At 73.0% G+C, this 55512-nt stretch carries 47 protein-coding genes; 18 read left to right on the forward strand and 29 right to left on the reverse strand.

Features of this window, described 5'->3' with window-relative positions:
- Positions 1-226, forward strand: a 226-nt coding sequence (locus WN71_RS42355) for a hypothetical protein (RefSeq protein WP_206300200.1), incomplete at its 5' end; no start/stop codon positions are given.
- Between the two features lie 155 nt (positions 227-381).
- Here the strand turns inward: WN71_RS42355 and WN71_RS32130 are convergent.
- A complete protein-coding gene (locus WN71_RS32130) occupies positions 382-1389 on the reverse strand; it encodes a stage II sporulation protein M (protein ID WP_046584258.1) in 1008 nt (335 codons plus the stop codon).
- Positions 1390-1549: 160 nt separating this feature from the next.
- Here WN71_RS32130 and WN71_RS32135 point away from each other — a divergent pair, with 160 nt between their 5' ends.
- A complete protein-coding gene (locus WN71_RS32135; protein ID WP_046584257.1) occupies positions 1550-2662 on the forward strand; it encodes an RDD family protein in 1113 nt (370 codons plus the stop codon).
- Positions 2663-2693: 31 nt separating this feature from the next.
- Here the strand turns inward: WN71_RS32135 and WN71_RS32140 are convergent, their stop codons facing one another.
- The 8 genes from WN71_RS32140 to WN71_RS32170 all read right to left on the reverse strand — a co-directional run bounded on the left by WN71_RS32140 (position 2694) and on the right by WN71_RS32170 (position 11429).
- Positions 2694-3314, reverse strand: a complete 621-nt coding sequence (locus tag WN71_RS32140) for a hypothetical protein (protein ID WP_046584256.1) — start codon at positions 3312-3314, stop codon at positions 2694-2696.
- Between the two features lie 188 nt (positions 3315-3502).
- Positions 3503-4960 (reverse strand): adenosylhomocysteinase, encoded by a 1458-nt coding sequence (gene ahcY / locus WN71_RS32145; RefSeq protein WP_046584255.1) that lies wholly within the window; start codon positions 4958-4960, stop codon positions 3503-3505.
- Between the two features lie 296 nt (positions 4961-5256).
- Positions 5257-6228, reverse strand: coding sequence for a cation diffusion facilitator family transporter (locus tag WN71_RS32150; RefSeq protein ID WP_046584254.1), 972 nt, complete (start codon positions 6226-6228; stop codon positions 5257-5259).
- A 185-nt stretch (positions 6229-6413) separates the two neighbouring features.
- The gene (manA, locus tag WN71_RS32155; protein ID WP_046584253.1) at positions 6414-7565 is read right to left on the reverse strand and encodes a mannose-6-phosphate isomerase, class I; all 1152 of its coding nucleotides are present in this window, start codon (positions 7563-7565) and stop codon (positions 6414-6416) included.
- 77 nt (positions 7566-7642) lie between these two features.
- Complete coding sequence (locus WN71_RS32160) at positions 7643-8770, reverse strand: SIS domain-containing protein (RefSeq protein ID WP_046584252.1); 1128 nt, start codon at positions 8768-8770, stop codon at positions 7643-7645.
- 564 nt (positions 8771-9334) lie between these two features.
- Positions 9335-9505 (reverse strand): Trm112 family protein, encoded by a 171-nt coding sequence (locus WN71_RS40335; protein ID WP_015659983.1) that lies wholly within the window; start codon positions 9503-9505, stop codon positions 9335-9337.
- A gap of 109 nt (positions 9506-9614) precedes the next feature.
- Positions 9615-10979 carry a phosphomannomutase/phosphoglucomutase gene (locus WN71_RS32165; protein WP_046584251.1) on the reverse strand — a complete coding sequence of 455 codons (1365 nt, stop codon included), beginning with the start codon at positions 10977-10979 and terminating at the stop codon, positions 9615-9617.
- Between the two features lie 78 nt (positions 10980-11057).
- Positions 11058-11429 carry a DUF3499 domain-containing protein gene (locus WN71_RS32170; RefSeq protein WP_046584250.1) on the reverse strand — a complete coding sequence of 124 codons (372 nt, stop codon included), beginning with the start codon at positions 11427-11429 and terminating at the stop codon, positions 11058-11060.
- Positions 11430-11782: 353 nt separating this feature from the next.
- Between WN71_RS32170 and WN71_RS32175 the strand changes: the two genes are divergently transcribed.
- A complete protein-coding gene (locus tag WN71_RS32175; protein WP_079178269.1) occupies positions 11783-12229 on the forward strand; it encodes a metallopeptidase family protein in 447 nt (148 codons plus the stop codon).
- Positions 12230-12290: 61 nt separating this feature from the next.
- Here WN71_RS32175 and WN71_RS32180 read toward each other — a convergent pair whose 3' ends face one another.
- From WN71_RS32180 to WN71_RS32190, 3 genes are all read right to left on the reverse strand, one after another.
- Entirely contained in the window at positions 12291-13823 is a 1533-nt protein-coding gene (locus WN71_RS32180) for a DUF5719 family protein (protein WP_046584248.1), read from the reverse strand.
- Positions 13820-17659 (reverse strand): glycosyltransferase family 2 protein, encoded by a 3840-nt coding sequence (locus WN71_RS32185; protein ID WP_079178270.1) that lies wholly within the window; start codon positions 17657-17659, stop codon positions 13820-13822. Before WN71_RS32185 ends, WN71_RS32180 begins: the two co-directional genes overlap by 4 nt.
- Positions 17660-17962: 303 nt before the next feature.
- Positions 17963-18226 (reverse strand): WhiB family transcriptional regulator, encoded by a 264-nt coding sequence (locus WN71_RS32190; RefSeq protein WP_006134669.1) that lies wholly within the window; start codon positions 18224-18226, stop codon positions 17963-17965.
- 725 nt (positions 18227-18951) lie between these two features.
- Between WN71_RS32190 and WN71_RS32195 the strand changes: the two genes are divergently transcribed.
- From WN71_RS32195 to WN71_RS32210, 4 genes are all read left to right on the forward strand, one after another.
- Positions 18952-19509, forward strand: a complete 558-nt coding sequence (locus WN71_RS32195; protein ID WP_046584246.1) for a cysteine dioxygenase — start codon at positions 18952-18954, stop codon at positions 19507-19509.
- Positions 19510-19543: 34 nt separating this feature from the next.
- On the forward strand, positions 19544-20503 hold the full coding sequence (cofD, locus tag WN71_RS32200) for a 2-phospho-L-lactate transferase (RefSeq protein ID WP_046584245.1): 960 nt from the start codon (positions 19544-19546) through the stop codon (positions 20501-20503).
- Positions 20504-20682: 179 nt separating this feature from the next.
- Entirely contained in the window at positions 20683-22002 is a 1320-nt protein-coding gene (locus WN71_RS32205; RefSeq protein ID WP_046584262.1) for a coenzyme F420-0:L-glutamate ligase, read from the forward strand.
- 108 nt (positions 22003-22110) lie between these two features.
- Complete coding sequence (locus tag WN71_RS32210; protein ID WP_079178271.1) at positions 22111-23124, forward strand: DNA-3-methyladenine glycosylase family protein; 1014 nt, start codon at positions 22111-22113, stop codon at positions 23122-23124.
- Between the two features lie 127 nt (positions 23125-23251).
- On the opposite strand, the gene manB is transcribed toward WN71_RS32210, so the two are convergent.
- Positions 23252-24334 (reverse strand): mannose-1-phosphate guanylyltransferase, encoded by a 1083-nt coding sequence (manB, locus tag WN71_RS32215; protein WP_046584243.1) that lies wholly within the window; start codon positions 24332-24334, stop codon positions 23252-23254.
- 193 nt (positions 24335-24527) lie between these two features.
- The gene (locus tag WN71_RS32220) at positions 24528-25982 is read right to left on the reverse strand and encodes a peptidoglycan recognition protein family protein (RefSeq protein ID WP_079178272.1); all 1455 of its coding nucleotides are present in this window, start codon (positions 25980-25982) and stop codon (positions 24528-24530) included.
- Between the two features lie 111 nt (positions 25983-26093).
- Here WN71_RS32220 and WN71_RS32225 point away from each other — a divergent pair, with 111 nt between their 5' ends.
- From WN71_RS32225 to WN71_RS32235, 3 genes are all read left to right on the forward strand, one after another.
- Entirely contained in the window at positions 26094-26849 is a 756-nt protein-coding gene (locus WN71_RS32225) for a TIGR03089 family protein (RefSeq protein WP_046584242.1), read from the forward strand.
- Positions 26850-27180: 331 nt separating this feature from the next.
- A complete protein-coding gene (locus WN71_RS32230; protein ID WP_079178273.1) occupies positions 27181-28962 on the forward strand; it encodes an LCP family protein in 1782 nt (593 codons plus the stop codon).
- Between the two features lie 136 nt (positions 28963-29098).
- Positions 29099-30676 (forward strand): LCP family protein, encoded by a 1578-nt coding sequence (locus tag WN71_RS32235; RefSeq protein WP_079178280.1) that lies wholly within the window; start codon positions 29099-29101, stop codon positions 30674-30676.
- 81 nt (positions 30677-30757) lie between these two features.
- Here WN71_RS32235 and WN71_RS32240 read toward each other — a convergent pair whose 3' ends face one another.
- Complete coding sequence (locus tag WN71_RS32240; RefSeq protein ID WP_046584240.1) at positions 30758-31786, reverse strand: glycosyltransferase family 2 protein; 1029 nt, start codon at positions 31784-31786, stop codon at positions 30758-30760.
- 126 nt (positions 31787-31912) lie between these two features.
- Here WN71_RS32240 and WN71_RS32245 point away from each other — a divergent pair, with 126 nt between their 5' ends.
- Entirely contained in the window at positions 31913-33373 is a 1461-nt protein-coding gene (locus WN71_RS32245) for an LCP family protein (RefSeq protein WP_079178274.1), read from the forward strand.
- 195 nt (positions 33374-33568) lie between these two features.
- Here WN71_RS32245 and WN71_RS32250 read toward each other — a convergent pair whose 3' ends face one another.
- The gene (locus WN71_RS32250; RefSeq protein WP_046584238.1) at positions 33569-34126 is read right to left on the reverse strand and encodes an acyl-CoA thioesterase; all 558 of its coding nucleotides are present in this window, start codon (positions 34124-34126) and stop codon (positions 33569-33571) included.
- Between the two features lie 119 nt (positions 34127-34245).
- Here WN71_RS32250 and WN71_RS32255 point away from each other — a divergent pair, with 119 nt between their 5' ends.
- Positions 34246-35565 carry an LCP family protein gene (locus WN71_RS32255; protein ID WP_079178276.1) on the forward strand — a complete coding sequence of 440 codons (1320 nt, stop codon included), beginning with the start codon at positions 34246-34248 and terminating at the stop codon, positions 35563-35565.
- Entirely contained in the window at positions 35558-36190 is a 633-nt protein-coding gene (locus tag WN71_RS32260) for an HAD family hydrolase (protein ID WP_046584236.1), read from the forward strand. Before WN71_RS32255 ends, WN71_RS32260 begins: the two co-directional genes overlap by 8 nt.
- Positions 36191-36215: 25 nt before the next feature.
- Here WN71_RS32260 and WN71_RS32265 read toward each other — a convergent pair whose 3' ends face one another.
- Both WN71_RS32265 and WN71_RS32270 read right to left on the reverse strand, forming a co-directional pair.
- Complete coding sequence (locus tag WN71_RS32265; protein WP_046584235.1) at positions 36216-37061, reverse strand: class I SAM-dependent methyltransferase; 846 nt, start codon at positions 37059-37061, stop codon at positions 36216-36218.
- Positions 37062-37170: 109 nt separating this feature from the next.
- The gene (locus tag WN71_RS32270; RefSeq protein ID WP_046584234.1) at positions 37171-38328 is read right to left on the reverse strand and encodes an acyl-CoA dehydrogenase; all 1158 of its coding nucleotides are present in this window, start codon (positions 38326-38328) and stop codon (positions 37171-37173) included.
- Between the two features lie 237 nt (positions 38329-38565).
- On the opposite strand from WN71_RS32270, the gene WN71_RS32275 reads away from it, so the two are divergent.
- Positions 38566-39909: a UDP-glucose dehydrogenase family protein gene (locus WN71_RS32275; RefSeq protein WP_046584233.1), complete on the forward strand. Its 1344-nt coding sequence runs from the start codon at positions 38566-38568 to the stop codon at positions 39907-39909.
- Between the two features lie 363 nt (positions 39910-40272).
- On the opposite strand, the gene WN71_RS32280 is transcribed toward WN71_RS32275, so the two are convergent.
- A complete protein-coding gene (locus WN71_RS32280; protein WP_046584232.1) occupies positions 40273-40818 on the reverse strand; it encodes a CGNR zinc finger domain-containing protein in 546 nt (181 codons plus the stop codon).
- 118 nt (positions 40819-40936) lie between these two features.
- Between WN71_RS32280 and WN71_RS32285 the strand changes: the two genes are divergently transcribed.
- Both WN71_RS32285 and WN71_RS32290 read left to right on the forward strand, forming a co-directional pair.
- Entirely contained in the window at positions 40937-41296 is a 360-nt protein-coding gene (locus WN71_RS32285; protein WP_046584231.1) for a VOC family protein, read from the forward strand.
- 35 nt (positions 41297-41331) lie between these two features.
- A complete protein-coding gene (locus WN71_RS32290) occupies positions 41332-41736 on the forward strand; it encodes a VOC family protein (RefSeq protein WP_046584230.1) in 405 nt (134 codons plus the stop codon).
- Positions 41737-41825: 89 nt separating this feature from the next.
- Here WN71_RS32290 and WN71_RS32295 read toward each other — a convergent pair whose 3' ends face one another.
- The 4 genes from WN71_RS32295 to WN71_RS32310 form a co-directional block, all read right to left on the reverse strand.
- Positions 41826-42896, reverse strand: a complete 1071-nt coding sequence (locus WN71_RS32295; protein ID WP_420856549.1) for a dipeptidase — start codon at positions 42894-42896, stop codon at positions 41826-41828.
- 239 nt (positions 42897-43135) lie between these two features.
- Complete coding sequence (locus tag WN71_RS32300) at positions 43136-44314, reverse strand: dipeptidase (RefSeq protein WP_046584228.1); 1179 nt, start codon at positions 44312-44314, stop codon at positions 43136-43138.
- A gap of 5 nt (positions 44315-44319) precedes the next feature.
- Positions 44320-44847, reverse strand: coding sequence for a 5-(carboxyamino)imidazole ribonucleotide mutase (purE, locus tag WN71_RS32305; protein ID WP_079178277.1), 528 nt, complete (start codon positions 44845-44847; stop codon positions 44320-44322).
- Complete coding sequence (locus WN71_RS32310) at positions 44844-45983, reverse strand: 5-(carboxyamino)imidazole ribonucleotide synthase (protein WP_079178278.1); 1140 nt, start codon at positions 45981-45983, stop codon at positions 44844-44846. The genes purE and WN71_RS32310 overlap by 4 nt, the downstream gene beginning before the upstream one ends.
- Before the next feature lie 276 nt (positions 45984-46259).
- On the opposite strand from WN71_RS32310, the gene WN71_RS32315 reads away from it, so the two are divergent.
- A complete protein-coding gene (locus WN71_RS32315; RefSeq protein WP_046584225.1) occupies positions 46260-46802 on the forward strand; it encodes a GtrA family protein in 543 nt (180 codons plus the stop codon).
- A 118-nt stretch (positions 46803-46920) separates the two neighbouring features.
- Here WN71_RS32315 and WN71_RS32320 read toward each other — a convergent pair whose 3' ends face one another.
- Together WN71_RS32320 and WN71_RS32325 are read right to left on the reverse strand one after the other, a co-directional pair.
- A complete protein-coding gene (locus tag WN71_RS32320; protein ID WP_046584224.1) occupies positions 46921-48192 on the reverse strand; it encodes an ATP-binding protein in 1272 nt (423 codons plus the stop codon).
- A gap of 194 nt (positions 48193-48386) precedes the next feature.
- Positions 48387-49064, reverse strand: coding sequence for a response regulator transcription factor (locus tag WN71_RS32325; protein ID WP_018566970.1), 678 nt, complete (start codon positions 49062-49064; stop codon positions 48387-48389).
- A 505-nt stretch (positions 49065-49569) separates the two neighbouring features.
- On the opposite strand from WN71_RS32325, the gene WN71_RS32330 reads away from it, so the two are divergent.
- Positions 49570-51069, forward strand: a complete 1500-nt coding sequence (locus WN71_RS32330; protein WP_046584223.1) for an oligopeptide:H+ symporter — start codon at positions 49570-49572, stop codon at positions 51067-51069.
- A 132-nt stretch (positions 51070-51201) separates the two neighbouring features.
- On the opposite strand, the gene WN71_RS32335 is transcribed toward WN71_RS32330, so the two are convergent.
- The 4 genes from WN71_RS32335 to WN71_RS32350 are packed head-to-tail and all read right to left on the reverse strand — an operon-like array spanning position 51202 to position 55337.
- The gene (locus tag WN71_RS32335) at positions 51202-52512 is read right to left on the reverse strand and encodes a hypothetical protein (protein ID WP_046584222.1); all 1311 of its coding nucleotides are present in this window, start codon (positions 52510-52512) and stop codon (positions 51202-51204) included.
- Between the two features lie 2 nt (positions 52513-52514).
- The gene (locus tag WN71_RS32340) at positions 52515-53588 is read right to left on the reverse strand and encodes a neocarzinostatin apoprotein domain-containing protein (protein WP_046584221.1); all 1074 of its coding nucleotides are present in this window, start codon (positions 53586-53588) and stop codon (positions 52515-52517) included.
- Between the two features lie 8 nt (positions 53589-53596).
- The gene (locus tag WN71_RS32345) at positions 53597-54592 is read right to left on the reverse strand and encodes a hypothetical protein (protein WP_240529843.1); all 996 of its coding nucleotides are present in this window, start codon (positions 54590-54592) and stop codon (positions 53597-53599) included.
- Between the two features lie 31 nt (positions 54593-54623).
- Positions 54624-55337 carry an LPXTG cell wall anchor domain-containing protein gene (locus WN71_RS32350; RefSeq protein ID WP_046584220.1) on the reverse strand — a complete coding sequence of 238 codons (714 nt, stop codon included), beginning with the start codon at positions 55335-55337 and terminating at the stop codon, positions 54624-54626.
- Positions 55338-55512: the final 175 nt, after the last annotated feature.

Genomic DNA, 55512 nt, shown 5'->3' on the forward strand with positions numbered 1-55512 from the left:
CGACCCGATTTCCTCGGCGCTTTCCAGGTTCCCGCTCTCGCGTTTCCCTTTCCGGCGGTTCCGACTCTATCAGACCTTGTTTCGATCCGATTTCCTCGGTGCTTTCCAGGTTTTCGCTTTCGCACTTTCCTTTCCGGCGGTTCCGACTTTATCAGAAGTCCCGGACCGGATTGACCGGCCGCTTTTTCCGATTGATCGGGAGGGTGCTCCGACGACATCGAACTGAATCGGTGTTCCAAGGAGCTGACAGACCCTCGCGGTTGCCGACCGGACTACATCCAGTTCCAGGCAACTGTTCGAATCTACCTCCCCTCGGGGTCCGTGTCAACGGCTCCCTTGGGGCGAAGGAGAGATTAACAGTTCACAGGGGTTGCGCGCACATCAGGCGGCCGTCGGCACGCGGGCGCTGCGCGCGTCGGCTTCCACATCACCCGTTTCGCCCTCACGGGCGGCGCGTCCGCCGAGGACGAAGACGTAGGAGAGGAAGGCGAGCTCGGCGACGACGCCGATGCCGATCCGGGCCCAGGTGGGCAGGCCGGACGGGGTCACGAAGCCCTCGATCGCACCGGACACGAGCAGCACGAGCGCCAGTCCGATCGCCATGCCGACAGCGGCGCGGCCCTCCTCTGCCAGTGCCGTACGGCGGGACCGCGGTCCGGGGTCGATCACCGTCCAGCCGAGGCGCAGGCCGGTGCCGGCCGCGACGAAGACCGCCGTCAGTTCGAGCAGCCCGTGCGGCAGCACGAGCCCGAGGAAGGTGTCGAGCCGGCCCGCCGACGCCATGAGGCCGATGCCGACGCCGAGGTTGAACACGTTCTCCAGCAGGATCCAGATCACCGGCAGGCCGAGGAAGACGCCGAGGACCAGGCACATGGCAGCGGCCCTGGCGTTGTTCGTCCACACCTGTGCGGCGAAGGCCGCGGCGGGATGGCTGGAGTAGTAGGTCTCGTACTCGCCTCCCGGCCGGGTCAGCTCGCGTAGCTGGCTGGGGGCGGCGATCGCGGACTGGACGTCCGGGTGCGTGCCGATCCACCAGCCCACCAGAGCGGCGACGACCGTGGATATCAGGGCCGTGGGCACCCACCAGTGCCGTGATCGGTAGACGGCGGCCGGGAAGCCGTACACAAGAAAGGTGGTCACGTCGCGCCAGGAGGCGCGGCGGGTGCCGGTGACGGCGTTGCGCGCGCGGGCGACGAGACGGCTCAGCCGGCCGGTCAGCTGCGGGTCGGGGGCGCTGGACCGGATCAGGGAGAGATGGGTGGCCGTGCGCTGGTAGAGGGAGACGAGTTCGTCGACCTCGGTGCCACTGAGCCGGCGCTGACGGCGGAGCAGTGCTTCCAGGCGGTCCCACTCGGCTCGGTGGGCGGAGACGAAGACGTCGAGGTCCATCGGTTCTGCCTGCTCCTGGGGCTGTTCGTCGGCTGCTCGGTGAAGAATGCGGCGGGATGCGCGGTGTCTTGGCTGTCAGCTTGTCGTACTGGAGCGCGATGCGTGCTCAGCTTGGCAGACTGGGCGTTCTCGGGGCAGGTCGGGGGAAGGGCGGGCGGGCGTGAGTGAGCTGGTGACGGGCGAGGCGGTGGCGCTGGAGTTGCGTCCCGCGAAGTTGCCCAGCAGGGCGCTCGCGGTGGCGCTCGATCTGGTGCTGACGATCGTCGTCTACATCCTGGTGACGGTGGGCCTGCTCGCCGCGGCGGCGTCGCTGGACGACGCGGCGCAGATCGCGCTGTCGATCGCTGCCTTCCTGCTGGTGCTGGTCGGCCTGCCGATCGCGGTGGAGACGCTCAGCCACGGGCGTTCGCTCGGGAAGCTGGCGTTCGGGCTGCGGGTGGTACGGGACGACGGGGGGCCGATCCGGTTCCGGCACGCGCTGGTGCGCGGTGCGATCGGAATCGTCGAGATTCTGATGACCGTCGGGGTCGTCGCCTGTATCGCCTCGCTCGTGTCGGAGCGTGGGCGGCGCCTCGGGGACGTGTTCGCGGGCACGCTGGTGGTGCGGGAGCGGATTCCCGTCGGGCGGGTCGGCTTTCTGCCTCCGCCGCCTCCGTGGCTGGCGGGTCGTTTCTCCGAACTCGACCTCTCGGCGGTTCCCGACGGGCTGTGGCTCGCCGTTCGTCAGTACCTGTCGCGGATGCAGCAGCTCGATCCGCAGATCGGCTGGGGCATGGCCCAGCGTCTCGCGTCGGATCTGTCGGCCCGTACCGGTACGCCGGTGCCGCAGGGCATGGCGCCGGCCGCGTATCTCGCGGGGGTGATGCAGGAGCGGCAGGTCCGGGAGGCCCGGCGGGCCTTCGGCACGGGGGCGGCTCCGCTGTGGGTTCCGGGGATGCCGGGAGTTCAGGGGGCTCCGATGGCTCCGACGACTCCGGGATTCAACGCATACGCCACTCCGGCGGCTCCCGTGGCTCCGGCCGCTCCGGCCGCTCCGGGGTTCGGCTCCTACGCCGCTCCGGTCGCTCCGGCGCCTGCTGCCCACCCCGGTCCCCCGTCCGGTGGCTACGCGGCTCCATCGCCGGTCCCGGCGCAGCCGCCCGCACCGGCTCCGACGACCGCGCCGCTCTCGGCGCCCCCGCGCCCGGCGGCGCATCAGCCCGCCCCGCAGGCCCCGGCGCCGGACGAACCTCCCGCCCCGCGCCCCTCCACCGGCTTCGTACCGCCCGCCTAGCGGCTCGGACGGCGGCGATGCCCGCCGTCCGTCAGGCGAAGAGGGACGGCGGGGATTCGAGGTCCTCGAGCTCGATGCCGGGGGCTGACAGCACCACGTCCCCGGCCACGTGGACGGCGTGCACCTCGCCGGTGTCCAGGGCTGTGACCTGGTATTCGTCCACGGTCAGGGGGCCGTTGTCAGTGGCGTGTGTTTCTCTGTCCACCAAGGCCCAGGACTGGTCCACGGTGCGTGGGGCGAGGACCGGGTGCGTGAAGCAGACGAGGCGGACGCGCGTCGCTCCGGCGGCGGCGGAAGAGGTGAGGCGCAGCAGACGGGCGGTGGCGACGAGGAACGCGGGCGAGGTGCCGGTGAAGGCGTGGGCGGGGGCGGTGCCTTCGATCGCGTGGGCACCGGTGGGGTCGGTGCGGACCCAGGTGACGCCGTCGAGGGCGGCACCGCGCACCTGCCAGCTGCCGGCGTGCAGTTCGAGCCTCAGCGGACGGCCCAGGTCGTCCAGGGTGAGGTCGACGGAGCCCTGGTGGTCGCCCTGAGGGGTGGTCAGCTGGGAGACGTAGCGCCAGCCGGAGGGGCCTGGCGCGCAGTGGAAGTGCTCGTGGGCGAAGGGGGTGTGATCGTGCGGATCGTGGAGCGAATAGCGGCCGCGGGGCATGGGGGTCCTGGATCGTGACGGGGCCGGTCCGTCCCAAGGGGCAGGCCCCCGACACGGGGGTGCGGGGGCCTGTCTCCTAGGTCCGGATGCTCGGCGGGGCCGGTCCGCTCGGCCGGGGCCGTGAGGACGTCGGCGTACCGACGTGCTCCGGCGGCCGGCCGGGCGGACCGCGCCGAACGGGAGCGCTGTCAGTAGCGGTAGTGGTCCGACTTGAACGGGCCCTCGACCGGGACGCCGATGTACGCGGCCTGCTCCGGGCGGAGCGTGGTCAGCTTGACGCCGAGCGCGGCCAGGTGGAGGCGGGCGACCTTCTCGTCGAGGTGCTTGGGCAGCGTGTAGACGCCGATCGGGTACTCGTCGGGCTTGGTGAACAGCTCGATCTGGGCCAGGGTCTGGTCCGCGAACGAGTTGGACATCACGAACGAGGGGTGACCGGTGGCGTTGCCCAGGTTCAGCAGGCGGCCCTCGGACAGCACGATGATGACCTTGCCGTCGGGGAACTTCCAGGTGTGGACCTGCGGCTTGACCTCGTCCTTGACGATGCCGGGGATCTTGGCGAGGCCGGCCATGTCGATCTCGTTGTCGAAGTGGCCGATGTTGCCGACGATGGCCTGGTGCTTCATCTTGGCCATGTCCGCGGCCATGATGATGTCCTTGTTGCCCGTCGTGGTGACGAAGATGTCGGCCTTGTCGATGACCTCGTCGAGGGTCGTGACCTGGTAGCCGTCCATCGCGGCCTGGAGCGCGCAGATCGGGTCGATCTCGGTGACGATCACGCGGGCGCCCTGGCCGCGCAGGGACTCCGCGCAGCCCTTGCCCACGTCGCCGTAGCCGCAGACGACCGCGGTCTTGCCGCCGATCAGGACGTCGGTGGCGCGGTTGATGCCGTCGATCAGGGAGTGGCGGCAGCCGTACTTGTTGTCGAACTTCGACTTGGTGACGGCGTCGTTGACGTTGATCGCCGGGAACAGGAGGTCGCCGTCGCGCTGCATCTCGTACAGGCGGTGGACGCCGGTCGTGGTCTCCTCGGTGACGCCGCGGATCTCGGACGCCAGCTGGGTCCACTTCTGCGAGCCGTCCGTGATGGTGCGGTGCAGGAGTTCGAGGATGACGCGGTGCTCGTCGGACTCGGCGGTGTCCACGGAGGGCACCTTGCCGTCCTTCTCGTACTCCACGCCCTTGTGGACGAGGAGGGTGGCGTCACCACCGTCGTCGAGGATCATGTTGGGGCCGCCGGTGGGGCTGTCCGGCCAGGTCAGCGCCTGCTCGGTGCACCACCAGTACTCCTCCAGGGTCTCGCCCTTCCAGGCGAAGACCGGGACGCCCTGCGGGTTGTCGGGCGTGCCGTTCGGGCCGACGGCGATGGCGGCGGCCGCGTGGTCCTGGGTGGAGAAGATGTTGCAGGAGGCCCAGCGGACCCGGGCGCCGAGGGCGACCAGGGTCTCGATGAGCACGGCGGTCTGCACGGTCATGTGCAGGGAACCGGTGACGCGGGCGCCGGCCAGGGGCTGTGCCTCGGCGTACTCCTTGCGGATCGCCATCAGGCCCGGCATCTCGTGCTCGGCGAGGGTGATCTCCTTGCGGCCGAAGTCGGCCAGGGAGATGTCGGCGACCTTGAAGTCCTGTCGGTTGTCGACAGTCGTCATTGCGAGGTGCTCCTCGGGTTGGGTCGAGGGATGGGTACGGCTGGTCTGCGCGGCGGCGGACACAGGGGTGCCCGAAGGAGGACACAGGCATGCCCGCGTACGCGCAGCGCAGTCCGTCGGAGGCCCTCTCTCCCTCGGCCGGCCCGCTTCGGGGCCGCCCGACCGCCATCAGCAGCGACGTCTGGCTCCGTCCCAAGCTACACCGGTCGGCCCGGCGGCCCCCAGTCCGCAGCGAACAGATCGGGCCGATCGCGGCTCGGAGGCGGGTTTTCGCGCCGGCTGCCCGCGGGGGACGGTCAGTGCTGCCGGGACGGGCCGCCGGGGGTGGCGGCGGGGTCCGGGCCCTTGGCGGCCTCGGTCTCGCTGTAGATGTCGGGCTCGAGGTAGATGACCCGGGCGATGGGCAGGGCGGCGCGGATGCGGGCCTCGGCGGCGTCGATGGCGGCGGCCACCTGGGCGGCGGTGTCGTCGTGCCGGACGGCGATCTTCGCGGCGATCAGGAGTTCCTCGGGGCCGAGGTGGAGGGTGCGCATGTGGATGACGCGGGTGACGGTCTCGCCGTCGACGATGGCCGTCTCGATCTTCTTGACGTCGTCCAGTCCGGCCGCCTCGCCGAGCAGCAGGGACTTGGTCTCGACCGCGAGGACGAGGGCGATGCAGACGAGCAGCACACCGATGCAGACGGTGCCGATGCCGTCCCACACGCCGTTGTCGGTGAGCAGGGCGAGGCCCACGCCGCCGAGGGCGAGCACCAGACCGATGAGGGCGCCGAAGTCCTCCAGGAGCACGACGGGCAGTTCGGGCGCCTTGGCGCGGCGGATGAACTGCGCCCAGGAGAGCCTGCCGCGCAGTTCGTTGGACTCCTTGATGGCCGTACGGAAGGAGAAGCCCTCCATGACGATCGCGAAGACCAGGACGCCCACCGGCCAGTACCAGTGCTCGATCGCGTGGGGGTGGTGGATCTTCTCGTAGCCCTCGTAGATGGCGAACATGCCGCCGACCGTGAAGAGGACGATGGAGACCAGGAAGGCGTAGATGTAGCGCTCGCGGCCGTAGCCGAAGGGGTGCTGCGGGGTGGCCTCGCGCTGGGCCTTCTTGCCGCCGATCAGCAGCAGGAACTGGTTGCCGGAGTCGGCGAGCGAGTGGACGCCCTCCGCGAGCATCGACGACGAACCGCTGAAGGCGAACGCGACGAACTTGGATACCGCGATCGCGAGGTTGGCGCACAGTGCCGCCACGATCGCCTTGGTGCCGCCTGACGCGCTCATGTGTCCGCGTTGTCCCTTCGCCTTCGTCCGTCTTGGGCAGGCTCCCGCCGGCTTCGGCCGTGCCTGCTCACGGAGCCTTTGCCGCCGCTTTGCCGGTGGGTCATTCTTGCAGCCCGCTCCGGCGACGGCGCGTCAGGTCTCCGCTGCCGCCGCCGGACCCCTCGCACCCGCCGTCCGACGGGGGGTCAGATCCGTACCGTGGCGCGGAAGAGGGTGCCCGTGCCGGAGACCTCGGCCTTCTCGCCCGCCGGTACGAAGACCGACTGCCCCGGGGCCAGGTCGAACTCACCTGCCCGTACGGCGCCGTCCGTGCAGAGCAGGATCTGCGGGTTGTCACGGGTGAGGTCGTGGGCGGCGCCGCCGGTGGCGAGGACATGGCGCGAGAGGCGGAACTCGTCGATGGGGGTGTCGTAGACCTCTTCGCCGTCGGGGGACGCCTCGGGGCGCAGGACGCCGGGGTCGCCCGGCTCGAAGCGGACCACGCGCAGCAGCTCGGGGACGTCGACGTGCTTGGGGGTCAGGCCGCAGCGCAGGACGTTGTCCGAGTTGGCCATGATCTCGACGCCGAGGCCGGAGAGGTAGGCGTGCGGGACGCCCGCGCCGAGGAACAGTGCCTCCCCCGGCTGGAGCCGGACGTGGTTCAGCAGCATCGCGGCGATGACGCCGGGGTCGCCCGGGTAGTGGTGGGCGAGGCCGGCGTAGGGGGCGTGGTCGCCGCCGAGGCGGGCGCAGGCGGCCGTGGTCTCGGCGACGGTGCGGGCCATCTCCTCCCGGTCGGCGCCGAGTACGGCGGTGAGGACCTCGCGCAGCGCCGCCTCGGCGGGGCGGGCGTGCAGCAGGTCGACGTAGGGCTTGAGGGCGTCGACGCCGAGCGCGTCGAGCAGCCGGGCCGCCTCCAGCGGGTCGCGGAAGCCGCACAGCCCGTCGAACTCGGTGAGCGCGCAGATGAGTTCGGGCTTGTGGTTGGCGTCCTTGTAGTTGCGGTGCGGGGCGTCGAGGGGGATGCCGCGGCGCTCCTCGTCCGCGAAGCCCTCCCTGGCCTGCGCCAGGTCGGGGTGGACCTGGAGGGAGAGCGGGGCGCCGGCGGCGAGGATCTTGAGCAGGAAGGGCAGGCGGGGACCGAACTTCCGGACCGCGGCGGGGCCGAGTTCGCGCTCCGGGGCCGCGTCGACGACCTCGACCAGGGTGCCGCGCCCGGTGCGCGAGGGGGCTCCCGGGTGGGCGCCCATCCACATCTCCGCCTGGGGCCGGCCGTCCGGCTCGACACCGAGCAGGTGCGGGATCGCGGTGGTGGAACCCCAGGCGTAGGGGCGGACGGTGTTGTCGAGGAGGTCCATGTGGCTCTCTCTGCCGTTCTCTCGGCGTACGGGTCCGGTTCGGTTCGCGTACGGCTGTCAGGGCGTCGAGGACAAGATCAGGCGCCCGAAGCGAGCGCCAGGTAAACGGCGGCGAAATCCGTGACGGCGATCAGCTCCGCGAGGGACTCGATCTCGACCCCGGTCTCGGGCTCCAGCTCGCTGATCGGCGTGTCGTGGCTGAGGGCCAGATCGCGGGCGGAAGGCGCGGCGGTGAGGCCGCCGATCGGGCGGTCGCGCAGCAGCACCACGCGCGCGTGCAGCGCGGGCGCCTCCTCGACCCGGTCGCGGAAGAAGTCGTCGGGGTCGGCGCTGGCGGCGAGCGGTCCGGCGAGCAGGGCGCTGTGCGCGGCGAGCGCCTCGGGCAGCTCGGCGACGAGGGCGGGGCGGCCGGCGAGTTCGGCGAGCGCGGCGGCGAAGCGGCGGCCCGCGGCCCCGGCCGAGGTGCCCTCGGTCCAGATCACCGGGAGGGCGTCGGAGAGTTCGGCGGCGAGGGTCTTCGCGGGGTTGCTGTAGGCGACGATCGCGGGCCCGCATCGCTCGGCGACGTGGTCGAGACGGTCGGCGACCTTCTCCAGCGCCTCGGGCGGGGCGGCGAGCAGCCCGACCCGGTCGAGCAGCGCCAGCAGCGGGGTGAGCAGCGCCCACAGGACGCCCGGGGAGGACGCGGCGAGCGGCTCCTCCTGGTCGTAGGGGGCGGTGGCCATCGGCAGGAACAGGCCGTGGGCGCCGTCCACCGCCTCGCCGAGCGGGGTGCGGGACGGGGCCACGGCGACGACCGTGAGGCCGCGCCGGTAGGCCTGTTCGGCGAGCAGGGACAGGCTGGGCTCGGTGCCGTCCGGGGTGGCGATCAGCAGCAGGTCGACGGATCCGGCCCAGCCGGGCAGTTCCCAGCGCAGGGCGCCCGCGGCGGGGGCGACGCCGGTGGGGGCGAGCCGGATGACGGGGCTGCCGGCGCCGGCGAGCGTCCCGAGCAGGTCGGCGGCCTGGGTGGCGGCGGCGCCCGGTCCGGCGATCAGCACGGCACGGGGGCGGCCGTCGGGCTTCAGATCGGCGACGCCCGCCTCGGCGGCCTGCCGGGCGGCGGTGCGGACGCGCGCACCGGCCTCGGCGGCGCCGCGCAGCAGGCCTCGGCGGTCGGCCTCCGACAGCGCGTCGGGGTTGTCGAGCAGCGATTCGTCGAGCATGGGCGGCAGCCTCCGCGATCGCGCCGGGTCTTCGGTTACGTCGCCTGCGCGGACGGATGACGTCCGCGCGGGCGGGGTCGGTGCGTGAGGTCCTCCCGGACGGGGTGTGCCGGGAGGGGGCGTTCGTGCCGGGCGGGCCGGGCCCGGCGGCCGGTGCCGGACGGACCCGTGTCCCGGACGCCGGCCGCGGCCTGCGGGCACGGCAGCGTCCTGCACGGACGAGGCCCAGTCTCCCGCACCGGCGGGGGTTCTTCCGGCGGACCGCACTCCTGCGGGACGGGCCGGAGCACGTCCGCGGGGGTCCTGGTCCCGCGGCGCGGGCCGGAGCCCTTCCCGACGGGCCGTAGAACCCCGGTCCGAGCAACCGTCCCTCCGGCGGAGCGGACTGGCACGGCACGGACCGGGCCTGCACGGACCGGACTTGCACGGACTTGGCCTGCACGGACCGGACCTTCAAGCACCGGCCCTTCAAGCACCGATCCAGCACGCAGCGGACCGGCACGCACGGGACCGGCACGCACCGGACCGGCGCGGACCGGGGCCCCCGGCGCGCGGCCCATGCCGTCACGCCGGGCGGCGGGCCTCGTCGACGAGCAGGACGGGGATGCCGTCGCGGACGGGATACGCGAGGCCGCAGTCCTGGCCGGTGCAGATCAGCTCGGCCTCCTGCTCCTTGAGGGGAGCGTGGCAGGCCGGGCAGGCGAGGATCTCCAGGAGGCCGGCTTCGAGCGGCATGGGATGTCCCTTCGGGCGGATGCGGGTGTGCAGTGATGTGCCTGGTCAGCGTACCGCCGCGGGAGGCGGGACGCGGGGGTCCGGACGGTGGCGGGCGAGCGCCCCTCGGTCACGCCCGGATGATCGCGAGCGCCTCGTCGCGCACCCGCTCCATCGTCTCCGTGTCGCGGGCCTCCGCGTTGAGGCGGAGCAGCGGTTCGGTGTTGGAGGCGCGGACGTTGAACCACCAGTCGGCCGAGGTGACGGTGAGTCCGTCGAGCTCGTCGAGGGTGACGCCCTCGCGCCCCTCGTAGGCGGCGCGGATCGCGGCGACGCGGCCCGCCTGGTCGGCGACGGTGGAGTTGATCTCGCCGGAGCCGGCGTAGCGGTCGTACTGGGCGACGAGACCCGACAGCGGCCCGTCCTGGCCGCCGAGCGCGGCGAGGACGTGCAGGGCGGCGAGCATGCCCGTGTCGGCGTTCCAGAAGTCCTTGAAGTAGTAGTGCGCGGAGTGCTCGCCGCCGAAGATGGCGCCGCTGCGGGCCATCTCGGCCTTGATGAAGGAGTGGCCGACGCGGGTGCGCACCGGGGTGCCGCCGTGTTCGCGCACCACCTCGGGGACGGACCAGGAGGTGATCAGGTTGTGGATGACGGTGCCCGTGCCGCCGTTCCTGGCCAGCTCGCGCGCGGCGACCAGGGCGGTGACGGCGGACGGCGAGACGGGGTCGCCGTTCTCGTCGACGACGAAGCAGCGGTCGGCGTCGCCGTCGAAGGCGATGCCGAGGTCGGCGCCCTCCTGCGGGACCCGCTTCTGGAGGTCCACGAGGTTGGCCGGGTCGAGCGGGTTGGCCTCGTGGTTGGGGAAGGTGCCGTCCAGCTCGAAGTACATCGGTACGAGGGTCAGCGGCAGGCCGGCGAAGACGGTGGGGACGGTGTGGCCGCCCATGCCGTTGCCCGCGTCGACGACGACCTTCAGCGGGCGGACGGAGGTCAGGTCGACGAGGGAGCGCAGGTGCCCGGCGTACTCCTCCAACGTCTCGCGCCGGGTGCGGGTTCCCGGGGTGGCGGCCGGCTCCGGGGCGCCCGATTCCAGCCAGGACTCGACCAGTTCGCGGATCTCGTCGAGGCCGGTGTCCTGGCCGACCGGGGCGGCGCCCGCGCGGCACATCTTGATGCCGTTGTACTGCGCCGGGTTGTGCGAGGCCGTGAACATCGCGCCGGGCAGGCCGAGCGCGCCGGAGGCGTAGTAGAGCTGGTCCGTCGAGCACAGGCCGATCTCGGTGACGTCGACGCCGCGGGCCTGGGCGCCGCGCGCGAAGGCGCCGGACAGGCCGGGCGAGGAGGGCCGCATGTCGTGCCCGACGACGATCGCGGAGGCGCCGGTGACCTGGGCGAAGGCCGCGCCGAACAGCTCGGCGAGCGGTTCGTCCCACTGGTCCGGGACCACCCCGCGCACGTCGTACGCCTTCACGATCTGCGACAGATCAGCAGCCACGGCTGGCCCTCCTGGAGTTCTCTGGGTCGCCCCAAAACTACCGGTGCCACCGGAGTGCGCGGGCCAAGGGCCGCCGGCTCAGTTGTCCGGCGAGCGCAGCACCCGGAGGTGGCCTCGGCGGGCGACCTCGCGCGGGTCCGCGGTGCGGCCGCCGCCGGCCTCCGCCGCCCGCTCCTGCGGACGCGCCGCCTCGCGCACGGCGTTGGCCAGCGCTTCGAGGTCGTCGCCGCTGGGGCGGGCCGGGGCGGAGCCGTCGAGAAGGCGGACGACCTCCCAGCCGCGCGGGGCGGTGAGCCGCTCGGAGTGCTCGGCGCACAGGTCGTAGCAGTGGGGTTCTGCGTAGGTGGCGAGCGGGCCGAGGACCGCGGTCGAGTCGGCGTAGACGTACGTCAGCGTCGCGACGGCGGGTCGGCCGCAAGCGGTGCGCGAACAGCGACGTACAGGGCTCACGACGTTGGACGGTACCGCACTCTTGAGCGGGCCGCGACGACTCTCCCTCAGGTCACTCCACCGTGTCGGCGTACGGGACGCCCCTCCGGCCACTTCGGAACCGCCCCGCTGACCTGCGCGGACCGCTGTCGCGGGGTGGTGGGCGACCCTGTGGACGGTCACGGTTCGGTACAAACGGCGTCAATTGCCTTGAGTTCGGCGGTCCGGGAGGGATACGGAAACGAGCCCGACCTTGGCCGGAACGGTCAACTCCCGACATGCCGCGCGGAAGGCACCGCCGGCCGGCCGGACCCGTCGCAGGCGGCGCGTGGGGTCCCCGCACGAGCCCTCGCTGGGATTACGCTTCACCAGTGATGGACAACCCCGTACCGCCCCGTGCTCACGGCCCCGGGCCCCGTCGCCGTGATCGCCACGGGCGGGGCATGCGGGGGCCGGTCGCGCCCCCGCAGGTACCGCTTGCGGCGAGCCGCGCCGAGGCGTTCGCGGATCTGGTGCAGGACTCCGTGGAACGTCTGGAGCGGCGCTGGCCGCAGCTCGCGGACATCGATTTCCTGGTCCTGGAGGTGCCGCAGTTCGGCGCCGAGGAGCGCTGGAACGACGAGGCGGTGCCGCTGGGCGGCACGTTCGCCGCGCGCGAGGGGCACCGGGCGCGGGTGGTGGTCTACCGGCGGCCGGTGGAGATCCGCACCAAGGGACGCGACGAACGGGCCGCGCTGGTCCACGAGGTCGTCGTCGAACAGGTCGCCGACCTGCTGGGACTCACCCCCGAGACGGTCGACCCGCGCTACGGCGAGGACTGACGGCCGGCCGACGCCCGCACGGGGCAGGGGCGGGGGCGGGGCACCCGAGGCGCCCCGCCGCTCACTTCTGAAGCACCGACAGATCCTGGTCCGCCTGCGGCACCGCCACCGTGCCGCGGTCGTCCGGGAGGGTCTGCACGGTGAAGCCGGGCACGCCGTCCTCGGTCGCCGAGAGCGTCCGGGCGCCGTACACGGGACCGCCCGAGACCGTCTCGACCGTCAGGGCGTACGTCCCCTTCACGCCGCTCGGGACGGGCGCCTCGACGTCCTGGGTGGTGCCGGCCTTGATCGTGTACGTCTTCGAGACGGCCTTGCCGCCCTCGCTGCCCGCGGACGCCGTCACCTTGACGGTCGCGGTGGCCGTGGGCGCGGTCAGGGACAGCGTGCTGCCCTTGGCGCTGTTGTCGGCGGACGTCGCGCGCGTGCCGACCGGGGCCGTCGCCGGGATGAACGCCGACTCCTGCTTGCCCTCCTTGCCGCGCACCACGCGCAGGGCGGCGACCACCGGCACCGAGCTGTCGCTGGGCGTGAGGATCAGGGAGCCGGCCTCGCCGCGCGTGACGTCGCCCAGGTCGACCGCGGTGGTGTCCCCCGACTTCACGTGCAGCGTCTCGTGTCCGGCCGGGGTGATCTTCCCGTCGGGCGAGGCGAGCTTGACGGTGAGGTCGGCGTCGGCGTCGCCCGGCGTGAAGACGATCAGGCGCACCGAGGTGGCGTCCTTGGGGATGCCGGGCAGGACGAGGCTGCCGGCCGGGTCGGTCGAGGCGGACAGCCAGTCGCCGCCGGTCTTGTCGTCCAGCGCCTGCACGGCGGCGGCGACCCGGCCGCTGCGGACGGTGACGTGCACGGTCAGGTCGGTCTGCCGCCCGTCGGTGAGCGTGGACAGCAGGACCGGCTTCGTGGAGTGCGGGGCCACCGTGATGCCCTCGCCCAGCGTGGACTTGAGGGCGCCGTCCTTGCCGTAGAGCTCGATGTCGACGACCGCGGCGGAGTCGTCCGGGTTGGTGAGGTGCACGTAGTCGGTGCGGTCCGCGGACGTGCTGGCGCCGGGGAACCAGAACTCGGTGTCGGCGCTGGAGCAGGTGACGCCCTGGAGGCCGCGGCCGGTGCCCGCGGCGACCTCGGTGGTCTCCTGCACGGTCCAGCCGGGCGCGAACTTGCCGTCTGCGGTGCCGATCAGGGCGGGCGAGTCGCCACCGCTGGCGTCGCCGGTGGCCGGCGTGCCGGGCTCCTTGGGGGTCACCACGGCCTTCGCGGTCTTCGACTTGCCGCTCTTGCCGCTCTTGCTGCTCGACGCGCTCGGCGTGGCCGTGTCGGCCGACCCGTCGTCCGACTGGACGTCGGCGGCCTGGAGCTGGGCCTTGCCACTGGAGTCGGTGCCCTCGGTGACGGGCGTGAACGACGTGTACGACGTCTCGGCGATGTCGGAGATGCTGGGCGAGGGGCACAGCAGGCTCGTGCGCTCGACGGGCAGTTGCGCGGCCGCCTTCGCGGTGGCGGCGCCCGACGCGTCCGGGCTGTCGACGGCCGCGAACCCGGTGACGGCGGCGAGCGCGGCGACTCCGGCGATCAGGGACAGGGTGGTGCGGTTCACTGCTGGCTCCCGTCGGGGCGCTCATTGCCGTGGGGGTGGGGCCGCGTCGGGTCGTAGGTCCCGTCGTAGCCCTGCGGGTCGTAGCCCTGGCCGTCGTAGTCCTGCTGGTCGTAGCCCTGCTGGTAGGCCTGGTCGTAGCCCTGCTGGTCGTACCCGCCCGCCTGCTGGGGGGCGCCGTAGCCGTAGGGGTCGTACTGGCCGCCGCCCTGGTACGGGTCCGCCGGGTAGCCCTGGCCGTAGCCGTCGGCCGCCGGGTACTGCTGCTGCTGGGCGGCGTCCGGGTACTGCTGCTGCTCGCCGTAGCCGTACTCGGCGGTCGCGTAGCTCGCCTGGTCCCAGTCCGCGTAGGACTGCTGGTGCGGTACGGCGGCGGGTGCGTCCGGGGCGGCGTCGCCGTCGCCCTGTCCGGCGGGGGAGAACGCGTCGAACTCCCCGGGCTCCTCGGACCCGTCGTGCTGCTCGGGCCGGCCCTGGCGCACGTACTCGTCGTACTCGTCGAAGGCGTCGGTCGCGGCGCCCTCGCCGCTCTCGTCGTACTCGCCGGCCGCGGCCTCCGCCTCGGCCTCCGCCTGGGCGCGCAGCCGGCGGGCGCGGCGGCCCTCGCCCTCCACGGGCTCGGCGGGCACGTACTCCTCCTCGGGCAGGTCGTCGTCGACCTCGCGGCGGCGGCCCGGCAGGGCCAGCACCACCAGGACGGCGGCGAGCGCGCCCTGCGCCCAGTGCCACGCGGTGTGGGTGATCGGGGCGTCGTAGGTCACGTCGAGCCTGCCGCCCGCGGCGGGCAGCTCGAAGCCCTGGGCCCAGCCGTCGACGGTGGTGCGGGTGAGCGGCTTGCCGTCCAGGGTCGCCGTCCAGCCCTCGGCGGCGCTGTCGGCGAGGCGCAGCACGCGCCCGTCGGAGCCGGTCGGGATGGTGGTGTGGATCTCCACGGGCCCGGCGGCGACGGACTGCGCGGCACCCGAGCCGGAGGCGGGGACGATGGTGGCGCGGGAGACCTGCTGGTCCACGCGCCACAGGGCGCTGCCGTCCTGCTGGCTGAGCCGGGACAGGCCGGGGGTGGCGTCCAGGACGCGGCTGACCTCGCGGGGCGCGCCCTTGTGGACGAGGACGTAGCGCACGGCGAAGCCGCCGAGTTCGTCGGCCTGGTCGGCGCCGGAGCCGGCGACGAGGTTGGCGACGACCTTGTCGAGCCTGCTGTTCTCGCCCTCCTCGGCGGTCAGTTCGGCGTCGCCCATGCGCGCGCCGGAGCCGCGGACGAGGGTGTAGCGCACGTGCGCGGCGGAGTCGCTGTCGAGGATCAGGGTGCGGGCCCGGTCGGCGGTGTCGCTCTCCTCGGCGACGAAGGCGGGCACCTGGGACGGGTCCTGGCGCTCCACCGGGCCGTCGGCGCCGCGGATCATCCAGCCGGCGGCGAGGAGCAGCGGGCCCGCCAGGGACGCGAAGGCGACGAGGGCGGCGACCGGCTGACGCCAGCCGAAGCTCTGTTCGGCGACGCGCGAGCGGGCGCCGTCGGCGCCGACCGTGGCGGCGGTGAGCAGGGCGATGCCGTAGCCGAGGGTGGCCGGTCCGGCCCAGGTGGAGTCGTTGGCCAGGACCGCGAAGACGAGTGCGACCAGGGCTGCCGCCCACGCGGCGCGGATCGTCGTCTGGCGCTCGGAGCGCAGCAGCGCGGCCAGGGCGGCGAGCACGATGCCGATGAGCATCAGGCCGTTGAGCGTGCCGGGCCCGCCGGGGCTCGCGCCGAGCAGGTCGAGCGCGGAGGCGGCCGAGGCGCCGTAGGCGAGCCCGTCCTCCTTGAAGAAGCCGGTCGGCAGCAGGGTGAGCGACCAGGGCGCGAGGACCAGCAGCGGGGTGCCCAGCTGGACCAGCAGGCGCAGGCCGTAGGCGACGATCTCGCCGCGCCGGACCACGAGGACGGCGAGGCCGAGGACCAGCGCCAGCGGCCACACGATGGGCGTGAAGGCAGTGGTGATCGTCAGCAGCAGGGCGTAGGCCCAGGTGGCGCGCCAGCTGCCGCGGGCGCCGGAGGCGTTGGCCAGGCCGCCGGCGGCGACCCCCGCGCGCACGATGAGCGGCAGCAGGACGGCGAGGACCGCCGTGCCGAGCCGGCCGCCGGCGAGGGCGCCGGTCACGGCGGGCAGGAAGGCGTAGGCGACGGCCGCCCACGCGCGCAGCAGCCGGGACTCGACGAGCGGGCGGGAGGCGAAGTAGGCGGTGAAGCCGGCCAGCGGCACCGAGCCGACCAGCAGCACGGTGACGGCGAGCCCGGTCGAGCCCAGCAGCGCGGACGACAGCATCGCCACGATGGCGAGGTAGGGCGGCGCCGAGGGGGTGCCGCCGGTGCCCACCGTGTGCCACGCGTCGAGGTAGCGCGACCACAGTTCGGAGGAGGAACCGGGGGCGGGCAGCAGGGCGCCGCCGGCCAGCGCGCCGCCGCCGAGGAGCTGCCGGCAGGCGGCGAGCGAGACGAGCAGCAGCACCAGGAACAGCACCGGCCCCGGCTTGCGGGCGATGCGCTTGAGGCGGGCGAACTGCTCGATCTCCATGAAGTCGGCGTCGTCGCCGCCGGGGCCCGACTCGACCGCGCCGCCGTGCCGTCCGGCCGCGCCGATCTCGGGGTCGGAGCTGCTGAGGAAGTTGCCCGCGGCCTGTTCGACGGTGGCCCGGACGGTCGCGCCGGGCGGCGGGAACAGCGGCCGCATCTCGGTCTTGTCGATCTGCGGGCGGCCCCGCCTGCGCCGCGCGGCGATGATCCGCTCGGGCCGCAGCAGGGTGGAGAGGAGGCCGCGGATCTCGTCGACGGCCTGTCCGGGGACCTTGCCGACGAGGTTGGCGAGGGTGCGCACCACGGTGCCGAGGACGAGGCGCAGCAGCACCCACGGCAGGACGGCGGTGCGGGAGTTGGCGAGCAGCGTGTAGGCGGCGCCGGCCTTGTCGACCTTGTGCGGGGAGGCGACGCTGCGGCCGACGCAGTCGACGGTGCGGCGCTCGCGGGAGGCGGCCTCAGCGTGCCGTACGACCGCCTCGGGGGCGATGAGGACGCGGAAGCCGGCGCTGGTGGCGCGCCAGCACAGGTCGACGTCGTCGCGCATGAGGGGCAGCCTGCGGTCGAAGCCGCCGAGCTCCTCGAAGACGTCGCGGCGGATCAGCATGCCCGCGCTGGACACGGACAGCACGGCCCGCACGTGGTCGTGCTGTCCCTGGTCCTGTTCGCGGCGGTCCAGGCCGGTCCAGCGGCGGCCGGAGTGGGCGATGGTGACGCCGACCTCGAGGAGCTGGCGGCGGTCGTACCAGCCACGCAGCTTGGGTCCCACGACGGCGACGTCGTCGCGGCCGAGGTCCATCTCGGTCTCGACGACGCGCAGCAGCTGGGCCAGCGCGTCCGGTTCGGGGGCGCAGTCGTCGTGGAGCAGCCACAGCCACTGGACGGGCTCGCCGTGCGGGAGTTCCGGCATGTCGTAGGCGTCGTCGCGCCAGCTGCGGGTGGCGGGGTCCCAGCCGCTGGGACGCCTCAGGTACGGCAGGTCGTCCGGGGTGAGGACGGGGGCCGTGCGGACGGCCTCCTCGACGGCCTGGCCGAAGCCGGTACGGCGGGCGAGGTGCACCACCTGGTCGGCACCGAGCGCGTCGGTGACCAGCTGGGCCGAGGCGTCCGCGCTGCCGGTGTCGGCCGCGACGGCGAACTGGACGGGCCGCTCCTGGCCGAGCAGCCCGGCGAGCGCGTCGGGCAGCCAGCGGGCGCCGTCATGGGAGACGAGCACCGCGGTGACCACGTGGCGCGGGAACTCAGGTGTGGCGGCCGCGTCTTGGGCTGCCGTATGGCTGTGCACGGACATCGAGGTACGGGCCCCGGTTCGATGGACTGCGGTGGACGCCTGTGCCCGTGGGGGGCAGCGGGGCGTCTCGGACGAGCGCCCACACTATCGGCTGGGCAGCACAGCGGCCCGCCGCCTGTGGACAACCCACGGGCGACGGGCCGTTCGCGCTGGAAATGCCGGGAATTGCAGGGACATCGCGGGCGGCCGGACCGGGTGGTCACCGGGGGCCGCCGGACCGGGTGGTCACCGGCCGCCGGACCGGTCGCGGGGGTACGCGCGCGTGGTCGAGGGACGCGCGTGCCCGCGGGAGCGGCAAGGGTGTCAGACCGCGGCCTTCTTCAGGCGGCGGCGCTCGCGCTCGGACAGACCGCCCCAGATGCCGAAGCGCTCGTCGTGGGCGAGGGCGTACTCGAGGCACTCGGAGCGGACCTCACAGGCGAGGCAGACCTTCTTGGCCTCGCGCGTGGAACCGCCCTTTTCGGGGAAGAAGGACTCGGGGTCGGTCTGGGCGCACAGCGCGCGCTCCTGCCAGCCGAGCTCCTCGTCCGCGTCGTCGACCAGCAGTTGCTGCACCAGCTCGGTCATGTGCGCCCCTCGTCTGTCTTTCGCGTCCCCGTGATCCAGCCGTTATCGATTCCGGCTGAACGACACGAGTGAAATTACAAGTGTGCTGCTCCGGGCGAGTCAAGCCGAGATCTGCTATTGGGTCCCTTATTCACTCTGCGGAACCAAGGCCATGCGGAAAGTGTTCAAATCGCCATAAACCTTGACATGCAGACGGGACCCCGAGGGGCCGCCACCCCCGCCCGAAGCCTTGTACGGAGAAGGACGCCCATCAGTTCGATCTCGTTCCGATCGAGTGCCACGCGCGCGCCGGGGCAAACCGGATCACGTTCGGATCACGAGATGCCAACGGGGCTTGCGCGCCCGGTTGTGCGCCATGTGTCCGGCCCGGCGAGAGAACAAACCTTTCGCCTCCGAGGTGAACCGGATGAGGTGAAACATGTCCCACATAACGGGCGTCGAGTTGACACGTCACGTGTGAGCCGCTGTCCTTGTGGGCATGCTCGCGAACTTGGCACTCACCTCGACCCGCACCGCCGGGTCCCACGGTGCTGCCCGGGCTCGCTGTTGCTGTTGCTGTCCCAGCTGTTGAGCCCAACGCGCTCCGGCTGCCGCCGGGTCCATCACGACCCGGCCGCCGTTCATCTCTGATCCGCACCCTCATCAGGGCACCCTCTCGCCCGTGACCCGGGCGAACGGCACGTGACACCCAGCCCCCACTCTTCCGCCGAGGAACACCGCACCCCATGAACAGCGACAGCGACCTCCAGATCGCCGGCGACATCCTCGAGGTCCCGCACCTGCTCCAGGCGCCGCGCGAGCACCCGGCCACCGTCGCCGAGTTCGCCGGCCTCGCCCGCACCATCGCCGCCGACCGCTCCCGCTGGGAGCACCTCGTGCGCTACGACGCCACCACGCGCTGGTACCACCGGCTGCTGACCGGGCCCGGCTACGAGGTGTGGCTGCTGTCGTGGGTGCCCGGCCAGGGCAGCGGGCTGCACGACCACGGCGGCTCCTCCGGTGTGCTGACCGTGCTGGAGGGCACGCTGACCGAGCGCACCGAGCGGGCCACGCGCGCGCTGGGTACGGGCGCGCAGCGGGTCTTCGCGCCGGGGTACGCGCACGAGGTGGTCAACGACGCGCTGGAGCCCGCGGTGAGCCTGCACGTCTACCACCCGGGTCTGACGGAGATGCCGATGCACGGCGCCCGGACCGGACCCGCCGCGCGCACCGAGCACTCCGCGCACGCGGCGCGCTGCGCGGCCCCGGCGGCGCACGGTCCGGCCGCCCGGGTGACCGCCTGACCCGTTGTCGTACCCGCCTGCCAGACTTGTCCCCATGCGGATTGTGGTTCTGGCAGGCGGCATCGGCGGTGCCCGGTTCCTGCGCGGTCTGAAGCGGGCCGTGCCCGACGCGGACGTGACGGTCATCGGCAACACCGGCGACGACATCCATCTCTTCGGGCTGAAGGTCTGCCCGGACCTCGACACGGTGATGTACACGCTCGGCGGCGGCATCAACGAGGAGCAGGGCTGGGGGCGGGCGGACGAGACCTTCCATCTCAAGGAGGAACTCGCGGCGTACGGCGTCGGACCCGAGTGGTTCGGGCTCGGCGACCGGGACTTCGCGACGCACATCGTGCGGACGCAGATGATCGGCGCGGGCTTCCCGCTCAGCGCGGTCACCGAGGCGCTGTGCGACCGGTGGCGGCCGGGCGTGCGGCTGATCCCGATGACCGACGACCGGGTCGAGACCCATGTGGCCGTCGAGGTGGACGGCGAGCGCAAGGCGGTCCACTTCCAGGAGTACTGGGTCAAGCTGCGGGCGTCGGTGCCGGCCGAGGCGGTCGTGCCGGTCGGGGCCGAGCAGTCGAAGCCCGCGCCCGGCGTGCTGGAGGCGATCGCCGAGGCCGACGTGGTGCTGTTCCCGCCGTCGAACCCGGTCGTGTCCATCGGCACGATCCTGGCCGTGCCCGGCATCCGGGAGGCCATCGCCGACGCGGGGGTGCCGGTCGTCGGCCTCTCCCCCATCGTCGGGGACGCGCCGGTGCGCGGCATGGCCGACAAGGTGCTCGCGGCCGTCGGCGTGGAGTCCACCGCCACGGCGGTCGCCGAGCACTACGGCTCGGGCCTGCTCGACGGCTGGCTGGTCGACACGGTGGACGCGGCGGCGGTGGAGCGTGTGGAGGCGGCGGGCATCCGCTGCCGCGCCGTACCGCTGATGATGACCGACGTCGAGGCGGCCGCGCAGATGGCCCGCGAGGCGCTGTCCCTGGCCGAGGAGGTGCGGGGCGCGTGAGCGACGCACGGGCCGCGGACGGGGCGCCGGTGCCTCCCGCGGAGGGGACGACCGTGGCTCCCTCGGGCGCCGCGCGCGGGCAGGCCTCGGCTCCCGCGGGCGAGGCGGCCCGGAGCTCGGCCGCCGAGGCGGCCCTGGACTCCGTCGGCGAGGCGGCCCGGCACTCCGTCGGCGAGGCCCTGGACTCCGTCGGTGAGGCGGCCGGGCCCGGTTACCGGGTGTGGGCCGTCGCCGGGCTGCCCGAGGTGCGGGAGGGCGACGACATCGGGAAGCTGATCGCCGCCGCCGCGCCCGAACTGACCGACGGCGACGTGCTGCTCGTCACGTCGAAGATCGTGTCCAAGGCCGAGGGCCGGATCGTCGAGGCGGCCGACCGCGAGGCCGCGATCGACGCCGAGACGGTCCGGGTCGTGGCCCGCCGCGGCCCGCTGCGGATCGTGGAGAACCGGCAGGGCCTGGTCATGGCCGCCGCGGGCGTCGACGCCTCCAACACCCCCGCCGGGACCGTGCTGCTGCTGCCCGAGGACCCCGACGCCTCCGCCCGCGCGATCCGCGCCGGGCTGCGGGACGCGCTCGGTGTCGACGTCGGCGTGGTCGTCACCGACACCTTCGGGCGGCCCTGGCGCACCGGGCTCACGGACGTGGCGATCGGCGCCGCCGGGGTGCACGTCCTGGACGATCTGCGCGGCGGCACGGACGCGCACGGCAACCCGCTCAGCGCCACCGTCGTCGCCACCGCGGACGAGCTGGCCGCCGCGGGCGACCTCGTCAAGGGCAAGGCCGCCGGGCTGCCGGTCGCCGTGGTGCGCGGGCTCGCCCACCTGGTCGCCGCCGACGACGCGGAGGGCGCGCGGGCCATGGTGCGCGGCGCCCGCGACGACATGTTCCGGCTCGGCACGTCGGAGGCGGTCCGGGAGGCGGTCACCCAGCGGCGCACGATCCGCTCGTTCACGGACGAGCCCGTCGACCCCGGCGCCGTACGGCGCGCGGTGGCCGCGGCGGTCACCGCGCCGGCCCCGCACCACACGACGCCCTGGCGGTTCGTGCTGCTGGAGACCCCCGGGGCGCGCACCCGGCTGCTCGACGCGATGCGGGAGGCGTGGATCGCCGACCTCAGGCGCGACGGCAAGAGCGAGGAGTCCGTCGCCAAGCGGGTCCGCCGCGGCGACGTGCTGCGCAACGCGCCCTACCTGGTGGTCCCCTGCCTGGTCATGGACGGCTCGCACACCTACGGCGACCCGCGGCGCGACGCCGCCGAGCGGGAGATGTTCGTCGTCGCCACGGGCGCGGGCGTGCAGAACCTCCTCGTGGCGCTGGCCGGGGAGCGGCTGGGCTCGGCATGGGTGTCGTCGACGATGTTCTGCCGCGAGGTCGTGCGCGAGGTCCTGGGCCTGCCGCCGACCTGGGACCCGATGGGCGCGGTGGCCGTCGGCCACCCGGCGGAGGAACCGCGGGTCCGGCCGGAGCGGGACGCGGGGGCGTTCATCGAGGTGCGGTGAGTCACGGCGGTCGGGCGGTGCGAGCGCCTAGGCTCTGGAGACGGCCTCGGGTTCGTCCGACGGCCCCACCCCCTCCCATCCGCCGACCACCACCCCGGGACTTCACTCGTGGCAGGACGTTTCGCTCCTCGGCCCACACGGACCACCGTGCGCGGCGGGCAGGTCGCGGTGCCCGCGGGCGTGCCCCGGCCCGCCGGGGCGGCGAGCGCCCCTGACCGGGTGCGCGGCTGGACACCGCAGGGCCCGCTGGATCTCGGCCTGGTGCTGGGTCCGCTGCGGCGCGGCCCGGCCGACCCGACGTTCCGTGCGCTGCCCGACGGCTCCGTGTGGCGGTCCTGCCGTACGCCCGCCGGACCCGGGACGCTGCGGGTCACAGCCGCCGGCGGCGAGGTGCGGGGCGAGGCGTGGGGGCCCGGCGCCGAGTGGCTGCTGGAGGGGCTGCCCGACCTGCTGGGCGCGGCCGACGACCCGTCCGTCTTCGCGCCGCGGCACAAGCTGGTGGCGCTGGCCCGGCACCGGCGGCCGGGGCTGCGGCTGACCCGCACCGGGCTGGTGCTGGAGTCGCTGATCCCCTCGGTCCTGGAGCAGAAGGTCACCACGGACGAGGCGTACCGGGCCTGGCGGCTGCTGGTGCGGAAGTTCGGGGAACCGGCGCCGGGTCCCGCGGCGGGCGGGCGGCTGTGGGTGATGCCGGCGCCGCGCACCTGGGCGCTGATCCCGTCCTGGGAGTGGCATCGCGCGGGCGTCGACAACAAGCGGGCGTCGACGATCCTGCGGGCCGTGCGGGTCGCCGCGCGGCTGGAGGAGGCGGTGGGCATGGCGCCGGAGGCCGCTCAGGCGCGGCTGGAGCTGGTGCCGGGGGTCGGGCCGTGGACCTCGGCCGAGACCGTGCAGCGCAGCCACGGGGCGCCGGACGCGGTGACCGTGGGCGATCTGCATCTGCCCGGGATCGTCGGCTGGGCGCTCGCCGGGGACCGGGACGCGGACGACGCGGCGATGCTGGAGCTGCTGGAGCCGTACGCGGGACAGCGGCACCGGGCCGCCCGGCTGATCCTGCTCAGCGGCCGCACCCCGGCCCGCCGGGCCCCGAAGATGCCCCGGGTGGACATCGGCCGCCTGTGAGAGGCCTGCCGTGGAGCAGACCTCCCACCTGAAGCAGAACCGGACGCGGAAGCAGAGCCGGCAGCGGAACCGGACGCAGAACCGGCAGGGGAACCGGAAGCAGAAGCAGAGCCGGAAACGGAACCCCCTACTGGTCCGAGGAGAACCGCACCGCCCCCGCCGGGATGCGCGCGTCGCACCAGACGCGTACGCCCTCGCGGAGTTCGTTGTCCGCGCCGACCACCGCGCCGTCGCCGATCACCGTGCCGGTGAGGACCGAGCGTTCGCCCACCCGGGCGCGGCTGCCGATGAGGGAGTCGGTGATGACCGCGCCGGGCTCGATGACCGCGCCGGGCAGGATCGTGCTGCCGCAGACCCGCGCGCCCTCGGCGACGAACGCGCCCTCGCCGACCACCGTGCCGCCGGTGAGCTTCGCGTCGGGCGCGACCCTCGCCGTGGGCAGGATCAGACGGTCCCCGCAGCGGCCGGGGACGGCCGGGGACGGGGCGCGGCCGAGGACGAGGTCGGCGGAGCCGCGGACGAAGGCGGCGGGGGTGCCGAGGTCGAGCCAGTAGGTCGAGTCGACCATGCCCTGCAGATGGGCCCCGGCCGACAGCAGGTCGGGGAAGGTCTCGCGCTCCACGGAGACCGGGCGGCCCACCGGGATCGTGTCGATGACCGAACGGCGGAAGACGTACGCCCCCGCGTTGATCTGGTCGGTGACGATCTCCTCGGGGGTCTGCGGCTTCTCCAGGAAGGCGAGCACCCGGCCGGTGTCGTCGGTGGGCACCAGGCCGTAGGCGCGCGGGTCGGTCACCTTCGTCAGGTGCAGCGACACGTCGGCGCCGGTGGTCTCGTGGGTGGCCACCAGACGGCGGATGTCGAGCCCGGTGAGGATGTCGCCGTTGAAGATCAGGACCGGCTCGTCGGGACCCGAGTGCAGCCGGGAGGCGACGTTGCGGATCGCGCCGCCGGTACCGAGCGGCTCCTCCTCCGTGAGGTACTCGATGTGCAGGCCGAGCGCCGAGCCGTCGCCGAAGTACGGCTCGAAGACCTCGGCGAGATAGGAGGTGGCGAGGACGATGTGCTCGACCCCCGCGGCTCTCGCCCGCGCCAGCTGATGGGTGAGGAAGGGAACCCCGGCCGCCGGGACCATCGGCTTCGGGGTGTGCACCGTGAGCGGACGCAGTCGCGTGCCTTTGCCGCCGACCAGGAGGATCGCTTCTGTCACCTGTCGTCTCTGCTTCCTGCCGGGACCGGCCGAACTGTCTTTCGGCCGGCCAGTGTATGCAGACGGTTCGATGACGCCGTCGACGGCAGGGTGGTGTTCGGTTCGATGACCCGTATGGCGTGCACGGTTTCCCCCGGTTCCCCCCGCCGCCCCCCGACGGCCTCACCCGCCGCGCGTCCGCGCGCGATCCGGCTCAGCGGCGCCCTTGGTAGTGCGCGGCGGTGGACCGGGCCGTACCGAGCTTGCCGTAGAGCAGTCGTCCGGGGCACTCGGTCGCGAACCCGTCCCGATGGCCGGAGATCACGTTCAGTCGCACGTTCTTTCCTTTTCGGTAGAGATTGCCACCACCGGACTTCAGATATGTCTTTCCGCTCGGATTGCCCCCGTAGAGTCCGAGCTTCCATGCCGTGAGCTTGGCGACGGCCTCGACGGCCGCCGTGGACGGCTTGGACTTGGTGAACGTGCCGATGACGGCGATCCCCATGCTGTCGGTGTTGAAACCGAGCGTATGGGCGCCCAGTACCGGTTCGGCCACCCCTCCGGCCCGGCCCTCGTAGATGGTTCCGCACTTGTCGACGAGGAAGTTGTAGCCGATGTCGCGCCAGCCCATGCTCACCACGTGGTAGCGGTAGATACCGCGGATGACCGACGGGGCCTGCGCGCAGGTGTACTTGTTGCCGGTCACGGTGTGGTGCACGAAGGCGGCCTTGACCTGATGGGTGTAGACGAACCCCTTCTCGCGCAGCCCCTCGTCCGCGCCCCAGCCGCGGCGCGTGACGATGCGCGGCCGGGGGCCGATGTACGGCTTCGCGCGCTGCTGCTCCGTCAGCTCGTCGCCGCGCAGGTCGTACAGCTCCCGCTCGGTCTCCGTCCGGTCCAGCGCCGGGATCGCCTTGGCACCGAGGGGCGCGAGGTCGGCGTCGGCTTCCGCGGCGGTCGCCTCGGCGTCCACCACGCCGATACGGGTGTCCTCCTCCGCGTCCTCCTGTGTCGCGGAGTCGTCGGGCGGCGCGTCCTCCCCGCCCGGGTCGACGAGTTCGAGGCGCAGTCCGGCGGGCAGCGGGGCGGCGGGCCGGCCCGAGCCGCCGGGCCGCACCCGCACCTGCACGCCGTCCGAGTCGCCGGTCCACAGCGGGGCCGTCCCGCCGCGCCGCCGGCCGGAGGCGGCCTCGGCGGTGCCCGGGTCGGCGCCGTGGTCGGCGTTGTGGGTCTCGATGTCCTGCCATCCGGTCCACGCGCCCGTGCCGACGGAGCGGGTGCGGACCTGGACCCGGCCGTCCAGCGCCCTGCGGGGGTCGGCCCAGGCCACGCCGACCATCGAGAAGCGGTGCACCTTCCCGCGGTACAGGCCTTCTTCGGGTACGGCGCCCAGCACGCGGTCGCGGGAGGCGGGCGCGACGGGCTCCAGGGCGAGCGACTGGGTGCTGCCCGCGAGGGAACGGGTGCTGCCCGCGAGGGAACGGGACGCGGCCGCCCCGGCCGGTCCCGCGGCCGCGGCCCCGGCCGTTCTCGCGGCCGCCGTCGCGGCGCCGGTCGTGGTCGTGGTCGTCGCGGCGGCCGGCGCGGTCAGCGGGAGGGCGAGCGCGGCCGCGCAGGTGACTCCGATCGAGGAAGCAAGAAATCCACGCATACGGAAGATCTTGAACATAGTCATATATTTCTGTCCATCGCGGACCTGACGGGCCGTCGGCGGCGGCTGGGCCGAACCGGTGGCTCGCGCGCCCGTCGCGCGGCTGCCGCCCGGCGTACCCTTGCGCGGGTGAACGCGACCGACCGCACCCCTGCCGACCTGCTGCGTTCCGCGCTCGCCGCGGACCCCGGGCGCCCCCTGGTGACCTTCTACGACGACGCCACGGGCGAGCGCGTCGAACTGTCCGTGGCGACCTTCGCCAATTGGGTGGCCAAGACCGCCAACCTGCTGCAGGGCGACCTCGGCGCCGGGCCCGGCGACCGGGTCGCGCTGCTGCTGCCCGCGCACTGGCAGACGGCGGTGTGGCTGCTGGCGTGCGCGTCCGTGGGCACGGTCGTGGACGTGGGCGGCGACCCGGCGGCGGCCGACGTGGTGGTCAGCGGGCCCGACACGCTGGAGCGGGCACGGACCTGCTCCGGGGAGCGGGTGGCCCTGGCGCTGCGGCCGCTGGGCGGGCGGTTCCCGCAGCCGCCGGCCGGCTTCGCCGACTACGCGGTCGAGGTGCCGGGCCAGGGCGACCGCTTCGCGCCGTTCGTGCCGGTCGACCCGGAGGAGCCCGCGATCGTCGTGGCGGGCGCCGAGTACACGGCGGCGGAGGCCGTGGAGCGGGCCCGCGCCGACGCGCCCGGCCTCGGCCTCACCGGACCGGGGTCCCGGCTGCTGTCGGGGCTTTCGTACGACACCTGGGAGGGGCTGAGCGCCGGGCTCTACGCGCCGCTGGCGACCGGGGGCTCCGTGGTGCTGTGCCGGAATCTGGCGCGCCTGGGCGAGGACGCCCTCGCCCAGCGGATCGAGAGCGAGCGGGTCACCACCGCCCGCCACTGAGACCTACGCCACTTCCCGACACCCCAGCGCCCCCCGGCCCGCACTCCACCGCCCGGCGCGCGCCCCGCCCGGCGCCCCGCTCTCACCCCCCGCGCGGCGGATCGACACAGGGGCCTCACATTCCCCACGGGGGAATGGGAGGGATTGCCCCCTTGTAGGAAGGGCGAATTTCTCACCGGCGTCGCTCAGCGCCGAACTGGGCGGATAGTGTGAGCGATCCGGTGCACCCGGCCCAGAGGACCGACCTGGGGTCGCGCACTGTTTGTACGAGACCCGAGCGCCTTGACGGGGGGAAGGCGCCGCGTGGCCCCGACGGAGGATTCGGACAACCGTGGACGCGCAAGGCCGTGGGCGGGCGGACAACATCGACCCCGCAGACCAGTGGGTGCTCAATCCGAACACCGGTGAATACGAACTGCGACTGAGTCAATCCGCTCCGCAGTCGGCGGTGCCGGGACCCCGCAGATCCCCTTCACGTCAGGACCCGGGTGCGGGCCGGGCGGCCCGTGGCCGCTCCGCGGCGCCCGAGGCCGCCGGCCGCCGGGCGCCGGACCGGGAGGCACCCGACCGGGAGACGCCCGGCCGCGAGGTGCCGCCGCCGCGCCGGGGCCGGGGTGCGCCGCCGGAGACCCCGCCGGGACGGCGCGGCCGCCGGCCGGTGAAGCAGAAGTCGAAGGCGAAGAAGGTACTGCTGTGGACCGGCGGTTCCATGGCGTTCGTGCTCGTCGTGGCGTCGGCCGCGGGCTATCTGTACATCAAGCACCTCAACGACAACATCACCGCCATCTCCGACGACGGCGCGAGCACCGGTGGCTTCCAGAAGGACCGGGCCATCAACATCCTGCTGATCGGCACCGACAAGCGCACCGGCAAGGGCAACACGGGCTACGGCGACGCGGGCAGCGTCGGCCACGCCGACACCAACATCCTGCTGCACGTCTCCAAGGACCGCTCCAACGCGACCGCGCTCAGCATCCCGCGCGACCTCATCGTGGACGTGCCGGACTGCCCGACGAAGCAGGCCGACGGCAGCACGAAGGTCATCCCCGGCACCTCGGACGTCCGCTTCAACACCAGCCTCGGGCAGGACGGCCGCACGCCGAGCTGCACCGTACGCACGGTGACGGAGCTGACCGGCGTGAAGCCCGACGACTTCATGGTGGCCGACTTCAACGCCGTCAAGTCGCTGACCACCGCGGTCGGCGGGGTGGACGTGTGTCTCGCCAAGGACATCAACGACCCTGATTCACACCTGAATCTGAAGAAGGGCACGCAGCACATCGCGGGCGAGACGGCGCTCGCGTTCGTCCGCACCCGGCACGCCGTCGGCTTCGGCGGCGACCTGAGCCGGATCACGCTGCAACAGCAGTTCCTCAGCGCCCTGATGCGCAAGCTGAAGTCCAACTCCACGCTGACCAGCCCGACGAAGATGGTGAAGGTCGCCGAGGCGGCCACCAAGGCCCTCACGGTGGACTCGCAGCTCGACAGCATCGGCAAGCTGAAGGACCTCGGTCTGGAGCTCGGCAAGCTCGACCCGAAGAACCTCACCTTCACCACGGTCCCGGTCGTCGACAACCCGGCGGAGAAGGTCCACGCGACCGTCGTGCTCAACAACAGCACCGCGCCCGCCGTGTTCGACGCCATCAAGAACGACGTGTCCTTCACCGCGGTGAAGAACCAGAAGAAGAAGGCGGCCGACGCGGCCGCCGCCCGGCTCAAGGGCACCAAGTCCGCCGCGTCCGAGGTCCGGGTGCGCGTCATGAACGGTGGCGCACCCGCAGGTTCCGCACAGGAAACTCTTACCTGGCTGCAGAATGATGAGGGCGTGCTCAAGTCCGAGAACGCGGGGAACGCGCCCTCGGCCCTGAGCAGGACGACGCTCGAGTACGCGCCCGACCAGGCCGCCCAGGCACGCAGGCTCGCCGCCATCATGGGTCTTTCCGGATCCGCACTGAAGCCCGGCAAGAGCGTGACCAACTCCCAGGGCCTGCCTGCGATGACGCTGACTCTGGGCAAGGACTTCAAGGGTGCGGGCGTCTCGCTCACCACTCCGACAAAGGCGCCGGAGAACATCCAGAAGTCCACCGCGGACAAGGTCGAGTGCGCCAAGTAGGAATTCGGGGGTAACCCTGAGGGTCCGTCCCGCGTCTAACCAGGCGCGGGGCTGACCCGTGTCCGGCGCTGGGTGGGAGGGGCAGGAGTTGGCGCGTAGTGATGTGCGGGGGGAGGTTCCGGCGGTCGAGGACACGATGTCCCTGACACCGCAGGACCCACAGGCACAGTCGGCGGCAGGTGGCGGAAAGGGCTTGGGCGACGGCGCGGACAGCGGACGCGCGAGACCCAGGCGCCGGGTGCTGCGCTGGTCGGCGACGGTTCTGGCGGTACTGATATTGGGCACCTCGGGTGCCGGTTATCTCTACTACCAGCACCTCAACGGCAACATCAAGAAGGACGACCTGAACATCGGGGACTCCAAGGACCGGGCGGCCGCGTCCAAGGCGAACGCCGCGGGCCAGACCCCGCTGAACATCCTGCTCCTCGGCTCCGACGCCCGCGACAGCGCGGAGAACCAGAAGCTGGGCGGCGCCCGGGACACCTTCAACACCCCGGCCCGCGCCGACGTGCAGATGCTGCTCCACGTCTCGGCGGACCGCACCAACATGTCGGTGGTCAGCATTCCGCGCGACACCCTGGTGTCGATCCCGCAGTGCACCGACCCCGACAGCGGCAAGGTGTACGCGGCGAGCACCTCGGCGATGGTGAACGACTCCCTCGGCCGCGGCGGCCCCGGCTGCACGGTGGCGACCTGGGAGAAGCTGACGGACATCCACATCGACCACTTCATGATGGTCGACTTCTCCGGCGTGGTGGACATGGCGGACGCGATCGGCGGCGTGCCGGTCTGCGTGGACGCCAACATCTACTCGCACACCTCCACCGGCCACGGCTCGGGCCTGAAGCTGAAGAAGGGCACGACGTCCGTCAAGGGCAAGCAGGCCCTCCAGTGGCTGCGCACGCGGTACGGCTTCGAGGACGACACGGACATCGCGCGCACCAAGGCGCAGCACATGTACATGAACTCGATGGTCCGCCAGCTGCGGGAGAACGCCACGCTGAGCAACCCGGGCAAGCTGCGCGACCTCGCCGAGACGGCGACCAAGGCGCTCACGGTCGACGACGGCCTCGGCACCGTCGCCAAGCTCTACGACCTCAGCAAGGAGCTGAAGAAGGTCCCCACGGAGCGCATCACCATGACGACGATGCCGTGGCAGTACTCGTCGACGTCCAGCGGCCGCGTGGTGCCGAAGCCGGCCGACGCGGACAAGCTGTTCCGGCTGGTCCGCGAGGACATCGCGCTGGACGGCAAGGACAAGAAAAAGAAGAAGACGACGGCGGCGTCCACGGACCCGGCCGCGGCGGACGACGAGATCGCGGTGCAGGTGGAGAACGGCACCAGCGGCGACGGCCAGGTGGCGGTGCCGGGCCGGGCCCGCGCGGTCTCCACGCTGCTGGCCGGCAAGGGCTTCACCAAGGCGGCCGCGGACACCACGGCCCTGACCGGCCTGGACGAGACGGTGATCCGCTACCCGAGCGCGGACCTGGAGGGCGACGCCCAGCGCGTGGCGAAGGCCCTGGGCATCCCGTTCTCCCAGGTGAAGAAGGAGACGGACGTCTCCGGGGTCACGCTGGTGGTGGGCGCGGACTGGCGCTCGGGCGACACGTACCAGGCGGCGGACGACGACGACACGACCCCGTCGTCGGCGAGCGCCCTCAACGGCGCGGACACCAAGGCGTGCATGCACGTCGACCCGAACTACATCTGGTAGCCCACCGGTTGCCGGTACGCCTCGGCCCGGACCACCAGCGGGTGGTCCGGGCCGAGGCGTACGACGGGTCTGGTCCGCAGGTCAGTCGACGGCGACGACCGCGGGGCGGCGGGACGCGATGACCTTCCTGGCCAGCGACTTGGGGCTGGTCAGGAAGCCCCAGCCCCACGACATGTGCATGGTGGCGAGGGCGACGGGGATCTGGAGCCGCGCCTTGAGGCCGAGGCCCTTGCCGGCGGGCACCGAGCCGAGCGCGATGGCCGCGAGGTAGCCGGCGGGGACGACGAAGCCCCACGGCGTGAGCAGCGCGCCCACCACGACGCCGGCGGCTATCGCGCCCACGGCGGTCGGCGGTGCGAGGTAGCGCAGGTTGATGGAACCCTCGTGGTACCGGGCGACGACGTGCCGCCAACGGCCGTAGTCCTTGTACTGCTTGGCGAGCGCCTTCACGCTCGGGCGGGGGCGGTACGACACCCTGAGCTCGGGCGAGAACCAGATCAGCCCGCCCGCCTCACGGATGCGGAAGTTCAGCTCCCAGTCCTGGGCGCGGATGAACTCCTCGTTGTAGCCGCCCTGCCGCTCCAGCGCCTCGCGGCGGAAGACACCGAGGTACACCGTCTCGGCGGCGCCGGCGGAACCTCCCGTGTGGAAGGCCGCGTTGCCGACGCCGATCTTCGACGTCATGGCGGCGGCGACGGCGTGCTCCCAGTCGTTCTCGCCCTCGGCGTGCATGATCCCGCCGACGTTCTGCGCGCCGGTCTCCGCGAGCAGCCGTACGGCGGTCGCGATGTAGTCGGCGGAGAGGATCCCGTGTCCGTCGACACGGACCACGACCGGGTGGCGGGACGCCTTGATCGCCGCGTTGAGGGCGGCGGGCGTGCGGCCCGTCGGGTTCGGCACGGTGTGCACGCGCGGGTCTTCCCGTACGAGCTCGGCGGCGATCTCGTCCGTGCGGTCCGTGGACGGACCGAGGGCGATCACGACCTCCATCTCGCCGGCGTAACTCTGCGCGAGGATCGCTTGGACGGCTCCGCGCAGATGCCGCTCCTCGTTGAGGACGGGCATGATGACGGACACGGCGGGGAGCTGCACGTCGGGATTGGCGTTCATAGAGGGGTCACGTTACCGCGAACGAGGGACAGCGGTGCGCGCCGCCCTGCCCGGGAGCCGGGCAGGAGATCGTATCGACCTACGGTGCTCACGGATCGCGTACGGCCTCGTCCGGAAGGTGCCGCCTTGCCCACGTCCCCCACCCGCCCGCAGCGCCGCCCGCAGCAGTCGCCCCGCCGTGTGCCGCCGCGGCCGCCCGTGCCCGCGCCCGTCCGGCGCAGGAAGCCGCGCTGGGCCATGCGGGCGGTCACCACGCTCTCGGTGGTGGTGCTCGCGTCCGCCGGGATCGGGCACGCGGTGATGACGAGCCTGGACGCGGACATCGCGCGGGTCGACCCGTTCAAGGACATGAAGAACCGGCCGCGGGCCGGTCACGGCATGAACGTGCTGCTGGTCGGCACCGACGGCCGCGACAAGATCACCCCCGCCGAGCGGCACCGGTTCCACCTGGGCGGGGCCCCCTGCCACTGCACCGACACGATCATGATCGTGCACATCTCGGCCGACCGGGAGCGGGCCAGCGTGGTCAGCCTGCCGCGCGACTCCTACACCCGGGTGCCGGCCACCTCGGCGCGGCCCGCGCACGCCGTCAAGCTGAACGCGGCGTACGCGGAGGGCGGCCCGAACCTCACCGTGCGTACGGTCGAGGACATGACCCACGTGAAGATCGACCACTATCTGGAGGTCGACTTCACCAGCTTCATGAAGACTGTGGACGTGCTCGGCGGGGTGCGCATCTGCACCCCGCAGCCGCTCAAGGACAGCTACACCGGGCTCGACCTGCCCGCCGGGACGCACACCCTGATGGGCGGGCAGGCGCTCCAGTACGTCCGCTCCCGCCACGTGGACGGGGCCTCCGACCTCGGCCGGATGAAGCGGCAGCAGCGGTTCCTCGCGGCGCTGATCGAGCGGGCCTCCTCCTCCGGGGTGCTGCTGAACCCGATGAAGTTCCGTGACGTGACCCGGGCGGTGCTCGGCTCGGTGCGGGCGGACAAGGGCTTCGGCACGGACGAGCTGATCGACCTCGGCCGGGCGATGCGGAACTTCTCGCCGTCGTCGTCGGAGTTCACGACCGTGCCGATCGGACAGATGGGGTACGTCGTGCCGGGGCTCGGCTCGACGCTGAAGTGGGACACCGAGAAGGCCGACCGGCTGTTCGCCGCGCTGCGCGACGACAAGCCGCTGGCCGCCGCGCCGGCACCGCGGACCGCCCAGGCGGCGGCACAGGTCGAGGTCGCGCCCCAGCAGATCGTGGTGCAGGTGGAGAACGGGACGGCGACGGCCGGCCTCGGCCGCCGGGTCGACGCGGCGCTCGCGGCGACGGGCTTTCGCACGACGGGCCGGCCGGCGAACGCGACGGAGCGCACCGGCGGCCGCACGGTCGTCGTCTACGACCCCCGCTGGGACCGCTCGGCCAGATCCCTGGCCACCGCCCTGCCCGGCAGCGAGCTGCGGCCCCAGGCGGGGCGCGGCCCGGTGCTGAAGGTGATCGCCGGAACCGACTTCCGCCAGGTCCGCAGGGTCCGCGGCCAGGACACGGGTCCGGCCCCGACGGTGGTGCGGGGTGACGAGTCGGTCTGCTCGTAGCCGGGCCCGGCGGCGCGGTGCACGCACGGGCACGGTGACCGGCGCCGGGCGGCGGGCGGCGGGCGGCGGGCCGCAGGCGGCTCCGGGGGCGGGGCACGCACGGGCGCGAGGCCCGGTGGTACGAAGCCCTGCGGCGCGGAGGCCGGCGGCCGGTGCGGGCGCGGATCGGAGCCCGGCGGCGTACGCGCGAGGGAGTCAGTCCTCGAAGCCCTCGGCCGCGCGCCGCTCGCGCAGCTCGGTGATGGCCCGGCGGCGGGACAGCCGGTGGGTGCGGCGGATCTGCGCCTCCTGGTTGCGGCGCCGGTCGCGGTCCGTCTCGGGCAGCACCTGCGGCACCGGACGCGGCTTGCCGTCCGCGTCGACCGCCGCGAAGACCAGATAGGCCGAGCCGACCTGGGTGGCCGGGGCGGACTCGTTCCAGCGCTCCGCGAGGACCCGGACGCCGACCTCCATGGAGGTGCGGCCGGTCCAGTTCACCTGCGCCTTCACATGGACCAGGTCGCCCACCCGGACCGGCTCCAGGAACGCCATCTCGTCCATGAACGCGGTGACCGCCGGGCCGCCGCTGTGCCGCCCGGCCACCGCGCCCGCCGCGTCGTCGACCAGCTTCATGATCACGCCGCCGTGCACCGTCCCCAGCAGGTTGGTGTCGTTGTGGGTCATGATGTGGCTGAGCGTGGTGCGGGACGCCGAAGTCGGCTTGCCCGGGATACCCGCGGTTCCCGATTCCGGTGCGGTGGCCTGGTCTGTCATGCCCTCCACCTTATGCCGTGGCGACATTCGCGGACTTTGTGTCGGGTTCGCAACAGCCAGGCCCCTGTTTTCCCCCGAGCCTTGTAAAGCACCTGGCCGCGCACTGCACACTGGGCGACATGAACGATTGGCCCGAGGGACGGCCCGACGACAACCGCGGCCCCCGCTACGGAAACGGCAGTGCGCACGCAGAGCCCGAGAGCGCGCGCGTCATGCGGCAGGTCCGGCGCGGCCCCACGGCGCCGCCCGGACAGGGCGGCGCACCGGGCCAGGGCGGCTGGGGGCAGTCCGCCCCGCCGTACGGCGCGAACGTCCCCCAGCAGCCGTCGTACGTCGACGGCCAGGGCTACGGCGGTGACCAGGACGGCTACGACAGCGGCTACAACACCGGCCAGGTCTACGGCGGCGGACCGGGCGGCCCCGGCTCCGGCGGCTACGGCGAGGGCCCGGTGCGGCCGCGGCCGAACTGGCGGCGCCGTATCAAATGGACCGCGATCACCCTCGTCACCGTGCTGGTCGTCACCTCCGTGGCGACCTATTTCTGGGCCGACTCCAAGCTGCGCCGCGAGGTGGACCTGTCCAAGGTCATCGACCGGCCCGAGGCGGGCGCGGGCACGAACTACCTGATCGTCGGCTCCGACAGCCGCGAGGGCATGTCCAAGGCGGACGAGAAGAAGCTGCACACCGGCTCCGCCGAGGGCAAGCGCACCGACTCGATGATGATCCTGCACGTCGGCGACAACGGGGACACCCTGATCTCGCTGCCGCGCGACTCGGACGTGGAGATCCCGACCTTCGTGGGCTCCACCTCCGGCAAGACCTACAAGGGCACCGGCAAGCACGAGAAGCTCAACGCGGCCTACGCCGAGGACGGCCCGACGCTGCTGGTGCGCACGATCGAGTACAACACCGGCCTGCACATAGACCACTACGTGGAGATCGGCTTCCAGGGCTTCGCGAACATCGTGGACGCGGTCGGCGGGGTCACCATCGACATCGACAAGGGCTTCAAGGACAGCTACTCGGGCGCCGACTTCAAGGCGGGCAAGCAGACGCTGAACGGCGCGCAGGCCCTCGCCTTCGTCCGCACCCGGCACGCGTTCGCCGCCTCCGACCTCCAGCGCACGAAGAACCAGCAGAAGTTCCTCGCCGCCCTGGCCCACGAGGTGGCCACGCCCGGAACGATCCTGAACCCCTTCAAGCTCTACCCGACGCTCGGCGCGGGCCTGGACTCGCTGATCGTCGACAAGGACATGGGCCTGTGGGACCTCGGCTCGATGTTCTGGGCGATGAAGAGCGTCAACGGCGGTGACGGCGTCTCCATGAACATGCCGATCTCCGGCTCCACCGGCGGCAACCTCGTCTGGGACAAGGCGAAGGTGAAGACGCTGGTGAACGAGTTGAACAACGACGACAAGGTCACGGTCTCGAGTGACTGACGCCACCGGAGGCAGAGCGCCGTTCGACGCGGTGCTCTGCGACGTCGACAACGTGATCCGCACCTTCGACCCCGCCCCGCTGGCGGCGCTGGAACGCGCCGCCGGGGTGGCCGAGGGGACCACGGCGAAGATCGCCTTCGCCGAGGAGACCGGCCTGCCGGCGCTGCTCGGGAGGATCACCCCGCAGGAGTGGGTGGCGTCCATCGCGGCCGGTCTGTCCGGGCTGTGCGAGGACGACACGGCAGCCTGGGAGCTCGGCAGCGCACTGCTGGAGTCCCCCTTCCACGCCGACGACGCGGTGGTGGGGCTGCTGCGCCGGGCCCGCATCCGGGTGCCGCTGGTGCTGGTCAGCAACGCCACCCTGGGCCTGGAGGCCGACCTCGACTCCATGGGCCTGGACGACCTCGCCGATCATGTGGTGAACAGCGCCCGGGTCGGCCTGGTCAAGCCCGACCCGCGGATCCTGGAGCTGGCCGCGGGGCTCGCGGGCACGGTCCCCGAGCGGTGCCTGTTCGTCGACGACACCCCGGAGAACGTGGCCGCGGCCACGGCGCTCGGGATGCGGGCGGTCCACTACACGGGCCCCGGGGACCTGGAAGAGGCACTGCGCCCGCTCTTCGGCTAGGACGGCTCCCCGGAGCCCTCTTCGGCTAGGACGGCTCCCCGGAGCCCCAGGGGCGGTCCTGGGCCGTGCCGTGGGCCAGGACGGCCACGTGCGGCAGCAGCAGCCCGCCCGCGCCGTCGGCGAACTCCGCGCACAGCCCGTCGTACGCCCGCCTGATCCGCTCGCGCGTCGCGGGTGGCTGGGCGGCGACGAGATGCCCGACCTGGCCGATCCCGGCCGCGGCACCGCTCCACCACTCCTCGGCGCCGGCCCGGTGGTCCCACTCCAGCTCACGCCCGGCCACCGCGCCGAATCCGGCATCCGTCAGCAGCCGGGCGAGCCCGTCGGGCGTGCGCGGGAAGTCCTCGGCCGGATCGAGCCGCCGCCCCGGCACGGCGGGCTCGGCGCCGGCCTCCCGGCAGGCCCGCACCAGCAGGTCCTGCCCGGCCCCGCGCCGCTTGCCCCACACCGTCACCGCGATCCGCCCGCCGGGCCGCAGCACCCGGCGCAGCTCCGCGAGCGCGGCCCGCGGCCGGCCGACGTGGTTGACGACGAAGTTGGCCACCACGGCATCGAAGGCGCCGTCGGGGAAGGGCAGTTCGGGCAGTACGGCGACCCGGGCGTCGATGCCCCGGTCGCGGGCGGCGGCCACCATCGAGCCGTCGGCGTCCACGGCCCGCACCCGCGCCCCGCGCTCCCCCGCGGCCACGGCGACCGTGCCGGTGCCGGTCCCGGCGTCGAGCAGGTCCTGGTCCGGCCCCACGCCCGCCGCGTCCAGCAACGCCTCGGCGGAGTACGCGCACAGCCTCCCGAAGCTCGCTCCGTACGCCGCGGCCCGGCCGTCCCACATGGCCCGCTCGCTCGCTTCGAACTCCTGCGTCAAGGTCGTCATGCCCGCCAGTCTCCCGGACGCCTCCCCGCGCCGTGCGAGGGACCGGACATGCCGGAAGGCGCCCCGCAGGGCGCCTTCTTGGCGACAGCAGCGACCAACTCGCCCGCCGTTACGGCAGGTTGCGGGCCATGACGATGCGCTGGACCTGGTTGGTGCCCTCGTAGATCTGCGTGATCTTCGCGTCGCGCATCATGCGCTCGACCGGGTAGTCACGGGTGTAGCCGTAGCCGCCGAGCAGCTGCACGGCGTCCGTGGTGACCTCCATGGCGACGTCCGACGCGAAGCACTTGGCGGCGGCGCCCTGGAAGGTGAGGTCGCTGTCGCCGCGCTCGGAGGCGGCGGCGGCCTGGTAGGTCAGGGCGCGGGCGGCGGCGATCTTCATGGCCATGTCGGCGAGCATGAACTGGATGCCCTGGAAGTCGCCGATCGGCTTGCCGAACTGCTTGCGCTCCTGGACGTAGCCCTTGGCGTAGTCGAGGGCGCCCTGGGCGACACCGAGCGCCTGGGCGGCGATGGTGATGCGGGTGTGGTCGAGGGTCTTCATCGCGGTGGCGAAGCCGGTGCCCTCCTCGCCGATCATCCGGTCGGCGGGGATGCGGACGTTGTCGAAGTAGACCTCACGGGTCGGGGAGCCCTTGATGCCGAGCTTCTTCTCGGGGGCACCGAAGGAGACGCCCTCGTCGGACTTCTCCACGACGAACGCGGAGATGCCCTTGGAGCGCTTCGACGGGTCCGTCACCGCCATCACCGTGTAGTACTCGGAGACGCCCGCGTTGGTGATCCAGCGCTTCACGCCGTTGAGCACCCAGTGGTCGCCGTCACGGACCGCGCGGGTCTTCATGCCCGCCGCGTCCGAACCGGCCTCCGGCTCCGAGAGGCAGTACGAGAACATCCCGTCGCCCTTGGCCAGCGGGCCGAGGTACTTCTTCTTCAGCTCCTCGGAACCGGAGAGGATCACCGGCAGGGAGCCCAGCTTGTTCACGGCCGGGATCAGGGAGGACGACACGCACACGCGGGCCACCTCCTCGATCACGATCACCGTGGCGAGCGCGTCGGCGCCGGCGCCGCCGAACTCCTCGGGTACGTGCACCGCGTGCAGGTCGTTCGCGACGAGGGCGTCGTGCGCCTCCTGCGGGAAGCGGGCCTCTTCGTCGACCGCGGCCGCGAACGGCGCGATCTTCGCCTCGGCGAGGGCACGGACGGCATCGCGGAGCATGTCGTGCTCCTCGGCGGGGCGGTACAGGTCGAAATCAGCCGATCCGGCCAAGGTCTCTCACGCTCCAAAGACGCGGTGGTACGGAAGCCGCCCCGGAACCCGCGCGTCGGTACAGACGCATCGGCGACCGACGCTAATTACCGTTAAGTAACTCAAATTTTAGAGCCCCGCCCACGGGACGCCTACGTGAGCTTCGCGACAGGGGGAAAGTTGCCGGTCTAGGGGTCGGGGGGCGCCCCGGATATGCTCGGGCAGCGCATCGGCAGACGTACCCCATCTGGAGCACCCATGAGCCTCAAGATCACCGTGATCGGCACCGGCTATCTCGGCGCCACGCACGCCGCGGCCATGGCCGAGCTCGGCTTCGAGGTGCTCGCGATCGACGTCGTCAAGGAGAAGATCGAGAAGCTGGAGCGCGGCGAGGCCCCGATGTACGAGCCGGGCCTCGGCGACCTGCTGAAGCGCCATGTGGCCGGTATCGAGGGTTCCACGGGCCGGCTGCGGTTCACCCTCGACTGGGCCGAGATCGGCGCGTTCGGCGATGTGCACTTCCTGTGCGTGAACACCCCGCAGCGGCACGGCGAGTACGCGGCCGACCTGACGTACGTCGACGCGGCCGTCGCCTCGCTCGCCCCGCACCTGAGCGGGCCCGCCCTGGTGGTCGGCAAGTCCACGGTGCCGGTGGGCACCGCGGAGCGGCTCGCCGCCTACCTCGCCGAGCACGCCCCGGCCGGCGCGGACGCCGAGCTGGCCTGGAACCCGGAGTTCCTGCGCGAGGGCTTCGCCGTCGACGACACGCTGCACCCGGACCGGCTGGTGGTCGGCGTGCGCAGCGAGCGCGCGGAGAAGCTGCTGCGCGAGGTGTACGCCACCCCGGTCGGCGAGGGGACGCCGTTCGTCGTCACCGACTTCCCGACCGCGGAGCTGGTGAAGACCTCCGCGAACTCCTTCCTCGCGACCAAGATCTCCTTCATCAACGCGATGGCGGAGATGTGCGAGGCCTCCGGCGGCGACGTGGCCAAGCTCGCCGAGGCGATCGGGTACGACGACCGGATCGGCCGGAAGTTCCTGCGGGCCGGGATCGGCTTCGGCGGCGGCTGCCTGCCCAAGGACATCCGGGCGTTCATGGCGCGCGCCGGTGAGCTGGGCGCCGACCAGGCGCTGACGTTCCTGCGCGAGATCGACTCCATCAACATGCGCCAGCGCGGGCAGATGGTGGAGCTGGCCCGGCAGGCGCTCGGCGGCGGCTCCTTCCTGGGCCGCCGGGTCGCGGTGCTCGGCGCCACCTTCAAGCCGGACTCGGACGACGTCCGGGACTCGCCCGCGCTGAACGTCGCCGGGCAGATCCACCTCCAGGGCGGCCAGGTCACGGTCTACGACCCCAAGGGCATGGACAACGCCCGCCGCGTCTTCCCGACCCTCGGGTACGCGGACTCCGCGCTGGACGCGGTGCGCGGCGCGGACGTCGTGCTGCACCTGACGGAGTGGCGCGAGTTCCGTGAGCTGGACCCGGCGGAGCTGGGCGCGGTCGCCGCGTCCCGCCTCGTCCTGGACGGCCGCAACGCCCTGGACCCCGCGGTCTGGCGTGCCGCCGGCTGGACGTACCGGGCGATGGGCCGCCCGACGGCCTGAGCGGCCGGCCCGACAACGCGAGGGGCCCCACCGGCCCGCGGCCACACCACGTGGTGTCCTGTCCGCGGCCCCGGCGGGGCCCTTTCGCGCAGTTCCCCGCGCCCCTCAATGAGCAGGGGCCACCCCCGCAGTACCGCACGCGCGGGCCCGTAGTGGCCGATCGCGCAGTTCCCCGCGCCCCCGCCGCGCCAGGGGCGCGGGGAACTGCGCGAAGGGGCCCCACCGGGCCGCGGACGGACACACCACGTCGTGCGGACGCATCACCCAGGGGCGCGGGGAACTGCGCGAAAAGGGGCTCGCCGTGCCGCGGACGGACACCGACCCCGGCGACCCCGCCGGAGGCGACGCCGGTTCGGCCGAGGCTCAGTCGGCCGAACCGGCGTCGGTGGCATTCTGCACCACCGGCCTGTGCGCCGCCCGGTACCGCCGCATCTTCGCCCGCGCCCCGCACACCTGCATCGAGCACCAGCGGCCGCGTCCCGCCGGACTGCGGTCGTAGTACGCCCAGTGGCACGTGTCCGACGCGCACGCCTTGAAGCGGGTCCAGGTGCCCGCGACCAGCGCCTCCGCGACCGCCGCCGCGACCCGGGCCGGCAGCGTCCCGCCCTCCGCGGGGGCCAGCCGTGCCGAGCCGTCGGCGGGGGCGACCTCGACGACCAGCGGGACCCGCGCCAGCAGCACCCCCAGCGGGGTCACCTCGGCGTGCGGCGGGTGCCCGGCATGGGCGAGCAGCGTCGCGCGCAGCGACTCGCGCAGCTCGCGGGCCGCGGGCAGCTCGTCCTCGCCGATGCCGAAGCGCGCCCGGACGTCCGGGCGCTCCAGCTCGTCCGCCCGCGACGCGATGTCGAGCGTGTTCAGCAGGGCCTCGATCAGGGCCAGGCCGCCGGGCGCGGGCGATCTCTCGCTCATGGCGTGCGCCACCTCCTGCAATTCGCTTGCGACGTTACCCCCGATGCGGGAGCATGCGGTAACCGACCCCGTTACCGGTTGAACGCCTAAAGCGGTAACTCCCTTCCAGGAGGAAGTCATGGCTCTCGCCACGCTCGGTCCGGTCGTCCTGGACTGTCCCGACCCCGGCGCGCTCGCCGGTTTCTACGCCCAGGTGCTGGGCGGCACCCCCGAGGGGGACGCGGACTGGGTGGATCTGGAGGTGCCCGGCGGCCGCGTGCTGGCCTTCCAGGCGGCCCCCGGCCACCAGCCGCCCGCCTGGCCGGCCCCCGACGCCTCGCAGCAGTTCCATCTGGACCTGGTCGTCGAGGACCTGGACGCGGCCGAGCAGGGCGTCCTCGCGCTCGGCGCGAAGCCGCTGGACACGGGCGACCGCGCCCGCACCTGGCGTGTGTACGCCGACCCGGCCGGGCACCCGTTCTGCCTCTGCGCCTGCTGACCGACCCGCGCCCCACCCAAGCCGAGGAGGAATCCATGGCACCGATCGCCCGTTTCCGTTCCGTCGTGCTCGACTGCCCCGACCCGCGCGCCCTCGCGGAGTTCTACGCCCAGGTGGCCGGCGGCACGCCCGAGGCCGAGGACGACGACTGGGTCGTGCTCCAGGTCCCGGACGGGCCGCGGCTCGCGTTCCAGCAGGCCGACGGCTTCACCCCGCCGGAGTGGCCGCGCGCCGACCGCAACGGCCAGCAGTTCCACGTCGACTTCGACGCCGGCCCCACCTGGGCGGACATCGACGCGGCGCACGAGAAGGTGCTGGCGCTGGGCGCCCGCCCGCTGGACCTGGAGGACCGCGAGAAGAAGGACTTCCAGGTGTACGCCGACCCGGCCGGGCACCCGTTCTGCCTGTGCCGGATCGAGTCGGCCGACGACCTCGGCTGAAGGCCCGGGAAGGTTCGGGAAAGTCCGGGAAGGTCCGGCCGGGCGGCCTCGGCCGACGGACCGGACCGAACCGGCCCGGCCGGGACGGGTCAGCCGTCCAGGTCGGAGATGCGGGCCGTCGAGGGCTCCCGGCGCAGCTGCGCGGCGCGGGCGGTGAAGTCCGCTCCGCGCAGCACTCGCTGCACGTTGCCCCAGGTGAGCAGCGCGATGTCGGACTCCGGCCAGCCCCGGCGCAGCAGCTCGGCGACGAGGTGCGGGTAGCCGGAGGGGTCGCGCAGCTCGCGCGGGTGCGCGGTTCCGGCGTCGTAGGTGCCGGACAGGCCCACGCTGCCGGGGCCCGCGACCGCGCGCACATGGTCGAGGTGGTCGGCGACGTCCCGGACGGTCGGGCCGGTCTGCTCGGCGGTCATCGGCACCATGCACAGGCCCTTCGCGGCGCCCAGCTCGGCCAGCAGCTCGTCGGGCAGGTTCGCGGGGTGCGGGCGCAGCGCGCGGGCCGCCGAGCGGGTGCACAGCACCGGCGCCTTGGAGACGGCGAAGACCCGCCGCACGGTGTCCTCGGAGGCGCCGGACACGTCGGCGACCACGCCGAGCCGGTTCATCTCGCGGACCACCTCCTCGCCGAACCGGGTCAGCCCCGCCCCGCTCGCCCAGGACGCGCCGGACAGCGTCAGCGCGCGCAGGCCGAGCGCGTGCAGGGAGCGCAGGATGCCCAGGGAGTCGCCGAGCGCGGCGGCCGTGGCGGGGCCGAGCAGCACGGCGATCCGGCCGTGGTTGCGGGCGTCGGCGACCTGCCCCGCGGTGCCGGCCAGCCGCAGCCCCTCGGGGTAGGCGCGGGCCACCGACTTCACGAGGTCGAGCTGTTCCAGGGTGGCGCCGACGGCCCGGTCCCCGGTCAGCCCCTCGGGCAGGTGCAGGGACCACAGCAGGGCGCCGACATGGCCGTCGCGCAGCCGGGGCAGATCGGTGTCCACGGAGCTCTCGCCCAGTTCGAGGTCGTACCACGGCAGATGGCGCAGCACCCAGGGAAGCCCGGTGTAGCCGTCGGCGACGGGGTGCGCGGCGAGGATGGCGTGGGCCCGCTCCAGCGGCTCGGAGTCGGGGTCCGACACCAGGGTGTACGCGTCGGCGCCCAGGACCGCGACGGCCTCCCCGGACATCAGGCCGTCCAGCTCCGTGACCTCGTCGGCGGCGTGCAGGTCGTCCTGGAGGTCTGCCATGGCGGGGCTCCGTAGTACGTCGTGAGCTGCGTCGTGAGCGCGATACGGCCACCGTCGCACGGAGCCCCCGGGGCTTCCTGGTGGGTGAGGCGTTCGGGCGTACGACGACCGCCCCGGCCGAAGGTGGCCGGGGCGGGCAGTCACGGCGGCCGGGAGCACTGCCCGGCGCGGGCGCGGGGTCAGCCGTCGAGCGACTCGATGGTGGCGTTGGACGGCGCCCGCGTCGCCCGCAGGTCGCGCGCCACGTCCTCCGCCGCGCCCAGCACCCGTACGGAGTTCTGCCAGGTCAGCTTGGCCAGGTCGGACCGCGACCAGCCGCGCCGCAGCAGCTCGGCGAGCAGGTTCGGATAGCCGGAGACGTCGTCCAGGCCGTCCGGGGTGAACGCGGTGCCGTCGTAGTCGCCGCCGATGCCGAGGTGGTCGACGCCCGCCACCTCGCGCATGTGGTCCAGGTGGTCGGCGACCGTGGCGGCGGTGGCGACCGGGCGCGGGTGGGACTCCTGGAACGCCTCGTGCACCTTCATGGCGTCCGCCGTGGTGTCGAGGTGGTGGAAGCCGTGCGCGCGCATGTTCTCGTCCGCCGCGACCGTCCAGTCGACGGCGGCCTGGAGGACGAACTTCGGCACGAAGGTCACCATCGCGACGCCGCCGTTGGCGGACAGCCGGGCGAGGACGTCGTCGGGGATGTTGCGCGGGTGGTCGCACACGGCCCGCGCGGAGGAGTGCGAGAAGATCACCGGCGCGACGGAGGCGTCGAGCGCGTCGCGCATCGTCGTCGCCGCCACGTGCGAGAGGTCGACCAGCATCCCGAGCCGGTTCATCTCGCCCACGACCTCGCGGCCGAACGCCGACAGGCCGCCGACGCGGGGCGCGTCGGTCGCGGAGTCCGCCCAGTCCACGTTGTCGTTGTGGGTGAGCGTCAGGTACCGCACACCGAGCTCGTACAGGCCGCGCAGGGTGGCCAGCGAGTTGTCGATGGAGTGGCCGCCCTCGGCACCCATCAGCGAGGCGATACGGCCCTCCGCGCGCGCCGCCTCCAGGTCGGCGGCGGTGAGCGCGGCCCGCAGGTCGGCCGGGTGGCGCTCGATCAGCTGCCGTACGCAGTCGATCTGCTCCAGCGTCGCGGTGACCGCGCCGGGCAGGTCGGAGCGGACGTAGACCGACCAGTACTGCGCGCCGACGCCGCCCGCCCGCAGCCGGGGGATGTCGGTGTGCAGGTGGGCGCTCTGCGAGACGGAGATGTCGCGCGCGCCGAGGTCGTAGCGGACCTGCTCGCGCAGCGCCCAGGGCAGGTCGTTGTGGCCGTCCACGACGGGGAACTCGGCGAGCAGCGCCCGGGCCTCGTCCAGCTCCGTCATCGCGGTCACTTCCCGAAGCCGAAGCCGGCGCCGGCGCCGCCCTCGACCTTCGAGCGCAGCCGCTTGCCCTTCTCGGTGGCCTGGTCGTTCAGGTCCTGCTGGAACTCGGTCATCTTCTGCAGCAGCTCCTCGTCGTGGGCGGCGAGGATCCGGGCCGCCAGCAGGCCCGCGTTGCGGGCGCCGGCGACCGAGACCGTGGCGACCGGGACACCGGCCGGCATCTGCACGATGGACAGCAGGGAGTCCATGCCGTCGAGGTACTTCAGCGGGACCGGGACGCCGATGACCGGCAGCGGGGTCACCGAGGCCAGCATGCCGGGCAGGTGGGCGGCGCCGCCGGCGCCCGCGATGATCACCTTCAGGCCCCGCTCCGCGGCCTGCTCGCCGTAGGAGATCATCTCGCGCGGCATGCGGTGCGCGGAGACGACGTCGACCTCGTACGCGATCTCGAACTCGTCGAGGGCCTGGGCGGCCGCCTCCATGACGGGCCAGTCGGAGTCCGACCCCATGACGATGCCTACAACCGGGCTCATTCGGTGATCGTGCCTCTCAGGTAGCCGGCAGCGTGACGGGCGCGCTCCAGCACGTCGTCCAGGTCGTCGCCGTAGGTGTTGACGTGGCCGACCTTGCGGCCCGGCTTCACGTCCTTGCCGTACATGTGGATCTTGAGCTGCGGGTCGCGGGCCATGCAATGCAGGTACGCGGAGTACATGTCCGGGAAGTCGCCGCCGAGGACGTTGACCATGACCGTCCAGGGCTGGCGCGGGCGCGGGTCGCCGAGCGGGAGGTCGAGGACGGCCCGCACATGGTTGGCGAACTGGCTGGTGACGGCGCCGTCCTGGGTCCAGTGACCCGAGTTGTGCGGGCGCATCGCCAGCTCGTTGACGAGGATGCGGCCGTCACGGGTCTGGAACAGCTCGACCGCGAGGTGCCCGACGACGCCGAGCTCCTTGGCGATGGTGAGGGCCATCTCACTGGCCTTGAGCGCGAGGTCCTCGTCCAGGCCGGGCGCGGGCGCGATCACCGTGTCGCAGACGCCGGCGACCTGGCGGGACTCCACGACCGGGTAGGCGACGGCCTGGCCGTGCGGCGAGCGCACCACGTTGGCGGCCAGCTCGCGGACGTAGTCGACCTTCTCCTCGGCGAGGACGGGGACGCCCGCGCGGAACGGCTCGGCGGCCTCCTCGACGGAGTCCACCACCCAGACGCCCTTGCCGTCGTAGCCGCCGCGCACGGTCTTCAGGACGACCGGAAAGCCTTCGCCCTCCGCGGCGAAGGCCGCCACGTCGGCCGGGTCGGCGACGATGCGGTGGCGGGGGCAGGGGATGCCGATCGCGTCGAGCCGCGCCCGCATCACCCCCTTGTCCTGGGCGTGCACCAGGGCGTCGGGCCCCGGCCGCACCGGGATGCCCTCCGCCTCCAGGGCTCTGAGGTGCTCGGTGGGCACGTGCTCGTGATCGAAGGTGATCACATCGCATCCGCGCGCGAAGTCGCGCAGCGTGTCGAGGTCGCGATAGTCGCCGACGACGACCTCGCTCACGACCTGCGCCGCCGAGTCCTGGGGAGTGTCACTGAGGAGCTTGAACCTGATGCCCAACGGGATGCCCGCCTCGTGTGTCATACGAGCGAGCTGGCCTCCGCCGACCATGCCGACTACCGGGAACGTCACGCCCCCAGGGTATCGGCCGCGCCGGGGTGACTCGTTTCCGCGCCCGCTCCGGCCGTGTCCACGGGGCCTCAGCACGGTGTCGCCGGGGCTTCCGCGCCGTGTCCCCGGGGCTTCCGCGCCGCGTCACCGGCGGTTTTCGGCCGCTCTTACCCGGGGCTTTCCACCTTCTTCCCGACCCGTTCCCTTCCTGTGAGCCGGTGCGGGGGAATTCGCCGGAGGGGGTGGTTAGCATGGCTGGGTTGACGTATCCGCGACCGGACGGGGGCCTGCACGACCATGGAACATGGTTCCTCGGGGCTGCAAAGGCTCTGGCGGGAGATCGCCAAGTTCGGTGCCGTGGGCGCGCTGGGCATGGTGGTGAACTTCGCCGTCTCCAACCTGCTGTGGCATCTGACCAGCATCCCCGTCGTGCGCGCCAACGTGATCGCCACGATCGTCGCCATCGCGACGAACTACGTGGGCTTCCGGTACTTCACCTACCGCGACCGCGAGAAGGGCGCCCGGAGCAAGGAGCTCACGCTCTTCTTCGTCTTCAGCGCGATCGGCCTGGTGATCGAGAACGGCATCCTCTACGCCGCGATCTACGGCTTCGACTGGGACAGCTCGCTCCAGCGCAACGTCTTCAAGTTCGTCGGCATCGGCCTCGCCACGCTGTTCCGCTTCTGGTCGTACCGGACCTGGGTGTTCAAGGCCGTGCCGGTGCCCGTGCAGGAGACGGTCGCCGTGCACGAGACGGTCGCCGGGGCCGAGACCCTGCTGGAGCGGAAGGCCGGCACGGCCGGGACGCGGCCCCGGGCCGAGCGCGCCAGGGTCCGCTGAGCCCACCGCGTCCGGAGCCCCCGGCTCCTGGGACCCCCGGCTCTTCGGAGCCCCCGGTTCGAGCCGCCGGCTGCTTGGCGCCCCCTTCGGAGCCCCCTGCTTCCCCGGTCGGTCGCGCTCAGCGCACGGTCGGCAGTTCCTCCGCCGGTTTGCGCGGCGGCGCCGTACGGGACAGGAAGAGACCGAAGACCGGCGGCTGCGCCTGGAGCAGCTCCAGCCGGCCGCCGTCCGCCTCCGCCAGGTCCCGCGCCACCGCGAGGCCGATGCCCGTGGAGTTGCGCCCGCTGATGGTCCGCTCGAAGATCCGCGCGCCGAGGTCGGCCGGGACGCCGGGCCCCTCGTCGGTCACCTCGACCACGGCCTGGTTGCCGGTGACCCGGGTGCGCAGGGCGACCGTGCCGCCGCCGTGCATCAGGGAGTTCTCGATCAGCGCCGCCAGCACCTGTGCGACCGCCCCCGGCGTGCCGACCGCCCGCAGATGGCGCTTGCCGGAGCTGACGATGGCCCGGCCCACACCGCGGTAGGCCGGTCGCCACTCGGCGAGCTGCTGCTGGATGACCTCGTCGAGGTCGAAGGTGACGGCGGAGCCGGTGCGCGGGTCGCGCGCGTTGGTCAGCAGCCGCTCCACCACGTCGGTGAGGCGTTCCACCTGGGTCAGCGCGATGGTCGCCTCCTCCTTCACCGTGTCCGGGTCGTCGGTGAGGGTGATCTCCTCCAGCCGCATCGACAGCGCGGTCAGCGGGGTGCGCAGCTGGTGGGAGGCGTCGGCCGCGAGCCGCCGCTCGGCGGTGAGCATCCGCCCGATCCGCTCGGCGGAGGAGTCCAGGACGTCGGCGACCCGGTCCAGCTCCGGGACTCCGTAGCGCTTGTGACGGGGGCGGGGGTCGCCGGAGCCGAGGCGCTCCGCGGTCTCCGCGAGGTCGGTCAGCGGCGAGGCCAGGCGGTTGGCCTGGCGCACCGCGAGCAGTACGGCGGCGATCACCGCGAGCAGGGCGACCAGGCCGATGATCAGCAGGGTCCGGCCGACCTCGCGGGAGACCGTCGTACGGGGCTCCTGGAAGGTGACCGTCTCGCCCTGCTCGCCCTTGGCGGTGGAGTGGATGACCTCGCCGTCGGGGCGGCTGCCGATCTCGATGGGCGTCTGGTCCGGGATGCGGATGACGGCGAACTGGTCGGGGCCGACCTGTTCCTTGAGAATGTCGGCGGTCACGCTCTCCCCGCCGAGCAGCCGGCCGTCCACGATGCTGGCCAGCCGCACGGCCTCGGAGTCGACGCGCTCCTGGGCGCTGTTGCTGATGGTCCGCGTCTCGACGATGACGAGGGAGACGCCGAACACGGCGATGACGACCAGTACGACGGCGAGGGTGGACTGGATCAGGCGACGGCGCACGGCACTCTCCGGGAGACGGCGGCTTCGGCGCCCCGCGGGGCGCGGGGCGCGGACATGGCCGACTGCACCGCGCGGGTGCGGCCGGCCGCACAGGACGGCGGGTCACGCCGGGCCCGGACCGCCCACGGCCGGGCCGCCCTCGGCGCGGCGCGCGCCCCCGCCCGGGTCCCCGCGGCGCGACGCGCGTAGCCGGTCTAGCTCTTCTCGAAACGGAAACCGACACCGCGCACGGTGGCGATGTACCGGGGGTTGGCCGCGTCGTCCCCGAGCTTCTTGCGCAGCCACGAGATGTGCATGTCGAGGGTCTTGGTCGACGACCACCAGGTGGTGTCCCAGACCTCGCGCATCAGCTGGTCGCGGGTGACGACCCGTCCGGCGTCCCGCACCAGCACCCGCAGCAGGTCGAACTCCTTGGCGGTGAGCTGGAGTTCCTCGTCGCCCATCCAGGCCCGGTGCGACTCCACGTCGATGCGCACACCGTGCGTGGCGGGCGGCTGCTGCGGCTCCGCGGCGCCGCGCCGCAGCAGGGCCCGGACCCGGGCCAGCAGTTCGGCCAGCCGGAAGGGCTTGGTGACGTAGTCGTCGGCACCCGCGTCGAGGCCGACGACGGTGTCCACCTCGTCGGCGCGCGCGGTCAGGATGAGGATCGGGACGGTGTGACCTTCGGCACGCAGCCGGCGGGCGACCTCCAGGCCGTCCATGCCGGGCAGACCCAGGTCCAGCACGACCAGGTCGACGCCGCCCTGCATCCCGGCGTCGAGGGCGGTGGGTCCGTCCTCGCGCACCTCGACCTCGTAACCCTCCCGGCGCAGGGCGCGGGCCAGCGGCTCCGAGATGGACGCGTCGTCCTCGGCGAGCAGTACACGAGTCATGAGGTGATGGTAGTCCGCTTGCGCGCACTGCTGGGGTGTGATCGTGGCGCGTGATTCTTACCTTGCCCCGGCCCGGCGGCGCATTGGTACGAACCTATGTCCATAAGGTGGCATCGTTGTGGAGACCTTCGAATAGGGGTCGGCGGTTGCCGTTGCGCCTGTGATCCGCGTCTCAAGTCCTTCCATATCCGGCATCGTCCTGCCGTATGGTGACATCACGCCTGTAGCACCCAGAGGACCTTCGGCGACGCATAGACGCGCGAAGGTCTCCTTTGTGTGCGGGCCGGTCCCCGCCGGCCTTCGAAAGGAATGACCTGTGGCCGGGCCCGGGCACGTCGACGACGTGCCGGGGCGTGGATCCCGGTGGTCGCCGTCCACGTTCCGTGACCCGGAACCGACTCCCCGAGGGCGTGGGGGCCGGACGGACCGACCCGCCGGTGCCGGCCTGCCCCCCACCGGGCGCGTACCCGCTCATGCAGACGCGTCCCGACAGCAAGGATCGACCATGGCGTCCAGCCTGACGAAGGACTCGGTGCGTCCGGGCACCCCCGGATCGACCGAGAAGACCTTCTTCGGCCACCCCCGCGGCCTGGCCACCCTCTTCATGACCGAGATGTGGGAGCGCTTCTCCTACTACGGCATGAAGGCCCTGCTCCCGCTGTACCTGGTGGCCCCGGCCGGCCTGCACATGAGCGCGGCCAGCGCGACCGCGATCTACTCCGTGTACCTGTCGCTCGTGTACCTGCTCGCCCTGCCCGGCGGCTGGTTCGCGGACCGCGTCCTCGGTCCCCGCAAGACGGTCGCCGTCGCCGGCGTGATCATCATGCTCGGCCACCTCACGCTGGCCCTGCCCAGCTCCGGCACCTTCTTCGCGGGCCTCGGCCTGGTGGCGATCGGCTCCGGTCTGCTGAAGGCCAACATCTCCACGATGGTCGGCCACCTCTACGACGGTCCGGACGACAAGCGTCGGGACGGCGGCTTCACGCTGTTCTACATCGGCATCAACCTCGGTGCCTTCGCCGCGCCCCTGATCATCGGCACCGTCGGCGAGAACTACAACTGGCACCTGGGCTTCGCGCTCGCCGCGCTCGGCATGGCGCTCGGCCTCGCGCAGTACCTGCTGGGCACCCGCCACCTGAGCTCCCGCTCGGACATCGTGCCGACCCCGCTGTCGGCCGAGGAGAAGCGCGCCACGCTGCGCAAGTCCGCGCTGTGGGCGGCCGTCGCCGTGGTCTTCTACGCGATCGTCGGCTTCTCGGGCCACTACACCCTCAACTGGCTGCTGGTCCCGATCACCATCGCCGGTCTGCTCATCCCCGTGATGGTCATCGCCCGGATCAAGCGCGACAAGGACCTCGACCGCTCCGAGCAGTCGAAGATGTCCGCGTACATCTGGTTCTTCATCGCCGCGGCCGTGTTCTGGATGATCTACGACCAGGGCGGCTCGACCGTCTCCCTGTTCGCCGACTCCTCCGCCAAGAACACCATCTTCGGCTGGGAGTTCCCGGTCTCCTGGTACCAGTCGGTCAACCCGGTCATGATCATGGCGTTCGCGCCGGTCTTCGCCTGGATGTGGCTGGCGCTGGCCCGCCGCGGCAAGGAGCCGAGCACCGCGACGAAGTTCGCGATGGGCCTGGTCCTGATCGGCGCCTCGTTCTTCCTCTTCCTGGCCCCGCTGGCGATCGCCGACGGCGGTCACAAGGCCGCCGCGATGTGGCTGGTCGGCATCTACTTCGTGCAGACCGTGGGTGAGCTGACCCTCTCCCCGGTGGGCCTGTCGGTCACGACGAAGATGGCGCCCGCGAAGTACGCCTCCCAGATGATGGGTGTCTGGTTCCTGGCCGTCACCGCCGGTGACGCCACGACCGGTCTGCTCTCCATCGCCGGTGTCGACCTGAACAAGACGGGCATCGTGACCCTCCAGGCCGTCCTCGCGGCCCTCGCGGGCGGCGCGGTGTGGATGTACCGCAAGAAGGTCAAGCAGCTGATGGGCGACGTGCACTGACGTACGGCCCCGGCCTCACGGAGGGCCGCCGCATCCCGGGGATGCGGCGGCCCTCCGGGCTTTCCGGGCGCTACGGGCTTTCGGAGCTTTCGGGGCTAGGGCCTTCCCGGGGTTCTTCAGCCGGTCACGCCGTCACCGCAGACGCCGCTTCGGCATGAAGGTGAACACCGCGCCGCCCAGCAGGATCGCGGTCCCGGCCACCAGGCCGAGCGCCTTCAGCGCCCCGTGGTCGCCGGCCCCGGTCTCCGCGAGGCCGCCGCTGTCGGAGGACGAACTGCCGCCCGACGTCGACGAACCGCCCGACGCGCCGCTCGCCTGCTCGGTGGTGTCGAGGGTCAGCGAGACCGCCGTCTCGGTCGGGGTGCAGGTGGTCGTCGTACCGAGCGCCTCCACGGTCAGCACCCCCGGCGAGAGCGTCGACGACCCGCTCGCGCCCGGCTTGTACGTGCCCGTCAGATCCGGGATCTCGATCGGGTCCCCGGACTTGATCGCGGCGGAGTTGGTCGGCCCCTCCACATGCACGGTGCCGCTGTCCGCGCCGCCCAGCACGACCTCCATCGACGGCTTCACCGAGTCCGCCGGGATGTCCGCGGGGCTGTCCATCACCGACCCGTTGAACTGCACGGTGAGATCGAAACTCCCGCCGTCCTTCTTGGCGTTGATCTGCACCGGCGAGGTCGCGTTCTTGTCCCCGATGGGCGTCTTGCAGGCGTACGGCACGTCGACCTCCTTGCCGGTGAAGTCGGTCTGGCCGCTGCCGGTGCCGTCGCTGGAGGACGCGGTCGCGCTCGGTGAGGCGGAGTCGGAAGCGGACGCGCTGTCGGTCGGGGACGCCGACTGCGAGCCCGAGTCCGACGGCTCGGGCGTCGTGCTCGACGAACCGCCGTCGCCCGCGGACACCTCGATCGTCGCTGCCGCGGAGACCGTCCCGGTGGGCGAGCACGTGGTGTCGGTCGACAGGGCGTTGACGGTGTACGCGTCCGGGGTCAGCGTCACCTCGCCCGCCGTCGTCAGCTTCAGCGAGCCCGTCATGTCGGACAGCACCATGTCGCCGCCCTTGGGGATCGCCGGGTTCTCCCGCGGGCCCTGCATCGCGATGTCCGCGGTCTGCGCGCCGGCGGCCTTGAGGGTGCCGGACGGCTGCACCGAGTCGGCGGGCAGGTCGATGATGTCGGGGTTCTTGGACGCGGCCTGGACGAACTTCCAGACCACGTCCACCGTGTCGCCGACCTTCGCGGTGGCGGGCGCGGTGATCTCCACCTTGGTGGTGCCGTCGACGGGGTCGATCCCCGCGGGCGGCACGCAGTGCGTCGCGAACGACACCTCGGCCGCCTGCGCGGGCCCCGCGGCGAGGCCGAGCAGGATGCCCGCCGCGCCCAGGACCAGGGCGGCCCCCGCCGCACCGGCCCGTTCGACGCCGGCCGGTGCGCCTCTCCTTCGCATGCTCACGTGGGTCCCTTCCTGGTGGGAGTCGTAGGACTCGTCGGACTGTCGTCGTGCGGTGCGGAGAGCCGGCCGGCGGCGCCCGGACCGGAGTCCGGCGCGAACCACGGCAGGGTCGTCGGATGCGGGGCGGCGGTGCCGTCCGGCGCGGGCGCGCCGGGCCTCGGCAGGCGCAGGGTGAACGGGCCGGTCTGCGGGCGGCGGTGGCGCAGCGAGCCGCCCCGGCGCGGGCGGACCCGGTCGACGACGGCCATCCCGACGCGGAACACGGCGGCCGGGACGACCACGCAGAGCAGGATCCAGAACAGCGTCACGCCCCAGGGGCGGCCCACGCCCCACGGCTGCTCCGCGACGACCTTGCCCGCGTACTGGAGGGAGACCGTGTAGTCGCCGTGCGCGCCGCCGGACAGCTCCACCGGCAGCTCGATCCGCGCCTTCCCGCCGGGTCGCACGGTGCCCTTCCACTGCTGCTCGTCCCACTGCGGGGCGAACACGCCGTGCGCGGTGCCGACCCGGAACACGGGGTCCTTCACCGCGGCCGAGCCCGCGTTGCCGACGGTGAAGACGAGCGTGCGGGAGGGCGGCGCGCCGAACCAGGTCAGCAGCCCGTCGGCGCCCTCCAGGCGGGTGTCGGTGAGCAGGGAGAGCCGCCCGGCGGCGGGCGCGGGCAGCGCCTTCACCGGATGCCCGGCGACCTGGAAGGCGGCGTCGGCGTCGGCGCCCGGCCCGGTGGCGGTGGCCACGTGCACGACGCACGGGCACGGCACGGGCGGCTCGGACACCGGCAGCTTCCTGCTGAACGCGCCCTTCGCGTCGGTGGTGACGGCCCGGCCGTCCGCGTTGGCGCAGGAGTTGGTGCCGCCGACGACTCCGCGCGCGGGTGTGGCCTGTCCGCAGATCAGCAGCATCAGCACGGTCCTCGGGCGCCAGCCGCTGCCGCTGACGGTGATCGAAGCCCCGGTCCCCGCCTGGGACGTGGACACGTGGACGGACGGGTCGGCGGCCGCCGACGCGGTGCCCGCCGGCGGCAGCACCAGCAGCAGGAGCGCGGCGGCCATCGCCGCCGGCGCCGTCATCCGCAGCCTCACGACACCGCTCCCGTCGCCGTGTCCATCTCCGTCAACTCGGGCCCCGCGGACGGCGGTTCGGTGCCGTCGCGGCCCGCGGGCCGGTCCGGCCCGGGCCGGTCCCGACGCCGTACGGCCATGACGACCGCCCCGGCGGCGAGGGCGGTGGCTCCCGACGCGCCGGCCACCGTGCCCCAGGGGACGAACCGCGCCGAGGCGCCCGCGGTGGCGCGGGCGGCGCCGGGCGCCGTCACCGTCAGCCGCACCCGGACCGCGTCCAGCGCCGGGCGGCCGGGCCACGGCTCGCTCAACTCGGTGCGGCTGCCCGGCGCGAGGCGTACCGGCAGGGTGCGCGGGGCGCGGTCGAGGACCGTGCCGAACACCCCGTCCGCGTGCACCGCCAGCGTCGGCACGAGCACCGTCGTACCGCGGTTGACCAGTTCGTACGCGATCCGGTCGCCGCGTACGGCGACCCGCTCGACGGTCAGCGCGGACAGCTCGGGGCCGCCGACCCTGAGCCGTACCCGCACGGTGGCCTCGTGCCCGTGGGCGTCGCGGGCCGCGATCGCGCCGGCGCGGTCGCCGGGGGCCGCGTCCGCCGGGACGGCGAGGGTGAAGGGGATGTCGGCGCGGGTGCGGGCGGGGACGCGGACCGCGATCCGTGCGAACGTGATCCGCAGCCCGCCGGTGCCGCGCAGCCGTACGGCGAGCGGTCCCGTGCCCCGGTTGGTCACCGACACCGTGTCCTGGAGGACGATCCCGGGCGTGCCCTCCGCGTAGACGGAGGGACGGCCGCCGCCGGCGGGCGCGAGCGACCAGCCCCCGGCGGCCGCCCGGGCGCCGGGCGCGGCGGCCAGGGTGAGCACGGCCGGGCCGGCCAGCACGGCGGCGAGGGCGAGCAGGGTGGACGGGAGTCTCCGGGCCGGCCGCGGCGGCCGGGGCGCGCACGGCCGGGGGCGGCGGGGCAGGGGCGGGCGCGGTGCGCGCGGGGCCCGGGCGGCGTCGGTCGGCATCTGCGGCTCCAGCGGTCGCACGGGGACGGGGTCAGCGGCGGGCGCGGACCGTCTGGTTGCGCCGGGTCAGCCACAGCGCTCCCGCCGCGCCCGAGAGCAGCACGGTGCCGCCGAGGGTGCCGAAGGCGACGATCGCGTCGTCGGGGCCGGTCTTGGGCAGCTCGCCGCCGGAGTCCGTACTGCTCTGGCTGGTGCTGCCGGTGTCCGACGTGCCGCTGCCGCTGCCGCTGCCGCTCGCCGCGGTGACGTCCAGCGTGAGGGACGCCTTGGGGCTGTTGGTGGGCGTGCAGGTGGTGGTCGTGCCGAGCGCCTTGATGGTGAGCACGCCCGCGGTGAAGGTGACCTTCCCGGTCTTCTTCGGGGTGTACGTGCCGCTCAGGTCATTGATCTTGATGGCCGTGTTGGCGGGGATGGCGGCCTGGTTGGCCGGTCCCGTCACCGACAGGGTGCCGCTGTCGGCGCCGCCCAGCCGGATCTTCGCGCTCGGGCTCATCGCGCCCTTGCCGAGTTCGACCGGGCTGGAGGAGACGCCCTTCTGCCAGGACATCGTGATCTTGTAGCCGCTGCCGCTCCTGACGCCCGTGATGTCGATGGGCGAGACGGCGCTCTTCACGCCGATCGGCGTCTCGCAGCGGTAGTTGACGTCGACGACATCCGCCCGCGCCGCGGGGGCGGCCAGCAATACCGCCGAGCCGGCCAGGGCCGCGGCGGACGCGAGCGCGGCGGTTCGTTTCTGGTACGACACGGTCGCCTCATTCCTGACGGCACATCAGATGAGCCGTCAAGGTACGCCCGGGCCCGTGAGGAAGGAAGACACGCAGCAGGCCGGAGTTGCGACGATCCGACACACACGGATGAGGCGTGGCGAGGCGATGGGTGACCGGGGGTAACTGGAGATGGGGGGCTGGGCGGGGCACGAC

The organism is Streptomyces mangrovisoli (assembly GCF_000974985.2).
Taxonomy (GTDB): domain Bacteria; phylum Actinomycetota; class Actinomycetes; order Streptomycetales; family Streptomycetaceae; genus Streptomyces; species Streptomyces mangrovisoli.

Bases quoted from the DNA above. Each gene is read 5' to 3' on its own strand.
- WN71_RS32130 (WP_046584258.1), bottom strand. From the start codon at position 1,389: ATGGACCTCGACGTCTTCGTCTCCGCCCACCGAGCCGAGTGGGACCGC.
- WN71_RS32140 (WP_046584256.1), bottom strand. From the start codon at position 3,314: ATGCCCCGCGGCCGCTATTCGCTCCACGATCCGCACGATCACACCCCC.
- ahcY (WP_046584255.1), bottom strand. From the start codon at position 4,960: ATGACGACTGTCGACAACCGACAGGACTTCAAGGTCGCCGACATCTCC.
- WN71_RS32150 (WP_046584254.1), bottom strand. From the start codon at position 6,228: ATGAGCGCGTCAGGCGGCACCAAGGCGATCGTGGCGGCACTGTGCGCC.
- manA (WP_046584253.1), bottom strand. From the start codon at position 7,565: ATGGACCTCCTCGACAACACCGTCCGCCCCTACGCCTGGGGTTCCACC.
- WN71_RS32160 (WP_046584252.1), bottom strand. From the start codon at position 8,770: ATGCTCGACGAATCGCTGCTCGACAACCCCGACGCGCTGTCGGAGGCC.
- WN71_RS40335 (WP_015659983.1), bottom strand. From the start codon at position 9,505: ATGCCGCTCGAAGCCGGCCTCCTGGAGATCCTCGCCTGCCCGGCCTGC.
- WN71_RS32175 (WP_079178269.1), top strand. From the start codon at position 11,783: ATGGACAACCCCGTACCGCCCCGTGCTCACGGCCCCGGGCCCCGTCGC.
- WN71_RS32185 (WP_079178270.1), bottom strand. From the start codon at position 17,659: ATGTCCGTGCACAGCCATACGGCAGCCCAAGACGCGGCCGCCACACCT.
- WN71_RS32190 (WP_006134669.1), bottom strand. From the start codon at position 18,226: ATGACCGAGCTGGTGCAGCAACTGCTGGTCGACGACGCGGACGAGGAG.
- WN71_RS32195 (WP_046584246.1), top strand. From the start codon at position 18,952: ATGAACAGCGACAGCGACCTCCAGATCGCCGGCGACATCCTCGAGGTC.
- cofD (WP_046584245.1), top strand. From the start codon at position 19,544: ATGCGGATTGTGGTTCTGGCAGGCGGCATCGGCGGTGCCCGGTTCCTG.
- WN71_RS32220 (WP_079178272.1), bottom strand. From the start codon at position 25,982: ATGTTCAAGATCTTCCGTATGCGTGGATTTCTTGCTTCCTCGATCGGA.
- WN71_RS32235 (WP_079178280.1), top strand. From the start codon at position 29,099: ATGTCCCTGACACCGCAGGACCCACAGGCACAGTCGGCGGCAGGTGGC.
- WN71_RS32240 (WP_046584240.1), bottom strand. From the start codon at position 31,786: ATGAACGCCAATCCCGACGTGCAGCTCCCCGCCGTGTCCGTCATCATG.
- WN71_RS32250 (WP_046584238.1), bottom strand. From the start codon at position 34,126: ATGACAGACCAGGCCACCGCACCGGAATCGGGAACCGCGGGTATCCCG.
- WN71_RS32255 (WP_079178276.1), top strand. From the start codon at position 34,246: ATGAACGATTGGCCCGAGGGACGGCCCGACGACAACCGCGGCCCCCGC.
- WN71_RS32265 (WP_046584235.1), bottom strand. From the start codon at position 37,061: ATGACGACCTTGACGCAGGAGTTCGAAGCGAGCGAGCGGGCCATGTGG.
- WN71_RS32275 (WP_046584233.1), top strand. From the start codon at position 38,566: ATGAGCCTCAAGATCACCGTGATCGGCACCGGCTATCTCGGCGCCACG.
- WN71_RS32280 (WP_046584232.1), bottom strand. From the start codon at position 40,818: ATGAGCGAGAGATCGCCCGCGCCCGGCGGCCTGGCCCTGATCGAGGCC.
- WN71_RS32285 (WP_046584231.1), top strand. From the start codon at position 40,937: ATGGCTCTCGCCACGCTCGGTCCGGTCGTCCTGGACTGTCCCGACCCC.
- WN71_RS32290 (WP_046584230.1), top strand. From the start codon at position 41,332: ATGGCACCGATCGCCCGTTTCCGTTCCGTCGTGCTCGACTGCCCCGAC.
- WN71_RS32295 (WP_420856549.1), bottom strand. From the start codon at position 42,896: ATGTCCGGGGAGGCCGTCGCGGTCCTGGGCGCCGACGCGTACACCCTG.
- WN71_RS32300 (WP_046584228.1), bottom strand. From the start codon at position 44,314: ATGACGGAGCTGGACGAGGCCCGGGCGCTGCTCGCCGAGTTCCCCGTC.
- purE (WP_079178277.1), bottom strand. From the start codon at position 44,847: ATGAGCCCGGTTGTAGGCATCGTCATGGGGTCGGACTCCGACTGGCCC.
- WN71_RS32315 (WP_046584225.1), top strand. From the start codon at position 46,260: ATGGAACATGGTTCCTCGGGGCTGCAAAGGCTCTGGCGGGAGATCGCC.
- WN71_RS32325 (WP_018566970.1), bottom strand. From the start codon at position 49,064: ATGACTCGTGTACTGCTCGCCGAGGACGACGCGTCCATCTCGGAGCCG.
- WN71_RS32330 (WP_046584223.1), top strand. From the start codon at position 49,570: ATGGCGTCCAGCCTGACGAAGGACTCGGTGCGTCCGGGCACCCCCGGA.
- WN71_RS32335 (WP_046584222.1), bottom strand. From the start codon at position 52,512: ATGCGAAGGAGAGGCGCACCGGCCGGCGTCGAACGGGCCGGTGCGGCG.
- WN71_RS32340 (WP_046584221.1), bottom strand. From the start codon at position 53,588: ATGACGGCGCCGGCGGCGATGGCCGCCGCGCTCCTGCTGCTGGTGCTG.
- WN71_RS32345 (WP_240529843.1), bottom strand. From the start codon at position 54,592: ATGCCGACCGACGCCGCCCGGGCCCCGCGCGCACCGCGCCCGCCCCTG.